The 57,671-nt window shown below is 32.2% G+C and carries 53 protein-coding genes (1 of these 53 running past the window's edge); 32 read left to right on the forward strand and 21 right to left on the reverse strand.

From position 1 onward, the window contains the following. Positions 1-198: 198 nt before the first annotated feature. Both ACVCXO_RS18990 and ACVCXO_RS18995 read right to left on the reverse strand, forming a co-directional pair. Positions 199-702, reverse strand: a complete 504-nt coding sequence (locus ACVCXO_RS18990; protein ID WP_452231182.1) for a hydrolase — start codon at positions 700-702, stop codon at positions 199-201. 12 nt (positions 703-714) lie between these two features. Beyond that, positions 715-1,476, reverse strand: a complete 762-nt coding sequence (locus ACVCXO_RS18995; RefSeq protein WP_452231183.1) for an MBL fold metallo-hydrolase — start codon at positions 1,474-1,476, stop codon at positions 715-717. Between the two features lie 129 nt (positions 1,477-1,605). Here ACVCXO_RS18995 and ACVCXO_RS19000 point away from each other — a divergent pair, with 129 nt between their 5' ends. Continuing rightward, complete coding sequence (locus tag ACVCXO_RS19000) at positions 1,606-3,060, forward strand: TonB-dependent receptor (protein WP_452231184.1); 1,455 nt, start codon at positions 1,606-1,608, stop codon at positions 3,058-3,060. Between the two features lie 56 nt (positions 3,061-3,116). Here the strand turns inward: ACVCXO_RS19000 and bcp are convergent, their stop codons facing one another. Then, on the reverse strand, positions 3,117-3,569 hold the full coding sequence (gene bcp / locus ACVCXO_RS19005) for a thioredoxin-dependent thiol peroxidase (RefSeq protein WP_452231185.1): 453 nt from the start codon (positions 3,567-3,569) through the stop codon (positions 3,117-3,119). 31 nt (positions 3,570-3,600) lie between these two features. On the opposite strand from bcp, the gene ACVCXO_RS19010 reads away from it, so the two are divergent. Next, entirely contained in the window at positions 3,601-4,257 is a 657-nt protein-coding gene (locus ACVCXO_RS19010) for an endonuclease III domain-containing protein (protein WP_452231186.1), read from the forward strand. Positions 4,258-4,281: 24 nt separating this feature from the next. Then, positions 4,282-4,863: a GNAT family N-acetyltransferase gene (locus ACVCXO_RS19015; protein ID WP_452231187.1), complete on the forward strand. Its 582-nt coding sequence runs from the start codon at positions 4,282-4,284 to the stop codon at positions 4,861-4,863. A gap of 63 nt (positions 4,864-4,926) precedes the next feature. On the opposite strand, the gene ACVCXO_RS19020 is transcribed toward ACVCXO_RS19015, so the two are convergent. Both ACVCXO_RS19020 and ACVCXO_RS19025 read right to left on the reverse strand, forming a co-directional pair. Further along, positions 4,927-5,073 (reverse strand): hypothetical protein, encoded by a 147-nt coding sequence (locus tag ACVCXO_RS19020; protein WP_452231188.1) that lies wholly within the window; start codon positions 5,071-5,073, stop codon positions 4,927-4,929. Between the two features lie 50 nt (positions 5,074-5,123). Further along, positions 5,124-5,708 (reverse strand): RNA polymerase sigma factor, encoded by a 585-nt coding sequence (locus tag ACVCXO_RS19025; RefSeq protein ID WP_452231189.1) that lies wholly within the window; start codon positions 5,706-5,708, stop codon positions 5,124-5,126. 237 nt (positions 5,709-5,945) lie between these two features. Here ACVCXO_RS19025 and uvrA point away from each other — a divergent pair, with 237 nt between their 5' ends. Beyond that, positions 5,946-8,732 carry an excinuclease ABC subunit UvrA gene (gene uvrA / locus ACVCXO_RS19030; RefSeq protein ID WP_452231190.1) on the forward strand — a complete coding sequence of 929 codons (2,787 nt, stop codon included), beginning with the start codon at positions 5,946-5,948 and terminating at the stop codon, positions 8,730-8,732. Between the two features lie 102 nt (positions 8,733-8,834). Here the strand turns inward: uvrA and ACVCXO_RS19035 are convergent, their stop codons facing one another. Further along, complete coding sequence (locus tag ACVCXO_RS19035; protein WP_452231191.1) at positions 8,835-10,010, reverse strand: DUF3667 domain-containing protein; 1,176 nt, start codon at positions 10,008-10,010, stop codon at positions 8,835-8,837. Between the two features lie 85 nt (positions 10,011-10,095). Here ACVCXO_RS19035 and ACVCXO_RS19040 point away from each other — a divergent pair, with 85 nt between their 5' ends. The 6 genes from ACVCXO_RS19040 (at position 10,096) to ACVCXO_RS19065 (ending at position 14,094) form a co-directional block, all read left to right on the forward strand. Continuing rightward, positions 10,096-10,836, forward strand: coding sequence for a hypothetical protein (locus tag ACVCXO_RS19040; RefSeq protein ID WP_452231192.1), 741 nt, complete (start codon positions 10,096-10,098; stop codon positions 10,834-10,836). A gap of 188 nt (positions 10,837-11,024) precedes the next feature. Then, on the forward strand, positions 11,025-12,068 hold the full coding sequence (locus ACVCXO_RS19045; RefSeq protein WP_452231193.1) for a GMP reductase: 1,044 nt from the start codon (positions 11,025-11,027) through the stop codon (positions 12,066-12,068). An 82-nt stretch (positions 12,069-12,150) separates the two neighbouring features. Beyond that, positions 12,151-13,446 (forward strand): DEAD/DEAH box helicase, encoded by a 1,296-nt coding sequence (locus tag ACVCXO_RS19050; protein WP_452231194.1) that lies wholly within the window; start codon positions 12,151-12,153, stop codon positions 13,444-13,446. Between the two features lie 2 nt (positions 13,447-13,448). Continuing rightward, the gene (locus ACVCXO_RS19055; protein ID WP_452231195.1) at positions 13,449-13,658 is read left to right on the forward strand and encodes a DUF6500 family protein; all 210 of its coding nucleotides are present in this window, start codon (positions 13,449-13,451) and stop codon (positions 13,656-13,658) included. Positions 13,659-13,696: 38 nt separating this feature from the next. Continuing rightward, on the forward strand, positions 13,697-13,855 hold the full coding sequence (locus ACVCXO_RS19060; RefSeq protein ID WP_452231196.1) for a hypothetical protein: 159 nt from the start codon (positions 13,697-13,699) through the stop codon (positions 13,853-13,855). 11 nt (positions 13,856-13,866) lie between these two features. Then, positions 13,867-14,094 carry a VF530 family protein gene (locus tag ACVCXO_RS19065; protein WP_452231197.1) on the forward strand — a complete coding sequence of 76 codons (228 nt, stop codon included), beginning with the start codon at positions 13,867-13,869 and terminating at the stop codon, positions 14,092-14,094. Positions 14,095-14,265: 171 nt separating this feature from the next. On the opposite strand, the gene ACVCXO_RS19070 is transcribed toward ACVCXO_RS19065, so the two are convergent. The 6 genes from ACVCXO_RS19070 to ACVCXO_RS19095 all read right to left on the reverse strand — a co-directional run bounded on the left by ACVCXO_RS19070 (position 14,266) and on the right by ACVCXO_RS19095 (position 23,911). Continuing rightward, positions 14,266-15,981 (reverse strand): phytoene desaturase family protein, encoded by a 1,716-nt coding sequence (locus ACVCXO_RS19070; protein ID WP_452231198.1) that lies wholly within the window; start codon positions 15,979-15,981, stop codon positions 14,266-14,268. Positions 15,982-16,014: 33 nt separating this feature from the next. Then, the gene (locus ACVCXO_RS19075; RefSeq protein ID WP_452231199.1) at positions 16,015-16,383 is read right to left on the reverse strand and encodes a methylglyoxal synthase; all 369 of its coding nucleotides are present in this window, start codon (positions 16,381-16,383) and stop codon (positions 16,015-16,017) included. Continuing rightward, a complete protein-coding gene (locus ACVCXO_RS19080) occupies positions 16,383-17,246 on the reverse strand; it encodes an N-acetylglucosamine kinase (RefSeq protein ID WP_452231200.1) in 864 nt (287 codons plus the stop codon). The genes ACVCXO_RS19075 and ACVCXO_RS19080 overlap by 1 nt, the downstream gene beginning before the upstream one ends. A 58-nt stretch (positions 17,247-17,304) precedes the next feature. Next, positions 17,305-18,306: a type I glyceraldehyde-3-phosphate dehydrogenase gene (gene gap, locus ACVCXO_RS19085; protein ID WP_452231201.1), complete on the reverse strand. Its 1,002-nt coding sequence runs from the start codon at positions 18,304-18,306 to the stop codon at positions 17,305-17,307. Positions 18,307-18,366: 60 nt separating this feature from the next. After that, positions 18,367-19,353, reverse strand: a complete 987-nt coding sequence (gene pfkA, locus ACVCXO_RS19090; RefSeq protein WP_452231202.1) for a 6-phosphofructokinase — start codon at positions 19,351-19,353, stop codon at positions 18,367-18,369. A 154-nt stretch (positions 19,354-19,507) separates the two neighbouring features. After that, positions 19,508-23,911: a translocation/assembly module TamB domain-containing protein gene (locus ACVCXO_RS19095; RefSeq protein ID WP_452231203.1), complete on the reverse strand. Its 4,404-nt coding sequence runs from the start codon at positions 23,909-23,911 to the stop codon at positions 19,508-19,510. Positions 23,912-24,013: 102 nt separating this feature from the next. Between ACVCXO_RS19095 and tsaD the strand changes: the two genes are divergently transcribed. From tsaD to ACVCXO_RS19145, 10 genes are all read left to right on the forward strand, one after another. Further along, positions 24,014-25,036 carry a tRNA (adenosine(37)-N6)-threonylcarbamoyltransferase complex transferase subunit TsaD gene (gene tsaD, locus ACVCXO_RS19100; RefSeq protein WP_452231204.1) on the forward strand — a complete coding sequence of 341 codons (1,023 nt, stop codon included), beginning with the start codon at positions 24,014-24,016 and terminating at the stop codon, positions 25,034-25,036. Positions 25,037-25,051: 15 nt separating this feature from the next. Further along, on the forward strand, positions 25,052-25,378 hold the full coding sequence (locus ACVCXO_RS19105; RefSeq protein WP_452231205.1) for a TfoX/Sxy family protein: 327 nt from the start codon (positions 25,052-25,054) through the stop codon (positions 25,376-25,378). Between the two features lie 111 nt (positions 25,379-25,489). After that, positions 25,490-26,113 (forward strand): peptidylprolyl isomerase, encoded by a 624-nt coding sequence (locus tag ACVCXO_RS19110; protein ID WP_452231206.1) that lies wholly within the window; start codon positions 25,490-25,492, stop codon positions 26,111-26,113. Between the two features lie 144 nt (positions 26,114-26,257). Beyond that, positions 26,258-26,467: a hypothetical protein gene (locus ACVCXO_RS19115; RefSeq protein ID WP_452231207.1), complete on the forward strand. Its 210-nt coding sequence runs from the start codon at positions 26,258-26,260 to the stop codon at positions 26,465-26,467. A gap of 78 nt (positions 26,468-26,545) precedes the next feature. Continuing rightward, a complete protein-coding gene (locus ACVCXO_RS19120; RefSeq protein ID WP_452231208.1) occupies positions 26,546-27,253 on the forward strand; it encodes a 16S rRNA (uracil(1498)-N(3))-methyltransferase in 708 nt (235 codons plus the stop codon). An 11-nt stretch (positions 27,254-27,264) separates the two neighbouring features. Continuing rightward, positions 27,265-27,906, forward strand: coding sequence for a DUF4159 domain-containing protein (locus tag ACVCXO_RS19125; protein WP_452231209.1), 642 nt, complete (start codon positions 27,265-27,267; stop codon positions 27,904-27,906). A 98-nt stretch (positions 27,907-28,004) separates the two neighbouring features. Next, the gene (locus ACVCXO_RS19130) at positions 28,005-29,183 is read left to right on the forward strand and encodes an MFS transporter (RefSeq protein WP_452231210.1); all 1,179 of its coding nucleotides are present in this window, start codon (positions 28,005-28,007) and stop codon (positions 29,181-29,183) included. Between the two features lie 34 nt (positions 29,184-29,217). Beyond that, on the forward strand, positions 29,218-29,736 hold the full coding sequence (locus tag ACVCXO_RS19135) for a TrmH family RNA methyltransferase (RefSeq protein WP_452231211.1): 519 nt from the start codon (positions 29,218-29,220) through the stop codon (positions 29,734-29,736). A 187-nt stretch (positions 29,737-29,923) separates the two neighbouring features. Beyond that, positions 29,924-31,012, forward strand: a complete 1,089-nt coding sequence (locus ACVCXO_RS19140; RefSeq protein ID WP_452231212.1) for an AI-2E family transporter — start codon at positions 29,924-29,926, stop codon at positions 31,010-31,012. 5 nt (positions 31,013-31,017) lie between these two features. Continuing rightward, positions 31,018-32,199, forward strand: coding sequence for a THUMP-like domain-containing protein (locus ACVCXO_RS19145; RefSeq protein WP_452231213.1), 1,182 nt, complete (start codon positions 31,018-31,020; stop codon positions 32,197-32,199). 36 nt (positions 32,200-32,235) lie between these two features. On the opposite strand, the gene ACVCXO_RS19150 is transcribed toward ACVCXO_RS19145, so the two are convergent. The 3 genes from ACVCXO_RS19150 to ACVCXO_RS19160 form a co-directional block, all read right to left on the reverse strand. Beyond that, on the reverse strand, positions 32,236-33,495 hold the full coding sequence (locus tag ACVCXO_RS19150) for an aminotransferase class I/II-fold pyridoxal phosphate-dependent enzyme (protein WP_452231214.1): 1,260 nt from the start codon (positions 33,493-33,495) through the stop codon (positions 32,236-32,238). Positions 33,496-33,636: 141 nt separating this feature from the next. Beyond that, positions 33,637-34,677, reverse strand: coding sequence for a PLP-dependent cysteine synthase family protein (locus ACVCXO_RS19155; protein ID WP_452231215.1), 1,041 nt, complete (start codon positions 34,675-34,677; stop codon positions 33,637-33,639). A gap of 63 nt (positions 34,678-34,740) precedes the next feature. After that, a complete protein-coding gene (locus ACVCXO_RS19160) occupies positions 34,741-36,801 on the reverse strand; it encodes a S9 family peptidase (protein ID WP_452231216.1) in 2,061 nt (686 codons plus the stop codon). An 82-nt stretch (positions 36,802-36,883) separates the two neighbouring features. Here ACVCXO_RS19160 and ACVCXO_RS19165 point away from each other — a divergent pair, with 82 nt between their 5' ends. Beyond that, positions 36,884-37,207: a YbaB/EbfC family nucleoid-associated protein gene (locus ACVCXO_RS19165; protein ID WP_452231217.1), complete on the forward strand. Its 324-nt coding sequence runs from the start codon at positions 36,884-36,886 to the stop codon at positions 37,205-37,207. 75 nt (positions 37,208-37,282) lie between these two features. Here ACVCXO_RS19165 and ACVCXO_RS19170 read toward each other — a convergent pair whose 3' ends face one another. Then, positions 37,283-38,959, reverse strand: a complete 1,677-nt coding sequence (locus ACVCXO_RS19170) for an OmpA family protein (protein WP_452231218.1) — start codon at positions 38,957-38,959, stop codon at positions 37,283-37,285. A 210-nt stretch (positions 38,960-39,169) separates the two neighbouring features. Next, the gene (locus tag ACVCXO_RS19175) at positions 39,170-40,189 is read right to left on the reverse strand and encodes a threonine aldolase family protein (protein ID WP_452231219.1); all 1,020 of its coding nucleotides are present in this window, start codon (positions 40,187-40,189) and stop codon (positions 39,170-39,172) included. A 91-nt stretch (positions 40,190-40,280) separates the two neighbouring features. Between ACVCXO_RS19175 and prfB the strand changes: the two genes are divergently transcribed. From prfB to ACVCXO_RS19195, 4 genes are all read left to right on the forward strand, one after another. After that, positions 40,281-41,391 (forward strand): peptide chain release factor 2 gene (gene prfB / locus ACVCXO_RS19180; protein WP_452231220.1). Its coding sequence is split into 2 segments (ribosomal slippage): positions 40,281-40,343 and positions 40,345-41,391, totalling 1,110 coding nucleotides; the frame shifts between segments, so codons are not numbered across the junction. A gap of 13 nt (positions 41,392-41,404) precedes the next feature. Continuing rightward, positions 41,405-41,749: an arsenate reductase (glutaredoxin) gene (gene arsC / locus ACVCXO_RS19185; protein ID WP_452231221.1), complete on the forward strand. Its 345-nt coding sequence runs from the start codon at positions 41,405-41,407 to the stop codon at positions 41,747-41,749. Positions 41,750-41,795: 46 nt separating this feature from the next. Continuing rightward, positions 41,796-42,158 (forward strand): ArsC/Spx/MgsR family protein, encoded by a 363-nt coding sequence (locus ACVCXO_RS19190; RefSeq protein WP_452231222.1) that lies wholly within the window; start codon positions 41,796-41,798, stop codon positions 42,156-42,158. 260 nt (positions 42,159-42,418) lie between these two features. After that, positions 42,419-44,830: a TonB-dependent receptor domain-containing protein gene (locus ACVCXO_RS19195; protein ID WP_452231223.1), complete on the forward strand. Its 2,412-nt coding sequence runs from the start codon at positions 42,419-42,421 to the stop codon at positions 44,828-44,830. Between the two features lie 190 nt (positions 44,831-45,020). Here ACVCXO_RS19195 and ACVCXO_RS19200 read toward each other — a convergent pair whose 3' ends face one another. Continuing rightward, the gene (locus tag ACVCXO_RS19200) at positions 45,021-45,194 is read right to left on the reverse strand and encodes a hypothetical protein (protein ID WP_162838505.1); all 174 of its coding nucleotides are present in this window, start codon (positions 45,192-45,194) and stop codon (positions 45,021-45,023) included. 526 nt (positions 45,195-45,720) lie between these two features. Then, the gene (locus tag ACVCXO_RS19205; protein WP_452231224.1) at positions 45,721-47,223 is read right to left on the reverse strand and encodes an aldehyde dehydrogenase family protein; all 1,503 of its coding nucleotides are present in this window, start codon (positions 47,221-47,223) and stop codon (positions 45,721-45,723) included. 491 nt (positions 47,224-47,714) lie between these two features. On the opposite strand from ACVCXO_RS19205, the gene ACVCXO_RS19210 reads away from it, so the two are divergent. Then, entirely contained in the window at positions 47,715-48,890 is a 1,176-nt protein-coding gene (locus ACVCXO_RS19210) for a dicarboxylate/amino acid:cation symporter (RefSeq protein WP_452231225.1), read from the forward strand. Between the two features lie 148 nt (positions 48,891-49,038). On the opposite strand, the gene ACVCXO_RS19215 is transcribed toward ACVCXO_RS19210, so the two are convergent. Then, the gene (locus ACVCXO_RS19215) at positions 49,039-49,878 is read right to left on the reverse strand and encodes a helix-turn-helix domain-containing protein (RefSeq protein WP_452231226.1); all 840 of its coding nucleotides are present in this window, start codon (positions 49,876-49,878) and stop codon (positions 49,039-49,041) included. Between the two features lie 302 nt (positions 49,879-50,180). Here ACVCXO_RS19215 and fumC point away from each other — a divergent pair, with 302 nt between their 5' ends. The 4 genes from fumC (at position 50,181) to ACVCXO_RS19235 (ending at position 54,849) form a co-directional block, all read left to right on the forward strand. Next, on the forward strand, positions 50,181-51,578 hold the full coding sequence (gene fumC, locus ACVCXO_RS19220; RefSeq protein ID WP_452231227.1) for a class II fumarate hydratase: 1,398 nt from the start codon (positions 50,181-50,183) through the stop codon (positions 51,576-51,578). 101 nt (positions 51,579-51,679) lie between these two features. Next, a complete protein-coding gene (locus tag ACVCXO_RS19225; protein ID WP_452231228.1) occupies positions 51,680-53,119 on the forward strand; it encodes an FG-GAP-like repeat-containing protein in 1,440 nt (479 codons plus the stop codon). A gap of 85 nt (positions 53,120-53,204) precedes the next feature. Further along, on the forward strand, positions 53,205-54,440 hold the full coding sequence (gene hutI, locus ACVCXO_RS19230; RefSeq protein WP_452231229.1) for an imidazolonepropionase: 1,236 nt from the start codon (positions 53,205-53,207) through the stop codon (positions 54,438-54,440). A gap of 265 nt (positions 54,441-54,705) precedes the next feature. Beyond that, positions 54,706-54,849 carry a hypothetical protein gene (locus tag ACVCXO_RS19235; RefSeq protein ID WP_452231230.1) on the forward strand — a complete coding sequence of 48 codons (144 nt, stop codon included), beginning with the start codon at positions 54,706-54,708 and terminating at the stop codon, positions 54,847-54,849. A gap of 172 nt (positions 54,850-55,021) precedes the next feature. Here the strand turns inward: ACVCXO_RS19235 and ACVCXO_RS19240 are convergent, their stop codons facing one another. Next, positions 55,022-55,906 (reverse strand): chromosome partitioning protein ParA, encoded by an 885-nt coding sequence (locus tag ACVCXO_RS19240; protein WP_452231231.1) that lies wholly within the window; start codon positions 55,904-55,906, stop codon positions 55,022-55,024. Between the two features lie 132 nt (positions 55,907-56,038). On the opposite strand from ACVCXO_RS19240, the gene ACVCXO_RS19245 reads away from it, so the two are divergent. Further along, positions 56,039-57,061: a formimidoylglutamase gene (locus ACVCXO_RS19245; protein WP_452231232.1), complete on the forward strand. Its 1,023-nt coding sequence runs from the start codon at positions 56,039-56,041 to the stop codon at positions 57,059-57,061. Positions 57,062-57,420: 359 nt separating this feature from the next. Beyond that, positions 57,421-57,671, forward strand: partial view of a bifunctional helix-turn-helix transcriptional regulator/GNAT family N-acetyltransferase gene (locus ACVCXO_RS19250; protein ID WP_452231233.1) — the 5' end (the start) only. The gene runs 700 nt beyond the window's last position; only the first 251 of its 951 coding nucleotides appear in the window; the start codon lies at positions 57,421-57,423; the stop codon falls past the right edge of the window.

Below are 57,671 nucleotides of genomic sequence, written 5' to 3' on the forward strand. Positions count from 1 at the left end.
AAATCCTTGCTCGATTTCCATGACAACTTCTAACTTAAAAGAAAGAGAGTAATCCTTTTGAGTACGCTTGACGTAGTCCGTCTTTTCTATTGGTTTCATTACACTAAGGTTTTAGTGTATCGCTATTTCAGGACGTGACATAATAAATATAAAAAAAGACCACTAAAATTAGTGGTCTTTTTTTATATAAACATTTTTTTAATTAGTAGGATACAACAAAGAATCTACTACCTCAAAAGTAAGTTTACCATTTTCACCAATAGTATATTTTAAAAATAATTCACCCCAATATTCGCCATCATTAAAGTTACAAATTAACCATTTGTGGTTTAGTACGCGAATGGCATTAATAATCATTTTTCCACCCGAAGACATTGCGGCGTAAGGCACTAAAGGATTATCTCCTTCTTTTAAATTTAACTCATAAAGCGATTCTTCAATAAGTGCAATTAATTGATCACTTTCATAACCACGTTTTTCAATGTAATTTAAAGCTTCATCCGAATATCCCAAACTAAATTCTGCGTATTGAAAAGCTTTGTCTCCCAAAACAGTAACAGAATCTTTATACTTTTCAATTTTATTTACATAGCCTTCTAGTTGCACTTTATCTGCTTCAAATACTTTTTTAGAATTCACATATTGAAACACCACAAGTAATGCTGCAAAAATAAACAAGTACATAAAAATTTTACTCTTCATAATAGTAATTAGTTATAGGTTAAGGGTTAATCCATCGTAAGCCAGGAAAACGTTTTCAGGAAGTTTTTGTTGTACTTCATCATGAAAACCTAGCCAATGGCTTATATGCGTTAAATAGGCTTTTTTAGGTTTTACTTTTTCAATAAATGCAAGTGCTTCTTCTAAATTAAAATGCGAAATATGTTCTTTTTCACGTAATGCATTAACGACCAAGACATCTAAACCTTTAAGCTTTTCAACCTCTTCGTCTGCAACGGTTTTCATATCTGTTAAATACGCGAAATCTTCAAATCGGAATCCAAAAACTTGCAAATTATGATGCATGCCATTAATTGGAATTACCTTTAAATCGCTTATAAAAAAAGAAGTATTCGTAATTTCATTTTCTATTACACTTGGTGCTCCAGGATATTTATTTTCGGTTTCAAAAATATAATCAAATCGTTTACGAAGGGATTTAATCACTCTTTCATGTGCATAAATAGGTATATCGCCTTGCTTAAAAAAGAAAGGACGAATATCATCTAATCCTGCAGTATGATCTGCATGTTCGTGCGTAAATAAAATAGCATCTAATGTAGTCGCATTTTGATTTAGCATTTGCGCTCTAAAATCTGGCCCGCAATCCACAACATAAACGTTATCATTATGCGTTATCATTACAGAAACGCGCAATCTTTTATCTTTCGCGTTATCGCTTAAACAAACGGGATGTGTGCTTCCAATAACTGGAATACCTTGCGAAGTTCCTGTGCCAAGAAAAGTTACTTTCAATTATCTATAGATTTTAAAACAAAAATAAGTTTATTTTTTTGTTTGGTACACTAATTTAATATCTTTGTTATGCCCTTTATACGTTCAATGTATAAATGGTAATCTAAAAGCATGTAAACCAAATTTAAAATGGAAATAACCATTAAAGGTGATAAACAATTTGATGAAATCCCTTCGTTAAAAACAAAAGCACTTCGAATAAACCTAAATGAAAACATTTATGGAACTTTTGCCGAAATTGGCGCCGGACAAGAAACGGTACGTCAGTTTTTTAGAGCTGGAGGAGCTTCTGGAACCATTGCAAAAGCAATGTCTGCTTATGACAAAGCCTTTAGTGATGCCATTTATGGTATTGAAGAAGATAAACGTTATGTAACAGAGGCACGTTTACGTAAGATGCTAAATCATGAAGTTAGATTAATGGAAGAGCGATTAACTCGTGACGACCATCCTAATAAATTATTTTTCTCGTACGCAAATACCGTAGCAACTATCGATTTTGCTAAAAAATTCAAAGGTCATGGCTGGGTAGGTATTAAGTACCAAATAGATCCAGATCAAGATTATAACGAGATTATACTACATGTTCGTTTTAAAGAAAATGATGCTAGATTACAGCAAGAAACTTTAGGTATTTTAGGAACAAACCTTATTTATGGTGCTTTCTATAAATATAATGAACCTAAAAAATTATTAAAATATTTATACGATCACTTAGATAAAGACCAGTTAGAAATTGATACTATTAATTTCTCCGGACCTGCTTTTGAAGATGTAGATAATAGATTAATGAGTTTACAACTGGTTAAAAATGGCATGACAGATGCGGTCATGTTTGCTCCAGATGGCAACAATGTTTTACCAGCAAGAGTACTTTATAAAAAGAATATTTTAGCACTTCGTGGTAGTTTTAGACCGGTTACTAAGGTAAATATGGATATGTTCCATAAGTCTTATGACATGTTTATTAAAGAAAATAAAGTAGACGAAGAGAAAACACAAGTAGTGTTTGAAATTACTTTATCTAATCTACGTGCAGAAGGAGAAATTGACGAGCAAGACTTTATGGATAGAGCAAAATTACTTTGTTCGCTTGGTCAAACCGTTCTAATCTCAAACTTTCAAGAGTATTATAAACTAGTGGAATACTTCTCACAATACTCGAAAGCTAGAATGGGACTTGCAATGGGTGTGAATAATCTAGTCGATATTTTTGACGAAAAATATTATCGCCATTTAAGTGGAGGAATTTTAGAAGCGTTTGGTAAATTATTCTTTAAAGATTTACGTGTGTACTTATATCCTATGGAAAATGGAGATGGTACCTTAACTACTAGTGAAGATTTAAAAGTGCATCCTAGAATGAAAGAATTGTATAAATTCTTTAAATACAACGGAAAAGTTGTAGATATAGCAGATTATGACCCTAAAATACTTTCTGTATTTTCTCGTACGGTTTTAAAAATGATATCTAACGGAGAATCTGGTTGGGAAAGCATGCTTCCTGAAGGTGTATCTAAAATTATAAAACAAAAAAGTTTATTTAGTTGTGAAACGGAAGAACTTTATAGTGAAGATCAATAAACTACAGTTTAAATAAAAATTAAAAAGCGACCATTACTATAATGGTCGCTTTTTATTTATTCTAAAATCTGCGCTGCGTGATCCTTTGTCTTTACTTTATCAATCACACGAGCTACTACTCCATTTTCATCTACTAGAAACGTTTTTCTATGAATGCCATCATAGGTTTTTCCCATAAATTTCTTTTCTCCCCAAACACCAAAGGCATTAATTACCACTTTATCTTCATCTGCCAATAAAGGAAAAGGAAATTCATATTTATTTTTAAAATTGGTTTGTCTTTTTTCAGAATCGGCACTTACACCAAGCAATTCATACCCTTGATTTTGCAATACTTTGTAGTTATCACGCAAGTTACAAGCTTCTGTTGTGCAACCTGGCGTACTCGCTTTTGGGTAAAAGAAAACAATAAGTTTTTTCCCTTTATAATCACTTAAGGATACAGATTCACCATCTTGATTGTTAACTGTAAAATTTGGAACGGTATCTCCTACTTGTAATGTCGTCATAATTGTTATTTTTGCTATCAAAGATACAATAATGACGAAACAAGAAAAAGTAGATTTTGTTATAACAACGTTAAATGCACTTTATCCGGAAATACCAATTCCGCTAGATCATAAAGATCCGTATACTTTATTAGTTGCCGTTTTACTATCTGCGCAATGTACAGATGTACGCGTTAATAAAATCACGCCATTGTTATTTGCAGAAGCAGACAATCCTTATGATATGGTAAAATTATCTGTGGAAGAGATTAAAGAAATCATTAGACCTTGTGGTTTGTCACCAATGAAAAGCAAAGGTATTTATGGTTTATCTAAAATGTTAATTGAAAAACACAACGGAATAGTACCTCAAAGCTATGAAGCTTTAGAGGCATTTCCAGCGGTTGGACACAAAACAGCAAGTGTAGTAATGAGTCAAGCCTTTGGAGTTCCTGCTTTTCCTGTAGATACTCATATTCACAGATTAATGTATCGCTGGAATTTAACCAACGGAAAAAATGTAACCCAAACTGAAAAAGATGCAAAACGTATTTTTCCTGAAGAAATATGGAATGACTTACATTTACAAATTATTTGGTATGGTAGAGAATACTCTCCTGCTAGAGGTTGGGATTTAGAAAAAGATATTATTACTAAAACTATTGGCAGAAGTACGGTTTTAAAAGCATATTACAATTCAAAAAAATAATAAAACGACTAACACCTTATTAATTTGAGAAAAGCAACTTACGTAGATAAAAAAATAGTATCAGAAATATTAGTTTCTGCATTTTCACCATTACAAGAGAACAATTCGATAAATCTAGTAGTAAAACAAGATGAAAAAAGAATAGAACGCATGCATATATTGATGGAGTATCTATTTGAAAGAGCAATTTTATTTGGAGAAGTTTATATTTCTAATAACAATAAAGCATGTTTACTATTAAAATTTCCGCACAAGGAAAAGGTAACCTATAAAACCATAGCTTTAGATATTAAATTAGCCTTTAAGTGCATTGGTATTGCACATGTTTACGGCGTTTTAAAAAGACAAATAATTGCGAATAAGAACTATCCGAAAGAAAACCATATTAGACCTATGATTATGGGTGTTAGAGACGAATATAAAGAAAACGGAACTGCCGCTCGATTAATGATAGAAGTAAAAAATAAATATATAAATACAGAATTACCAGTAATAATTGATGCTGCATCTTTAAAGAATGTAAAAATGTATCAAAAATTCGGATTTAAAGTCATTAAAAAAGAAGAATCCCTAGGGTTTTCCATGTACTTTTTAAGACTCAATTAATTCCTTTAAAATCATTTAATGGTATAAAAAAAGTCCGGATAACTACATCCGGACTTTTTTTATTTAGTTAAGAAGTGTTTCAAACTTCATATTATTAAATTGTAATACACGTAATGCTTTAGAATAACTAAGAAGAAAATCTACTGTTTCTTTCTTAGGGTTCAAGTTTAATTGTTCCTTTTCAGGATGCTTAGAGTAAAGTTTTGCCATTTAAAATGTGTTTGTTATTCCCTAAAAACGTAACAAACTTTATATTATTGTTAATTTGTCAAAATAATATTATGCTTATCAATAATTTTTCGCATATTAATTAAAGCATAACGCATTCTCCCCAAAGCGGTATTTATGCTTACACCCGTTTTTTCAGAAATTTCTTTAAAACTCATATCATTATACATACGCATTACCAAAACCTCTTTTTGATCTTCTGGAAGCTCATTCATAACGCGTCTAACATCATGTTCTACTTGTTCCTTAATTAGTGTTTTTTCAGCATCTAAAGCGCTATCACTAAGTACAGAAAAAATGCTAAACTCACCAGTATTACTAAATTTAGGCATTCTATTACTTTTTCTAAAATGATCAATAACTAAGTTGTGCGATATACGCATAACCCAAGGTAAAAACTTACCTTCTTCGTTATAAGAACCTTTTTTTAATGTTCGTATTACTTTAATAAAAGTATCTTGAAAAATGTCTTCCGCAATATCTTTATCATATACCTTAGAGTATATAAAACTGTAAATTCGCTGTTTGTGTCTAGTAATTAAAATTCCTAGTGCGCCTTCATCTCCTTTAATGTAGTTACTAACAAGAGTAGCGTCGGTTATAAGTTCTTTTTGCATAATGATTACTTTTTCGCATAGAAGGAAGCCTTCTAATACTTGGGGTTAAAATTTAAAAAGTAATGTTATGCTATAAGCTAGTATTTTGTTATATATGTTAGTATGAGTCAAATATAACAAGAATCATTCCTAAAAAACAAAAAATAAATACTTTTTTTAACATTTTATTACACAATAATCTATTTTTTAAGCTGAACTAGTTGTAGTATCTTTGCAGAATTATTCTTTTAAAAGCTTATGAACACTAATATTTCGGAAGTAAATCCTAAAAAAAACATCATTATAAAAGGTGCAAAATTGCATAACCTTAAAAATATAGATGTCGTAATACCAAGAAACAAATTAGTAGTAATTACCGGTTTATCTGGTTCTGGAAAATCTAGTTTAGCCTTTGATACCTTATATGCAGAAGGACAAAGACGATATGTAGAAAGCTTATCTAGTTATGCAAGACAGTTTTTAGGAAGATTAAATAAACCCAAAGTAGATTACATTAAAGGGATTGCTCCAGCAATTGCTATCGAGCAAAAAGTAAATTCTACAAATCCGCGTTCTACCGTTGGTACGAGTACAGAAATTTACGATTACCTAAAGCTTTTATTTGCTAGAATAGGAAAAACATACTCTCCTAAATCCGGCAGAGAAGTAAAAAAAGATACCGTTGCAGATGTCATTAAATATGTAAGATCTTTTGCGGAAGGAGAAAAACTATTGCTCCTCGCTCCTATTCATTTAGAAGAAGGAAGAGAATTACAAGACAAACTGAAAGTTCTAAATCAGCAAGGATATGCCCGAATTAAAGTTAAAGAGGATATAATTCGCTTAGACGAAACCCAGGATATTAAAGCGAATGTAAAAGATATCTTTTTGGTGGTAGATCGAATTATCACAAAAGATGATGAAGATTTTTATAACCGACTAGCAGATGCAACTCAAACTGCTTTTTTTGAAGGAAAAGGAGAATGTTACATAGAAACTTTAAGCGATAATAAACAACAGCACTTTAGTAATAAATTTGAATTAGACGGCATTTTGTTTTTAGAACCAAATGTGCATTTATTCAGTTTTAATAACCCGTATGGAGCTTGCCCTAAATGTGAAGGTTATGGTGATGTTATTGGAATAGATGACGATTTAGTAATTCCTAATACGGCACTTTCGGTGTATGAGAATGCTATTTTTCCTTGGCGAGGAGAAAGCATGAGTTGGTATAAAGATCAATTGGTGAATAATTCGCATCATTATAATTTTCCTATTCATAAACCTTATTTTGAGTTAAGCGCAGAACAAAAGCAATTAATTTGGACGGGGAACCAATATTTTGAAGGTCTAAATAATTTCTTTGCCGAATTAGAAAGCAAAGCATACAAAATACAAAACCGAGTAATGTTATCGCGTTACCGAGGAAAAACAAAATGTAAAGTTTGTAATGGGAAACGTTTACGTGTCGAAGCTAATTATATTAAAATTGGTGGAGCAACGATTACCGATTTGGTAGAAATGCCATTAAATAAATTGGCTATTTTCTTTCAACAATTAGAGTTAAATGATAATGATATAACCATTGCAAAACGACTTTTAAAAGAAATAAACAACCGACTTTCCTTTTTATCTAACGTAGGTTTAGACTATTTAACTTTAAACCGAAAATCAAATTCCCTTTCTGGAGGAGAAAGTCAGCGAATAAACCTTGCGACCTCTTTAGGTAGTAGCTTGGTAGGTTCTATGTATATATTAGATGAACCAAGTATTGGTCTGCACCCTAAAGATACAGAACGTTTGATTGTTGTTCTAAAAGCACTTCGTGATTTAGGAAATACAGTAATTGTGGTAGAGCATGATGAAGACATCATGAAAGAAGCAGACGAAATTATTGATATTGGTCCAGAAGCTGGAACTTTAGGTGGTCACGTTGTTGCAACCGGAACTTTTAAAGACATTTTAGCTTCTAATTCACTAACTGCCCAATATTTAAATGAAACGCTAAAAATTGAAGTTCCTAAAAAACGAAGAACCTCAAAATATGCTGTAGAAGTTGTTGGAGCGAGAGAAAATAATCTTAAAAATATACATGTTACTTTTCCTTTAGGAATGTTAACCGTGGTTACTGGAGTTTCCGGAAGTGGAAAAAGTACACTTGTCAAGAAAATTTTGTTTCCTGCTATACAAAAACACTTAACTGGTTTTGGGGATAAACCCGGACAGTTTACCGAGTTAAGAGGAAACTACTCCAATGTAAAACACATTGAGTTTATAGACCAGAATCCAATTGGTCGTTCTTCACGTTCTAATCCTGTGACCTATGTAAAAGCTTATGATGATATTCGTGCTTTGTATGCAAGTCAGAAATTAAGTAAGATTCGTAATTATGCAGCCAAACATTTTAGTTTTAATGTCGATGGAGGACGATGTGAAACCTGTAAAGGAGAAGGTCAAGTAACTATTGAAATGCAGTTTATGGCAGACGTACATTTAGAATGCGAAACCTGTAAAGGAAAGCGTTTTAAAAAGGAAGTCTTAGAAGTAACCTTTGCGAACAAAAACATAGACGATATTTTAAATCTTACTATTGATGATGCAATTGCTTTTTTTGCAGCACATGAACAAACTAAGATTCAAGGAAAACTACAACCTTTACAAGACGTAGGTTTAGGGTATGTTACTTTAGGACAAAGCTCTTCTACCCTTTCTGGTGGAGAAGCACAACGTATTAAGCTTGCAACCTTTTTAGGAAAAGGTTCCAGACAAGAAAAAGCGCTCTTTATTTTTGATGAACCAACCACAGGATTACACTTTCATGATATACAAAAGCTTTTAAAATCCTTTTATGCTTTAATTGAAAAAGGACATTCTATTATTGTGGTAGAACATAATATAGAACTGATTAAATGTGCAGATCATATTATCGATTTAGGTCCGGAAGGTGGAGAAACTGGAGGAAAACTAGTAGCTGTTGGAACACCCGAAGAAATTGTAAAAGTAAAAGCTTCCATTACTGGGAAGTATTTAAAGGACAAATTATAATATAATTGTCATTAAGAGGAACTTCCCATAATTGGTAATTTTATGCTTATAAAAGAGAAGTTTCCTTCTCTCACTTTTTGTTATTCCTTTGTACTATAAAATCTAATACAACAAAATGGCAAACACAAGTACAATACTTCCAGCAATAGAAACTACTGGGAAAAACAGCAAGGTGACTAAACTTGTTTTCAAATAACTTTTAAACCATCCTTGTTTGTAAAAGCGTTTTATAGCTACAAAAAGATAAATAAAAGTAGAGAATACAATCAGGCAATCTATCCAATTTGGAATGTCTACAATATAATTCACTCCTACAATCAGACTAAAAACAGTAAACAAGAAAGCAAAATAATAAAAACTGAATACCAAATGGTGTGAATATCGTCCGCTCTTTCTGAAAAACAGTTTCAGTAGTAAAGCAAAAATTGGTAAAATAAAGAACATAGCAATAGACATGGTATCAAAAAAAGATTGAAATATGCCTCCAGCTTTTCGTTGTTTATAAAACTTTAATCCTTGCGAAAGAAAGCGTTGTGAGAACCTTCCGCTAGCACCTTCTACTCCCATCTCCTTATAAATTAATTTATTAGGAGCATCTACTGCTATTAAAGAATCCAACTTTTTAGTATAATCAAAAGAAAAATCTACAGCTCTAAAACCTTCACTCGAAACAATAGAATCTATTTGCTTCTCTGAAAAACCAGTGTATATCTTATTCGCTTCTAAAACTTCTCTAACTTCTATTCTATCTATTGAGTCTTGCTTTATCCTATTGGTTAGTTTTACTCCATTAATAGAATCTGTTACTCGATTTCCTGTATTGGTGTTTATTACTTCATTTCCTTTAAATACCTTTCCTATTTGGGAATCAAGTTGATTAGACCAATTGTCAATTCGAAAAGAATTCAAAAAGAAAAAAACGATAGCCACAAACAAATACATTTGTGCTGGATGTAAATACAGTAAGCGCTTACCTTCAATAAATTTCTCCGCTAAATAACCTGGTTTAAATAGTAGCGGAAAAAAGCTTTTGAAAAAACGAGCATCAAAAGAAAAATAGTTACTTATCGTATTGTAAAATAAAACACCAAGAGTTAATTCATCTTTATCTTTTTGTCCGCAATGTGGACAAAATTCATAGGCTTCATCAAAAGGTTTTTCGCAATTCTTACAATCTTTTAATTGTACAGACATGGTATTTGGTTGGTTTGTATAAAAATAGAAAAAAGAAAGGACAAAAATACCTAATTCAAAATGCTGACTATCAATAAAATACATTTTTGGCACGACAATTGAAACTTACAAAACAAATAGCGTACGCCGAAAAGCTAAATGAGTAGGCATAATCTAATACCTAAATACTATGAAAAAATTAGTACTATTATTTACAGGAATGTTAATCACATTAACAACTGTAACAGCAGCAGAAAAAAATACTGCAACACAAAAACAAGGTGAAGATTTAAATATTTCACGCTACAGTTTTGCACAACCAATTCAATTTGTAGAACGTGGCGTGGAGTTCCTAATTTTTCCTGACGGAAGTTTCGATTTTAATACCAATCTAGACTATACACAAGGTGACAATTATTACAGAACAACAAATACACGTGTGAACACAAATACTAGAACTAGCACTAGAACAAGATCTGTCAATACTACTTTTGGAGCTCCAGGAACTAGAGTAACCTATGCAACATCAAATATACCAAGAGGAGGCGTTATTATAACACATGATAGAGATGGAAAAGTGAGAAGAATTGGAAATGTATTTGTTAACTATAACAGAGAAGGACAAGTAAAACGTTTGGGCTCTGTGTACATTAATTATAACAGATATGGCATGTTAGATCAAGTTGGTGGTTTATATATTAGATATGATAGAAGCGGAAACGTAATAGCAATAAATGGGCATGTAAACTATAGCAACCAAGGTTGTGGTGTTTGTGGAATGCACTCTTGTTCTATTCATCATTTTGATAGCCATAATGATTGGGATAATGATCACAACAATTATAACAACGATGATTTTTACTACTACAAAAAAGAGGGTAAAACCGTTAAGCAGAAAAAACTTAAAAAATTAAAAAAAGCAAAGCGTTAGAAATAACCTTTATAAAATAATAACGAAAACCTCACGAGACAGTCTCCCAAAGCGACTTCGTGAGGTTTTTATGTTTCCTATAACTATCAACACTTGTTAATAATTAATTCCTTCCATAAAGATATTTCATTTTTACAAGAATAGAATATCATTTACATTTGAAAGTAATCCAAAACTCCTAACCACAAATGCGTATCGAATACGATATTAAACTCGGTTTTAAAGATGTAATGATAAGACCAAAACGTTCTACTTTAAAGAGCAGGTCACAAGTATCTTTACAACAAGAATTTAAATTTTTAAATAGTAAAATCACATGGAAAGGCATTCCAATTATGGCTGCCAACATGGACACCGTTGGCACCTTTGAAATGGCTTTAGCATTAAGCGAAAAAGGACTATTTACAGCAATACATAAGCACTACTCTATTGCCGAATGGGAAAATTTTTCTAAGAATTCTCCGGAAGGTATTGAAAATTATATTGCAATTAGTACGGGAACAGGACAAAAGGATGCCGAAAAGCTCGCTTCTATTTTTAAAGTGAATCCGAATTATAAATTTATTTGTATTGATGTTGCTAATGGTTACTCAGAACATTTTGTAGATTTTGTAAAAAGAACAAGAACTCAATATCCTAACAAAGTAATAATTGCAGGAAATGTAGTTACTGGTGAAATGGTTGAAGAATTATTACTCTCTGGAGCGGACATTATAAAAGTAGGTATTGGTCCGGGAAGCGTTTGTACCACACGTGTAAAAACAGGTGTTGGCTATCCGCAACTATCTGCAATTATTGAATGTGCAGATGCAGCGCATGGTTTAGGAGGTCATATTATTAGTGATGGTGGTTGCACAACTCCAGGAGATATAGCAAAAGCTTTTGGTGCTGGTGCAGATTTTGTAATGCTGGGCGGTATGCTTGCTGGTCATGAAGAATCTGGAGGCGAAAGCATAACTGAAAACGGAAAACAATACAAGCAATTTTATGGTATGAGTTCTAATACTGCTATGGAAAAACATGTTGGTGGTGTTGCAGAATATAGAGCTAGCGAAGGTAAAACCGTTAAAGTCTTATTTAAAGGAAAAGTAGAAAACACTTTACTAGATATTCTTGGTGGTTTACGAAGTACTTGCACTTATGTTGGTGCATCTCGTTTAAAAGAACTTACCAAAAGAACTACTTTTATTCGTGTTGCCGAGCAAGAGAATCAAGTTTATACTAAAGAATAAACAGGGACACCAAAATAAATAAACGTACCTTTGCAACTTATAAAAAAATGGCATATATAATTTGTCATTTAACAATTACTATATGTCATTTAAATCTTTAGGCTTATCAGAAGCCTTATTGAAAGCAATCCAGAAAAAAGGATATACTACTCCAAGTCCAATTCAACAAAAAGCAATTCCTCCAATTTTATTAGGAGCAGATGTTTTAGCTTCGGCACAAACAGGAACAGGAAAAACTGCAGGTTTCACCTTGCCTTTATTACATTTACTTTCCGAAAATCCGAAAGAAAAATATAGACCAATACGTGCTTTAATATTAACGCCAACACGTGAATTAGCTGCACAAGTGTATGCTAACGTTAAAGAATATAGTGAGTTTTTAGACATCCGAAGCGCTGTTATTTTTGGTGGAGTAAACCAAAAACCACAAGCTGCAACCATACGTCAAGGTGTTGATGTTTTAGTCGCAACTCCAGGTCGTTTATTAGATTTAGAAAACCAAGGCTTACTATCTTTAAAACGTGTTGAAATATTTGTTTTAGATGAAGCAGATAGAATGCTAGACATGGGATTTTTAAGAGATATCGAGCGTGTAATGAAGTTAATGCCAGCTAAAAGACAGAATTTAATGTTTTCAGCTACGTTTTCTAAAGACATTAAAAAACTTGCTAATGGTATTCTAAAAGACCCTATTCAAGTAGAAGCTACTCCAGAAAACACAACAGTGGATGCTATTAACCAAAAGGTATATCGTGTAGCAAAAGCTAAAAAAACAGCTTTACTTTTAAAGCTTATTATTGATGGACAATGGAATCAAGTTTTAGTTTTTACACGAACAAAACATGGTGCCAATAATTTGACTAAGAAATTAGTAGGAGCAAATATTCCTGCAGCTGCCATTCATGGAAATAAAAGTCAAGGAGCTAGAACCAAAGCATTAGCGGGTTTTAAAAACGGAAAAGTAAATGTACTAGTAGCTACAGATATTGCTGCAAGAGGATTAGATATTCCGTTACTTCCGCATGTTGTAAATTTTGAGTTACCAAATATATCCGAAGATTACGTGCATAGAATTGGTAGAACTGGTCGTGCTGGAGCTAAAGGAGAAGCATTATCTTTAGTATGTACGGAAGAACTTGGTTATTTAAGAGATATTCAAAAATTAGTTGGAATGAAAATTCCTTCGGAAACATTAGAAGGTTTTGAACCAGATCCGAATGAACCAACAGAACCAGCAAAACAAGGTCAAGGGAGAGGAAGAAACTCTGGAGGAGGAAATTCTAATTCTAGAGGAAAAGGAAAAGCTTCTTCTAACAAAGCAACGAATAACTCGAATAGAAATAAAAGTGGAAATTCTAGACGTACCAGAAATTCATAAAAATGACAGAAGCTTTAAGAGATAAAATAATTAAAGTCTGTACTTTAAAAATTCAGCAAAAAGGCGAAAATGTAGGTTTATCATTTTACGCCTTTTTCGCGAACAAAAATGAAAATCCTGAATTACTAATGGAAGCTGCCACTTGGTGGATTATGACACAAAAGTTAGACCATTTTGAAAAAGCGGTTAAGATTAAGGCTTTAGTCGAATAGTTACTTATTGTTACGTCAAACACGCAAAACAAAGAAATATGAATAAAACAAGAATTATAGGATTAGTACTATTAGTTATCGGAATTATTATTCAGTTCACTTTAGAAAATGATGCTACTGATTTTGTTTCTGGCGTTTTAATTGGTATCGGAATTGGATTAGTAATTACGGGAAAAGTTAGCAAACCAGCCTTATAACAGAATTCATTATGAATACACAACCTAACAACCCTTTACATGGTGTCAAACTAGAGCAAATTATAAACGAATTGGTTGCTCATTATGGTTGGGAATATTTAGGCTATACCATAAAAATTAGATGTTTTACAGAGGATCCTTCTGTAAAATCTAGTTTAAAGTTTTTAAGACGTACGCCTTGGGCTAGAACCAAAGTGGAGAATTTGTATTTAAAAATGCTTTCTAAAAAGCGTAATTAATAGTACATAACAAACACCGCATTCTTCTATTTCATTTAAAAAACAAACTAAAAGTAGCGCAGGTATCACAAAGTTAGTACCCGCTCCTCTCTTTAGCTAAAGAGAGGTGGATTTTCTTTAGAAAATCCGGAGAGTTTGACCTAAAATGCGAAGCTATTTTATAAATAACAATTATTTATCTGCGTCCGCAAACACATCATTTTTTGCCAATCGCAATTTCTTAACTTCCATCTTTTTAAGCATCCATTCCGGATAGTTAGAAGCATCTTCCGCTTCAAAAATTCGAAGTTCTTGTGTAGTATCTTCTTGTAATAAATCGTCTTGTTGGCAACCCAAAATAGTCGCTGCTGTTTGCACACCTGAATAACCTGCTCCAGTTACTCCATGTGCTGCAATAGATGCACCACACATGTATAAATTTTCTATTTCACTTTTTGGTTTATAAGAGAAAGGCCCAATATGTCGTAGGCTTTTTTCTGTTCCGTAAACACTTCCTTCGGTAGAATTAATATAATACTCATTGGTCATTGGTGTTCCCAAATCTTGGTGTACAATTTTTGGAGTAATACCAGGAAGCACTTTTTCTAAAGTGACTAAAAACTTCTGAATAATTTGTTCTTTAAATGCTACGTATTCTGAGGAGCGTTCTACATCTTCATTTTTAAATGCTTCAAAAGCATCATAATGAATATAGGTTATAGCTTCAATAGTGTGGTAACGTCCATCAAAACTGATAGGATCTTTTAAGGAAGTACAGCTTATAAACATTCCTGAAAACTCTTCGCCATCCAGAATGTTTTTTTTCTGCATATCTGCATAAGAATCATCCATATTCTGGTTTGGTATTCTCCAAATATTTCCAGAATCTAAACCTGCTTTTTTTACATCCATATCTACGGTTAAAAACAGCATTAATGAAGTACAAGAATACGTCGTCTTATTTAATTTCTTTAAAAGTTTAGTACTTAAATGTTCTTTACCAATAAGATTAAGGTAAGTGATTCCTGGATCGGCATTTGATATCACGCGATCTGCATATATCTTTTCTCCGGAAGCTAATTCGACACCAACCGCTTTTTTGTTTTTTTCACCTTCTTCTAACAAAATACGTTTTACCGAAGTGCTTGTTTGAATTTTTCCATCAAAGGACTTTATTTTATTGGTCATTGCTTTTACTAAAGCGCCACCTCCACCCATTGGATAAAATCCGCCTTCTGCATAATGACACATAATGGCTGCATGCATGATAAAGCTAGCTTTTCCTGGAGGTAATCCGTGGTTACCAAACTGAATGTTTAAAATATTTTGTAGTAGCGGATCTTTCACATGCCAATTAATGACACGTTTTAGTGTAAATGGAGAATATTTCCCCATGTGTTTGGTACGGAAAGGAATGGTTAACTGTTGCCATAAACCTTTTACTTTTGGAATTAGCTGTAGTTGTCTACCTACATTACGAATCAACTTTAAGTACTTGATGATTCCTTTTTTTTCGTATGGAAAACGGGCAATTAGATCTTGCTCAAATTCTTCCCAATTTGCATTATAGTTGAAGCGTTCTTCGCCAATCCAACAATGATCAAATCCTTTCGGATTCATTCTATAAAAACCGATATCGTTTGCAATACCTAAACCGGAATATAATTGATTGGAGGATTCTCCCGGACTCATTAAACCTACATAGTGGACACCTGGCGTAAATCTGTAGCCATTTAAGTAGAAACTGTGACACCAACCACCAGGAACATCGTGTTGCTCTAGGACTAAAACTTTTTGTCCTGCACGTGCTAAACAAATAGCAGATGTTAAGCCTCCAACTCCGGAGCCTATAATAATAGTATCGTAATTATTTTTATTTACTTTTTCTGAGGAAGAATCATTTTTCATGCGTTACAAGATAATTCTAATTTTTGAAAATTCTTATAACATAATTCCTTTTATTAATAATTCTGCAGTAGCAGGATTTGTAGCTAAGGGAACGTCATGTACATCACATAAACGCATTAACATAAGTACGTCTGGTTCATGTGGATGTTTTTCTAAAGGATCTCTAAAAAACAAAACCATATCACATTTACCTTCTGCAACTCTAGCAGCAATTTGTGCATCTCCACCAAGAGGACCTGAAAGTAATCTAGTAACTTCAAAACCAGCTTTTTTTACTTTTTTCCCAGTAGTACCTGTAGAAATTAAAGAAATTTGTTTTTGAAGTAAGACAGATTTATGTTCGTTTAGAAACTGAACCATTTCTGCTTTTTTTCCATCATGAGCTATAATAGCAATCTCCATTAATTTATATGATTTACATGATATTTAAGTAAACCTTCAATGGGTCTTCTTTCAAAATTACCAACCGTAAAACCTAATTCTTTTGCAACTTCTTTTATTTCATCTTGAGAAAAATAAGCAATAGAACCTGCAAAATGCACGGGAACCTTTGGTAATACCTCTTTAAACTGAAATATCATATTTTTAGCAAATACGCGAATTCCTGATTTAATTAAGTCTGTAATATATTTAGACTCTTTATTTAAAAACATAAACTCTGCAAAAGCTGCCAAATATGCATTTGGATTTGGTTGCTTATACAGATTGTATTTTATGTAATCGGATTCCACATTATATTTACCTGCAAAAGCCACTCTTAAATCTTCTGGCATGTGACCAAAATAATAATCGCGAATTAACTGTTTGCCATAATAGTTTCCAGAAGCATCATCCATAAGCGTATAGCCTAAAGAATTTACACGTTGGTGTAATTTGTCCCCATCAAAATAACTACAATTAGAACCGGTTCCTAAAATACAAACAACAGCAGCTTCGTCTTTACTATTTAAAGTTGCTCTTACTGCAGCCATAGTATCTTCTTGCACTTCTACCGTTGCTTTTTTGAAAATAGATTCTAGAACACCTTTTAAAAGCATTTTTGGTTTTTCTGTACCACAACCTGCTCCATAAAAGAAAATATGTGTTACATCTTTCTTATGTTGCATAAGAATGTCGTTACTCTTTATGGTTTTCTTTAGTTTTTTTTCGGTAAGAATTGCTGGGTTTAAGCCCTTCGTTCTTACTTTTTCAAAACATTGGTTTCCTTTTTCGTCTACTGCAATCCAATCGCATTTTGTAGAACCACTATCCACTATTAATATCATAAGCTAAAAGTAAAAAAAAAGCTGTTCATAATCTATGAACAGCTTTTTATTTTTTGAATTAAAGTGAATTAACGTGTAATGCTAAGTCTACTAATTTGTTAGAATATCCAAATTCATTATCATACCATGAAATTAATTTGAAGAAGCCTGGGTTTAATTCGATAGAAGCTTCCGAATCAAAAATACTAGTTCTGTCATCACTTACAAAATCTTGAGAAACTACCATTTCATCCGTATATCCTAAAACACCTTTCATTTCTCCTTCCGAAGCTTTTTTCATAGCTGCTTTAATTTCTGCTAAAGAAGTATTCTTTTTTGTTTTCACTGTTAAATCTACAACAGATACATCTACCGTTGGTACTCTAAAAGCCATTCCTGTGATTTTTCCGTCTAATTCTGGAATTACTTTCCCTACTGCTTTTGCTGCTCCTGTAGAAGTTGGTATAATATTGTTCATTGCAGAACGACCTAATCTATAGTTTTTTCTAGATGGTGCATCTACAGTAAATTGTGTAGAAGTAGCTGCATGAATAGTTGTCATTAAAGCTTCTTCAATACCAAAGTTATCTTCCATTACTTTTGCAATTGGTGCTAAACAGTTAGTAGTACAAGATGCGTTAGATACAATTTTATCTGAAGCTGTTACATCTTTATGATTTACTCCCATTACAAACATTGGAGCATCTTTACTTGGTGCAGAAATAACTACTTTTTTAGCTCCTGCTTGAATATGGTAATCTGCTGTTTCTAAAGTGGTAAAAATACCTGTACATTCCGCAACTACATCTACTCCTGCAGCATCCCATTTTAAATTTTTAGGATCTCTTTCTGCTGTAATACGAATTGTTTTTCCGTCTACAACAAGGTTTCCGTCTTTTACTTCAATAGTACCATCAAATTTACCGTGTACAGAATCATATTCTAATAAGTATGCTAAATGATCTACGTCTAGCAAATCGTTTATTGCTACTACTTCTACATTTTCTCTTTTAACAGTTGCACGAAAAACGATTCTTCCTATTCTTCCAAATCCGTTAATTCCTAATTTTAATGTTGACATAATTTATTTAATGGTATTATGTGGTCTTTTAGTAGACACACGTTTAATTGATATTTAATTTTATACTGACATGATATCTGATACTCTCAGGAGTTCCATGTTAATTTTTGATTTTCCTTTTACTGCTTGGTCAAATGGCGTTAAATCTATAACATCATTTTGAAGGCCAACCATGTAATTACTTTCACCTTCTAGTAAGCTTTCTACTGCTTTCACTCCCATTCTACTTGCTAAAACGCGATCAAAGCAAGAAGGTGCTCCACCACGTTGCATATGTCCTAAAACAGAAACGCGAACTTCATATTCAGTCATGTTTTCTTCGACGTAGTCTTTCAGTTCGAAAACACTTTTCCCTATTTTATCGCCTTCGGCAACCACCACAATACTGGAAGATTTTCCAGATGCTTTACTTCGTCTTAAAGATTCTAGAAGTCTATCTAAACCTAAGTCTTCTTCCGGAATTAAAATTTCTTCCGCTCCAGCGCCAATACCTACATTTAAGGCAATATGCCCAACATCACGCCCCATTACTTCTACAAAGAATAAGCGGTTGTGTGAACTTGCTGTATCCCTAATTTTATCGATTACTTCTACTACCGTATTTAATGCCGTATCATAGCCTAAAGTATGTGTGGTACCAAAAATATCATTATCGATAGTTCCTGGAATACCCATTACTGGGAAATTAAATTCTTGATTGAAGATCATTGCTCCCGTAAAACTACCATCTCCACCAATGACAACAAAAGCATCAATACCAGCTTTTACTAATTGCTCGTGTGCTTTTGCTCTTCCTTCTTTAGTTCTAAATTCTTTAGATCGTGCAGATTTTAAAATAGTTCCTCCTTTATTAATAATGCCTTTTACACTACGTGCATTCATATCAATAAAATCGCCTTCAATCATACCTTCATATCCTCTATAAATACCGAAGCATTCTATATTATGATAAGCACATGCTCTTACTACAGACCGTATTGCAGCATTCATTCCTGGAGAATCTCCTCCAGAGGTCATAACACCAATTCTTTTTATGGTTTTTGCCATTATTTTTCATCTATTATTTAGTAAAGCTAATAAAGAAATTTAACAAAAAAGGAAGCTTTCGTGATAATTTAACACAATGTTGAAACTATAACGTTTTAGTTGATAAATTAAATGTGAAGTATTGTGTTTTTAGAAGTAAAATCTAATAAAAAAGTTAATTTAGGGAGTCTTTTTTCTTTTTGAAACCAACATAATTTGGTAAAGCATTTGCTTCTTTTTGTTTGGCCTCTTCTTCCTCTTTTTCTTCGTTTATTTTCTTCTTTCCTTTAAAGATAATTTGAAGAAGTTCGGAGAAAGTATCAAAATCTACATTATACGCAATACCAAGTCCTTGTGTGTATCCAATTTCTTCACCAAAGTTTCTAATACTATTTTCTCTATTAAAAACGTTCGCCGTAAATGTGCCTTCTTCATTTAGAAGAAAATCTATTTGCACATCTCCAGCCACTGCTGTTTGGCTAATACCACCAATTGGTACACCAACTTTACCGTTTATACGAATACGGTCGCTAATATTGGTTTGAAGGGTTACTCCTAGCCTATCATCCGATTGATAATCTGGTGTGTTTTCACCAAGTTCTACATTTAAACCGACTTGCAGTTTATTATCTCCATCAGAAAGTAAACCATTTATAATACCGTTAATTCGTTCTTCAATGGTTCCATTTACATTAAGTTCGCTTAAACTACTAGAGAAGGATCCTGTTGCTAACAAATAAATAGCTTGATTACTTCTATCATCTTTAGATTCTAATCTATAGTCTAACTCCGATTTTACTGTAGAACTTAAATTAGGAAACTCGAAATTATAGTCTGGTTCGGGTTTTTCTAGTTCGCCCGTTAATGCTATTTTTAAAATAACAGGAATACGTCTGTTTATTGGGGAATCTAATAAAGGAGATGGATTTGCTTGTGTTTTATAAATAGCTTCTATATCGATTCTTGCTTTTAGTGGCGATCCATCCCAGGCAAGTGTACCACCAGGAACTACGGTAAAATCTTTTTGTATAATTCCGCCATATCGAAATTTATAGGTTCCGTCGAATACAGAAAAATCCCCATACATATTAAATTTACCATTGGTATTAATTTCTACTAGCAAACCACCTTCACCACGACCTCTAATGGTACTTCCACTTTCTTTGTCCATTACAATTTCAATTTCTGCATCTTGTGTTACATCTAAATCGAAATCTAATTCTAATCCTGAAATATCATTTGTGGTTATATCTTTCCCTTCTAATTTCGCTTGTTTTTCTTCCGGAGAAAGGAAATGTATATAGGAGTTATCTCCAAAGGACTCATTATCTGTTAACGGAATTACAAAGACAGTTCCTTTTTTGGTTGCTCCAATTACGTTTATTCTTAATTGGTTTGCTGGACCAGAAATTTTTGCAGTACCACCAATAAATCCTGTTCCGTAATATAATCGGTCTTCATCTTCTGTAGTATTTAAAACCAGCAGCCTGTCTGTTTCCAAATTTAAATTCATACTCCAATCTCCAAAGTTTACATGACTTAATCTTCCGTCTAAAACCGCTTTTGTATTATAAACGGTATCTGTTATATCTATATTATTAAATCTAAAGGTCTGGTTATTTAAAGTGACCGAAGATTTATCGGCAAAACTATAGTCTACATTTAATTCAGGAATCCCTAAACCTCCTTTATCTAAAGCTAATTGACCATCTATACTTGGTTTGGTTAAGTCTCCAGACACTTGTACTCTTCCTGTTGCTAAACCTCTAACATCTCTTAAAACTTCCTCTAGAAAAGGGTTTAATGGTTGTAAATTAAATTGATTAAAAATTAATGCTACATCTATATTGGAGGATCCTGAGGATACATCTATATCACCAATAGCGCTAAAAGATTTTTTTACATCGTCTTTAATGCTTGCATTTATAGTGTAATTGGTTAGCGACTGGTTTCCTTTTATATTGGCATCAAAAGAGCCTAAAATTAAATCGTTTACTTCTAAATCATCAATAGTTATAGTAGATTCCGGTAGGTAGTTTCCATTTTTTTGTACTAAATCTAGCTTACCATTTACTAATCCTTTTAAACTTAAATCATTAATATCTGGCGTTATTTTGTCTAAAAATACATTCTTAAAATTCAGTTTTAAATCTTTATTATTTTGGCCATTTATTATTCCGGAAAGTCGAATTTCTTCATCATTATGGTTCAGCACAAATTGATCGAGCTGGAAGTTTTCAAAATTAGGATCAAAAGTTACTTTATTGAAATTATCTCTATTTTCATTAATGTACCATTTGTTTCCTTTAAAAGTTACATCCGATTTTTTAAAACCTACGATAGATTGATTTGCTTCGTTTTTAGTATGATAGAAACTTAGGTCGTATAAATCGTTATTTGTTTTTCCTCCTTTAAATTCGGAACGCATAAAAAGCGTATCATTAATAGTTACATTAATGAGGTTAAACTTTGAAATATTATATATATCTGTATGCAAACTATCTACTTCTACATAGGTATTAAATAACGGATTTTTATTATCTACTTGCAGTTCAATAGCATTTGCAAAGTAATCCAGCCATTCTATTTTAGGCGATTTAAAAGTAAGTTTAAATTCTTTTTCGTCGCTTTCTACTCTTCCTTTTACAAAGGTATTTTTACCGAGTTTTAATTCTGGCAAGAAAACCTCTATAATCTTATTATAAATCTTAAAGTTAAAGTCTATGTATTGATTTGTAGAAACCTCGTAAGGACTATATTTAGTATACAAACTACCAATAGCATTAATAAAGAGTTCGTCTATATCATCTACAAGAAAGACGCCACTCATTTGTCCTTCAATAATATCGGGAGAGTTTACATTTATATATCTCACCGTATCTTGAAAGGAAGATTCTACAGAAAAATCATCAAAGAAATACTCATCGTTTTCATTTTGATAATAGGTTTTATTAAATTGTATACTTCCAACGGCATTGTCTAAGGTTGTACCTTCCATTTTCATATCTACAATTCCCTTAAACACCGACATACTGTCTTTTTTAATAAAGTTTAGCGCTTTAAGATTTGCATAATCGACATTGGCTACAAAATCAAACTTGTTAATTTCTTGCGAAAAATCGGCTAAACCATTAAATTTAAGCTTTAAGTTTTTGTCTTGTGAATCTACTTTACCATTAAATACCTTATCTTTTAAATTACCAGAAATAAGAATGTTTTGATATATGTATTCGTTATAATTTATAGAATAAATATCTCCTTCTACTTGTGTATTTAGGTTTTCTTTTGTGAAACCTTTTCCATCTACATCTAAATTTAAGGAAGCTTTTTTTAAGTTAGGATCATTCAAAAAAGCACCAATATCAAAATCATCGAAAATAATGTTTCCCTTATAGGTAGCATTATCGATGTCATTTATTTTTTTCATTTCTAAATTAGAAACCAAATAACCTAAATCGGTATCTATTTTAAGATCTGCTTTTATTGTAGACGTTGTAATATAGGTTGTCCCTTTAATATTAAAATTTCCTAGTTTATCAAAAACCGAAGGAATAGCTTCACCAAGCACATTTGGTAATAATGCTTTTAAGGACTTATAATTAGAAGAAAGGTTTTCAAATTTTCCGTCCATAGAAAAATTATCATCTGCAGCATTAAATAAATTTTTAAAATTTATATCACCATAAATTTTTGTTCTGGAATTTGTAGTTAGATTTAAATTATCAACATTCAAATCATTTAATGTTCCAGAAATTTTCGCATTAAAATCTGCTCGTTGACCAATACCAAATTCATTATAAAACGCGTTTAATTCATCTAAAGCTACACTAGCCTTTGTAAAATTAGCATCTACATTTACTTTGTTGGTAAAGTCAGAAAAATCTTCTCTTTTATACGAAAACTTCAAATCCCCTTGTAAAGAAGAGTTTGTTGTTTTCAGTTTTAAATTAGCAAGCGTGATATCTTCCAGCGTATATGTAAAATCTGAAGAGAGGTTTTTCATCACTAAACCACGACTATCCTTAAATACAAGTGTATTTATTCTAGTACTTACATTTGGTCCATTAATTAAAAAATTAGTAGCATTAATATCAATGGCACTAAATTCTAAAATTTTTGGGGTTTCTTTATTTTCATCAATAAGCCGAAACGTACCGTCATAAATAGAAATATCACTAGAAGACATTAAAAAGGTATTTTCCTTTTTTCTTGGATTATCTTCATCAAAACGGGCAACAAAAACATCAAGGTTTGTGTTTTCTTCCCCTTTATAGGTTTTAATATTAAAAATCAAACCTTCTAAATCTATATCTCCAAAAGCAAGTTTACTATTGATAAGATTATTAAAATTTAAAATAGAAGTATTCAATTCTACGGCGCTAATAAGTGTATCTTTTTTATAATCTCGTATCAGAATTTCTTTAAGTTCCACATCCCCATTAAATTGGAGACCTACTCTATTAATGTTAATATTTGTGCCGTATTCCGTATTTAACCAATTGGTAGCAATTTTACCAAGTCTAGTTTGCACTGCAGGAATAGAAAGTACCAACACCAATATGATGAAAAGCAGTAGCAAGACTGCTACAATTTTGGATGCTATTTTTAAAAATTTTTTGATACGTTTTAAAGTTATAACTTTGAAGTCAAAATTAACAATTATTGTGCCTAATATTTACTAATGTCTACACAAAATATTTACATACTTGCAATTGAGTCCTCTTGCGATGATACAGCAGCTTCTATCTTGCTAAACGGCAAGGTTTTAAGTAACATTGTTGCAAGTCAGAAAATACACGAAGAATATGGTGGTGTAGTTCCTGAATTAGCTTCTAGAGCGCACCAACAAAATATTGTTCCTGTTGTGCATCAAGCCATTGAAAAAGCTGGAATAAAAAAAGAAATGCTTCATGCTATTGCATTTACAAGAGGTCCCGGACTAATGGGTTCGTTACTTGTTGGTACTTCTTTTGCCAAATCATTAGCTTTCGGATTAGATATTCCGTTAATAGAAGTGAACCATATGCAAGCCCATATTTTAGCCCATTTTATTGACGAAGCAGGATTTAGTAAACCTCCTTTTCCGTTTTTGGGGATGACTATTTCTGGCGGACATACACAAATTGTAAAGGTTTCCAATTACTTTGAAATGGAAGTTATTGGAGAAACTATAGATGATGCTGTTGGTGAAGCCTTTGATAAAAGCGGAAAAATTCTAGGTCTTGGCTATCCTGCAGGACCAGAAATGGACAGACGCGCTAAATTAGGAAACCCTAAAGCTTTTCCATTTACAAAGCCTAAAGTAGCAGGCTTAAACTTTAGCTTTTCTGGATTAAAAACTGCAATTCTTTACTTTATACAGAAACAAGTAAAAATAAATCCTAATTTTATTGAAGAGAACTTAAATGATATTTGCGCTTCTATTCAATACACTATTATAGGAATTTTAATAGATAAATTAAAGCTTGCGACCAAAGAAACTGGCATTAATCATATTGCTATTGGTGGAGGTGTTTCTGCTAATACAGGAATACGAGAAGCGTTGAAAAATGGCGAGCAAAAATTTGGATGGACTACCTATGTTCCTAAATTTGAATTCACCACAGATAATGCCGCAATGATTGGTATTGTTGGGTATTTAAAATATTTGGAAAGTGATTTTTCCGCTCAAGATGTTACTGCTTCTTCCCGATTGAAGATATAATACAGAAGACAATCTATGGCTTTTAATGAGCAATTAGCAAACAGAATTAGAGAACAACTTCGTTATTATTCGGAAGTATTTACAGAAAAGAAAATGTTTGGCGGAATTTCCTTTTTATATGAAGGAAAAATGACTATTGGTGTTATGAAAGAGGATTTGATGGTTCGAATTATTTCCGATAAAATAGAAATGGAATTAGCGAAAGACTTTGTAAGACCAATGGATTTTACCAAAAAACCAATAAAAGAATTTGTTTATGTCTCTATAGAAGGTATTAAAACGGAAACACAACTCTTGCAGTACATCGAATTAGGATTAGAACACGCAAAGAGCAAATTATAATGTGTATTTAGGTACGATGTTGAAATTTCTGTTAATAACCTTATAAAAAACCCTTCATATAATCTATAAATTTTGTTTTTTTGCTAGATAAGCTTAAATCCCCATATACAAATGAATAAATTAGTACTAGTCGCATTATTATTTTCCATTACTATTTCTGCTCAAGATGCACAAGTCAAAGATTTTGACTCTATTGTAAACATCGAAGAAGCAAAAGAATACCTTAAAGAAAACAAATCTAAAAAGAATAAAATCGTTACGTTTAATGAAGCTAAGCACCAAACAGGATTAGCTTTAGAACTTTATAAAAGCGGAAGAGCTATTGTAAAAAATGACACAGAAAAAACAAAATATAAAGTCATAGAAAAAGTGACAACCACTAATTATAGAGTGAGTTATATTTTCTTTGATGGTTTAAAAATGACAATTTCACAAATTAATGCTACAAGAGACAAAATACTTAAAAAATATAAAGAAGGAACACCTTTTAGCCAATTAGCGAAGCAGTATTCTATGGATGATAATGCAAATCATGGAGGAGATTTAGGCTGGTTTGCAGAAGGAGTGACACATCCAACTTTTGAAGCTGAAATTGCGGATAGTATTTATAAAATCGGAGATGTTTTCACAATCGATATTGTACAAAACCAATGGTATTATGTGGTTTTAAAAACCTTTGACCCCAAAGAAATTCAAGAAGTAAAAGTCTTAAAAATTGTAGAACCTTTAAAATAAGTACGACTACCTGCTATTGGTCGTTTTTTTTTACACTACATTTTGAGTTATAGATTTTTTATACTGTTTGTCTAATATTTTTCTTAGCTCACAAAATATTTAATAAATTGGTTATACTATTAATGCTATAATATCAAACTAATTATGAAAAAAATCTATTTAATTTTATCCGTAGCTTTTGTAAGCGTTCTATCTATGAGTAGTTCTACTGAAAACCAAGCACTAAATGAAAAAGTAACTATTTGTCATATTCCTCCTGGGAATCCTTCAAATATTCACGATATAACAGTTAGTGTAAATGCACTTCGTGCGCATCTTGCACATGGCGACTTAATTGGTGGTTGTGCAAACTAATTTCTAAAAACAAAAAAAGAGCTTTAAAATTAAGGCTCTTTTTTTTTGCATATGGTTACAAGTTTTTATCTTCGCTATATGCAATTATTCTATAATCCAGACATCACAGAAAACACCACAGAATTCTCTTTTAATAAAGAGGAAAGTAAGCATATTGTAAAAGTGCTTCGTAAATCGGTAGACCAAACCCTTCAAATTACGAACGGAAAAGGCTGGCTGTTTACGGCACAAATTACCATTGCAGATATTAAAAATTGTGTTGTACGTATTATGGATAAAAAATTACAAGCTAAAAAAAACTATAACCTTCACCTTGCTGTTGCTCCAACAAAAATGAATGATCGTTATGAGTGGTTTTTAGAAAAAGCAACCGAAATTGGCATAGATAGCATCACTCCTATTATTTGCGATCATAGCGAACGTAAAATTATTAAGCCAGAACGTTTTGAAAAAATAATACAATCGGCCACCAAGCAATCGCTTAGTTGTTACGTACCAAAATTAAATCCTGCAATAGGGTTTAAAGACTTTATAAAACAAGACTTTTCGGGTGATTTATTTATTGCACATTGTGAAGAAACAGATAGAAAATCGCTTAAAAATGAACTAAACCCCAAACAAGATATTACCATTCTAATTGGTCCGGAAGGTGATTTTTCTGTTAAAGAAATAGAAATTGCAATACAGCATAAATTTATTCCTGTAACTTTGGGAGAAACCAGATTACGTACAGAAACGGCTGCAATTGTTGCATGTCATTCTGTAGCTTTTGTAAATGAAGCTTAATAATTATTTTTATGAAATTACTTTTCTCTTTTCTCTTTTCGCTCTTTACTTTTGCTTCTTTTTCGCAAGAAGTAGCTATTCTAAAATATAAAGGTGGTGGCGATTGGTATAGTAATCCTACAGCATTACCAAACCTAATAGTATTCTGCAATAATAATATTGGAACAAAAATTACTGCAAAACCAGAAACCGTTGAAACCGGAAGTACCGATATTTTTCAGTTTCCGTTTTTACATATGACAGGTCATGGAAATGTTTTTTTTAGCGAAGCCGAAGCCGAAAACCTAAAGAACTACTTAACTTCTGGAGGTTTTTTACATATAGATGATAATTATGGTATGCAACCCTACCTTGTTAAAGAATTAAAAAAAATATTTCCAAATCAGGAATTGGTAGAACTTCCGGCAAACCATGAAATATTTAATATTGCTTATAAATTCCCAAAAGGATTACCAAAAATTCATGAGCATGAAGGTAAAAGACCGCAAGCTTTTGGTTTATTTCATGAAAACAGATTAGTACTATTATTTACGTATGAAAGCGATTTAGGCGATGGCTGGGAAGATCCTGCGGTACATAACGATCCTGCAGATGTGAGAGAAAAAGCACTGCAAATGGGAGCGAATATTATAAAGTATGCTTTTAGTAATTAATATACAACACGTAACATATCCAAATCGAGTTTGAAACTGTAAGTTATTATAAGTAAAGTAGTCTACCTTATGTATAGATTTTATTGAATATTACTTAAATGAAAGCCTCCAAATTAATACTACCTATAATTGTAATATCTCAGTTTTGCTGTACTTCTCTTTGGTTTGCAGGAAATAGCATCATTACCGATTTGGTATTAAATTTCAATCTAAAAGCAAATGCTTTAGGCCACTTAACTTCTGCCGTCCAATTTGGTTTTATTATTGGCACACTTATTTTCGCTATTTTAACTATTGCAGATCGGTTTTCACCATCTAAAGTGTTTTTTGTAAGTGCCGTACTGGGTTCTCTTTTTAACTTAGGAGTAATCTATTCAGCTAACAATTTAGCCAGTTTATTGATCCTTCGTTTTTGTACTGGTTTTTTTCTTGCAGGAATCTATCCTGTAGGAATGAAAATCGCTGCAGATTACTATCAAAAAGGACTTGGAAAATCTCTTGGTTTTTTAGTTGGCGCATTAGTTTTAGGAACTGCTTTTCCGCATTTATTAAAAGAAATAACGCATTCTTTTCCATGGAGATATGTAATACTTGCAACTTCATCCCTTGCGTTATTAGGTGGCTTATTAATGCTGTTTTTGGTTCCTAGCGGACCTTACCGAAAGGCTAGTCAGAAAACAGATTTATCCGTATTTTTAGGTGTATTTAAAAATAAGGAATTCCGCTTTGTTGCCTTCGGTTATTTTGGACACATGTGGGAATTATATGCATTTTGGACATTTGTACCAATCTTATTAAAAAAGTATAGTGAAGCGCATCCTCAAGTACTATTCAACATTCCTATCTTATCTTTTGTAATCATAGGAATAGGTGGTTTTGCTTGTGTACTTGCTGGTTATATTGCACAAGTTAAAGGAACCAAAAAAACTGCTTTTATAGCACTACTTCTATCTTGTATATGCTGTTTAATTTCACCATTACTATTTACTAGTGCTTTTGAATATGTATTTATTGGATTTCTAATTTTTTGGGGAATGGTCGTCATTGCAGACTCTCCGCTTCTATCCACCCTAATAGCACAAAATGCAGCACCAGAAATTAAAGGGACTGCACTTACTATTGTGAATTGTATTGGGTTTGCAATAACGATAGTCAGTATTCAGATTCTTTCTAGAATGCTAGAAATAACAGACTCTAATAACATATTTACTATTTTGGCAATAGGACCTATTTTTGGTTTGATTATGTTGCAGAAGAAAAAGACCTTTAAATTATAATATATTCGCGTAAATTATATTTCATACCAAACAAATGCAACTAACACACTACAACACCAACTTTACCAAACGTACGTTCCCAATAACCATTATTTGTGAAAACGTAACCAATGCACCCAATATTGGAAGCCTGTTTAGAACAGCAGATGCTTTTGGAATCGAAAAAATGGTGTTTTGTGGGGAACAGATTCCGTTAGGAAGAAAAATGACAAAAACGTCTCGTGCTACTGAAAAAGTAGTAAATTATGAAGTGCAAGAAAATGCTTCCGAAGTAGTTACCCAGTACAAAAAAAAAGGGTATCATATTGTAGCATTAGAAATAACTAGCGAAAGCACATCCATACATTCCTCCACTTTTCCTAAAGAAAAACCTATTGCACTTATTATTGGAGACGAAAATTTTGGCGTTTCACAAGACATTTTAAAACAGTGTGATGCCATAATTCATATTGATATGTTTGGGCAAAATAGTAGCATGAATGTAGTACAAGCAACGACTATAGCTTTATACGAAATGACAAAACAACTATCCTACGAAAGCAGAAATCTCTAAAATAGTGGGTGAAGCGCGTTACGCTTTACAATTCTCTTTTTTTGACAGCAATTTTACAAGTCGAAAAATCTTTAGATTTTTAAAAAATTCGTTTAGTTCGTAAAATCGTGTCTTGAAATTTTTACTATATAATTAATAAAACAATAATGAGATTCTTGTCTTGACAGGAATTATTTATATTTACAGTATGACATCAAACCAAATATCTAATGGTATTTTAAAAGCACTAGGAATTATTATAGGTGTTCTTTTAATCCTATTTTTTCTTTTTAAAATACAATCTGTAATTGTTTATATCGCAATTGCTGCGGTAATTTCATTAATTGGAAGACCTATTATTTTATTTTTAAGAAGAAGACTTAAGTTTAAAAATACGCTTGCAGTAATTGTAACCATGTTTGTTTTACTTGGATTACTCTTCGGATTGGTACGTTTATTTATTCCTTTAATTGTAGAACAAGGACATAATTTAGCACTTTTAGATATTGATCAATTACAAGGTAATATAGAAGATTTATATGGTGAAGCAATTGCTTATTTTCAAATAAATAATATAGATGTAGAGCAATCTATAAAAAGTTCTAACCTACTTTCTAAGATCGATTATTCATTAATTCCGAATTTTCTAAACTCTTTAATTAGTGGATTAGGAAGTTTTAGTATAGGTTTATTTTCAGTTTTATTTATCTCTTTTTTCTTTTTAAAAGACAGCAAACTCTTTGAAAATGGGATTCTAACTTTTATTCCATCTGGCAACGAATCGCGTTGGGCAAGCTCCACGGTCAAAATTAAAGACTTACTATCTAGGTACTTTATTGGTTTAATCTTTCAGATACTAATTCTCTTTATTATTTATACTATTGGTTTAATGATTATTGGTGTAGAAAATGCGATTGTCATTGCTTTTATGTGTGCCCTATTAAACTTAATACCTTATGTTGGGCCGCTAATTGGTGCATTTTTAATGCTAACATTAACGATGACAAGTAGTCTTGGCGAAAGTTTTAGAGATGTCGTTTTACCAAAAACATTTTGGGTATTTATTGTATTTGCCATTGGTCAGCTAGTTGATAATTTTATTAGTCAGCCCGTAATATTTTCTAAAAGTGTAAAATCGCATCCACTAGAAATATTTTTGGTAATACTTATTGCTGGAATCTTATTTGGTATTGTTGGGCTTATTGTTGCTGTTCCGGCCTACACAGCGATTAAAGTAATTTTAAAAGAGTTTTTATCTGAAAATAAGATTGTAAAAAAACTTACTAAAAATTTATAATTGTTTTGAACGAAAACCTATTACAGACAGAAATTCAAGAATTTATAAATAACAATTTAGATGCCAATATAGCTTCCTTATTGTTAAAAGGAATCGATTTTTCGTTCGTGGAAACTAAAGAAGTTATAGAACAATTAGAAGCGAAAAAACGTTGTAAAACGAAGCTTTCTACTTGGTTCTCTACGGAAAACATATACTATCCTAACAAATTAAATATCGAGCAAACTTCTTCGGAAACTACAGCAAAACATAAAACTAGTCTTTTAAAAGGAAATACCATTATAGATCTTACTGGCGGTTTTGGCGTAGACTGTTACTATTTTTCTAAAAATTTCAATCATGTTATACATTGTGAAATTAACGAGCAACTTTCACAAATAGTTACCCATAACTACAAACAGCTAGAAGTAAAAAACATACAAACTATTGCGCAAGATGGTTTAACCTATTTAATAAAACAGGAAACTGCTTTAGATTGGATTTATATCGACCCTTCTAGAAGACATGACAGCAAAGGCAAGGTTTTCTTTTTAAAAGATTGTTTACCAAACGTGCCAGAACATTTAGACATCCTATTTAACAAAGCGAATAACGTTTTAATTAAGACTTCACCGCTATTGGATATTACCATTGGCTTAAACGAATTAAAGTACGTGAATACCATTCATATCGTTGCAGTTAATAATGAAGTAAAAGAATTACTTTGGGTTTTAGAAAAAAACTATACAGCCACTATAACTATAGAAACTTGTAATATTAAAAAAGATACAATAGAAACTTTTAACTTTCCGCTAGCAGAAGAAACTTCTACAATTAGCCAATATAGTTTGCCATTAGCATATTTATACGAACCTAATGCAGCAATTATGAAATCTGGTGCATTTCATACAATTTCTAGTAAACTAGACGTTTTTAAACTGCAGCAACATTCGCATTTATATACAAAAGATACTTTAATAAATTTCCCTGGAAGAGTTTTTAAAATTGAAAAAGTAATCCCTTATAATAAAAAGGGTTTAAAAAAGGAAGGGTTTGTTAAGGCTAATATTGCTACACGTAACTTTCCGGAAAGTGTAGAACAAATCCGAAAAAAGCATAAAATTAAAGATGGCGGAGATGTATATCTCTTTTTTACAACCGATTTAGAAAATAACAAAATAGTTATACAAACAAAAAAGGTTGCATAAATATGCAACCTTTTTTAATATATATAATACGTAAAACTATTCTCCCATTGCTTTAATTAAAGCAGCAGACATACGTTTGTACGTTCCGTTAACCAATCTTTCTCTAATCGCTTCAAAAGCATCTAGTGTTTCTGTAACATCTTGTAAGGTATGTGTTGCAGTAGGAATCATACGTAATAAAATTAATCCTTTTGGTATTACTGGATACACAACAATAGAACAAAATATTCCGTAATTTTCTCTTAAATCTCTAACAAGCGCCATTGCTTCTGGAATACTTCCATTTAAATAAACAGGAGTTACACAACTTTGTGTAGTACCAATATCGAAACCACGTTCTTTTAATCCAGATTGTAAGGCATTAACAATTTTCCAAAGGTTTTGCTTCAATTCTGGCATGGTACGCAACATGTCTAAACGTTTTAAAGCACCTACAACTAATTGCATTTGTAACGATTTAGCAAACATTTGAGAACGTAAATTATATTTTAAATAATCTATTATCTCTTTATCTGCAGCAATAAATGCTCCAGTACTTGCCATAGATTTTGCGAAAGTTGCAAAATACACATCGATATCATCTTGTACTCCTTGTTCTTCACCTGCTCCAGCTCCTGTTTTACCAAGGGTACCAAAACCATGTGCATCATCTACGAACAAACGGAAGTTATATTTTTCTTTTAAAGCTACAATTTCTTTTAATCGACCTTGTTCCCCACGCATTCCGAAAACACCTTCCGAAATAACAAGAATTCCACCACCTGTATGTTCTGCCATTTTAGTGGCTCTTTCTAGGTTTTTTTCTAAACTTACTACATCATTATGTTTGTAAGTAAAACGTTTTCCCATGTGTAAACGTACACCATCTATAATACAAGCGTGTGCATCTACATCATAAACAATAATATCATCTTTAGAAACTAAAGCGTCAATGGTAGAAACCATTCCTTGGTAACCAAAGTTAAGTAAGTATGCTGCTTCTTTATTTACAAATGTTGCAAGTTCATTTTGTAATTGTTCGTGTAATTCTGTGTGACCAGACATCATACGTGCTCCCATTGGATACGCCGAACCATAGTCTGCTGCTGCTTGCGCATCTACTTTACGAACTTCTGGGTGATTTGCTAAACCTAGATAATCATTTATACTCCAAGTAATAACATCTTTGCCTTGGAATTTCATTCGGTTAGAAATTACGCCTTCCAATTTTGGAAAAACAAAATAACCTTCTGCTTGTGCTGCCCATTTCCCTAACGGACCTTTATCCTTGTAAATTTTTTCAAATAAATCTTTCATCTGCTATCAATCTTAGTTTAGTGCTACAAAACTAAATATTTCTGTGCACTAAACACAATATTTTTATATTCTATTATTAACAACAAAAAGATAGAAGGCATCTTTAAGGAAACTTTCTATCTTTAATTATGTTATGTTTTATTATTTTATATACTGAATACTTTCTGCTGCTTCTTTGTTTTTGCTATCGAAAAAGCCTTGATCTGTCATCCATTTATCGCTATAAATCTTACTCATATAACGAGAACCATGATCTGGAAACAAGACTACCACTTTAGAATTTTTATCAAATTCTCCAGCTTCCTCTAATTGTTTTACCGCTTGCATTGCTGCTCCAGAAGTATAACCTACAAATAAACCTTCGGTTTTTGCTATTTCTCTTGCGGTATGTGCACTTTCTTCATCTGTAACTTTTACAAAAGAATCAATGACATCAAAATCTGTAGCCGTAGGAATTAAATTTTTTCCTAATCCTTCTATTCGGTATGGATAAATTTCTTTTTCATCAAACTCTCTAGTCTCATGATATTTCTTAATTACAGAACCAAAAGCATCTACTCCTATTATTTTAATATTAGGGTTTTGTTCTTTTAAGTATTTTGCAGTACCCGAAATTGTTCCTCCAGTTCCACTACAAGCTACTAAATGCGTTATTTCTCCTGCTGTTTGTTCCCAAATTTCTGGACCAGTAGAATTATAATGTGCATCTATATTTAACTGATTAAAATATTGGTTGATATATACAGAACCTTTTGTTTCTTCGTGTAAACGCTTTGCAACTTCATAGTACGATCTAGGATCGTCTGCACTTACATGTGCTGGGCAAACATATACCTTTGCTCCCATGGTTTTAAGCATATCAATCTTATCTGGTGAAGATTTTGAGCTAACCGCTAAAATACAATCGTATCCTTTAATAATACTAACCATAGCAATACTAAATCCTGTATTACCAGAAGTAGTTTCTATAATAGTATCTCCAGGTTTTAGAATACCCTGCCTTTCCGCTTGTTCTATAATATATAATGCAACTCTGTCTTTTGATGAGTGTCCTGGGTTAAAAGCTTCTACTTTAGCGTAAAATTCACCTTTAAAAGGAGCTGTAATAGTATTTAGTTTAATTAATGGTGTATTACCTACTAAATCTAAAACGTTATCAAATACTTGATTTTTTTGTGCCATAAATACGTTTTAATTTGCTACAAGAAGTAACATAAACTGGGCAAAAATACGTAAAAATTTTTATTATTCATTAATTCCTTCTAAATCTAATAAAAATGCGTATTCCAAAGCGACTTCTTTTAGGCTTTCAAACCTTCCTGAAGCGCCACCATGACCAGATTCCATGTCTGTATGCAGTAACAGTTTATTATTATCTGTTTTTAATTCTCTAAGCTTTGCAACCCACTTTGCAGGCTCCCAATATTGTACTTGAGAGTCATGCAAACCTGTTGTAATTAACATATTTGGATACTCTTGTACTTTTATATTATCGTAAGGTGAATAGGAAAGCATGTAATGATAATAATCTTTATCGTTAGGATTTCCCCATTCATCATATTCTCCTGTGGTTAACGGAATAGTATCATCTAGCATCGTGGTTACTACATCTACAAAAGGAACCGCCGCTAAAATACCATTATATAACTCCGGATTTAAATTCGCAATCACGCCCATTAGTAAACCACCTGCAGATCCGCCATTTGCGTATAAATGTTTATTTGAAGTGTATTTTTCTTCAATTAAAAACTTAGAACAGTCAATAAAATCATGAAAAGTATTTTTCTTTTGTTTTAATTTTCCGTTTTCGTACCAATCTCTTCCTAAATACTCTCCTCCTCGAATATGTGCTATTGCGAAAATAAAGCCTCTATCTAATAAACTTAATCTAATGGTTGAAAAATAAGGATCAATAGTAGCTCCATAAGAACCATAGGCATATTGTAATAAAGGATTTGTTCCATCTAATTTCAATCCCTTTTTATATACTAAAGAAATCGGAATTTTAACGCCATCTCGCGCGGTTGCCCAAATACGTTTAGAAGTGTAATTGTCTTTATTATAAGTATCCCCTAAAACTTCTTGTTCTTTTAATACTTCTTTCGTTTTTGTTTTAAAATTATAATCTATTACAGAGCTTGGAGTGGTAAGTGCATTATAACTATATCGTAAAACATCACTATCGAAGTCTGGATTATTACCAGTGTTTGCAGTATAGGTTTCATTATCAAATGGTAAATAATAATCTTCTTTACCATTCCAACTTATAATTCGAATCTTATTTAAGCCGTTTTCTCTTTCACTTACCACTAAATAGTCTTTAAAAATCTCGATATCTTCTAATAAAACATCTTTTCTATGTGGTAAAACATCTTGCCAATACTCTTTTTCTGTTTGGTTTTCGTTTGTCTTTTGAAGCTTAAAGTTGATCGCTTTATCTTTATTTGAAATAATGAAAAAACTGTCTTTATAGTGCGCTATGGCATAATCTAGTTCTCTTTCTCTTTTTTGAAAAACTCTAAATGTACCATCCGGATTATCTGCATTTAAAATTTGATATTCGGAAGTTAAAGTACTAGAAGAACCTATAACTAAGTATTTTTTAGATTTTGTTTTATATACAAAAGTGTTGAAGGTTTCGTCTGTTTCATGAAACACTTCTGTATCTTCTTCCACCTTTGTATGTAGCTTATGTTTATAAACCATAGAAGAACGTAACGTAACTTCGTCTTTTCTTGTGTAAAACAACGTTAAATTATCATTGGCCCAAGTAATTCCTCCGGTGGTATTTATTATTTCTTCGGAATAAATTTCGCCAGTAATTAAATTTTTAATTTTGATATTATACTGTCTTCTACTCACTGTATCGGTTGAAAAAGCAGCCATTGTATTATCTGGACTAATAGAAATACCACCTAATTTAAAGTAGTTAAAATCTTTCGCCATTACATTACAGTCAAACAATAACTCTTCTGGTGCTTCTAATGTTTCCTTTTTACGCGTATAAATAGGATAATCTTTACCTTTTTCGAATTTAGTAATATACCAATACCCATGTAGTTTATATGGCACAGAAGTATCATCCTCTTTAATTCTAGCTTTCATCTCTTTAAAAAGGTCTGCTTGAAAAGGTTCTGTATGTGCTAAAACTTCTTTAGTATGTTTATTTTCAGCATTTAAATAGTCTATAACTTCCTGGTCTTCTTTATTTTTAAGCCAAAAATAATTATCTATTCGTTCGTGTTTATGCGCTACAAGTTTTTCTTGAATTTGCTTCGCTTTTGGAGGATTATGTGCTTTTTTCAAATGAAATAATTAATTCTAAAATTATATTCTTCAAAAATAGAAAAATTAAATAGTTTTGTATGAAATTATAAATTATAAAATTATGTTTGGAGACCTTGCAGGTATGATGGGTAAACTTAAAGAAACTCAAAAAAAAGTAGAAGAAACTAAAAAACGTTTAGATACTGTTTTAGTGGATGAACAAAGTAATGACGCTAAACTGAAGGTAACTTTAACTGCCAATAGAGTTATTAAGTCTATAACTATAGACGATGCGTTATTAGAAGACAAAGAAGAATTAGAAGATTATTTAATTCTTACCTTAAATAAAGCTATAGAACGAGCTACGCAAGTAAATGACGCGGAATTAGCTGCTGTAGCAAAAGATGGTATGCCAAACATTCCTGGAATGGATATGTTTAAATAACGAAAGTTTAAAGCAAAAAAAAAAGGAAGCTAATTAGCTTCCTTTTTTTATATCGATAGTAATAAATACTAATGATTATTGTTGACTAAGTACTCTAAATTGAGTTCTTCTGTTAGATAAGTGCTCTCTTTCTGTACAAGAAACACCATCTGCACATCTGTTTACTAATCTAGTTTCACCATATCCATTAGATACAATTCTTGAAGAATTGATTCCTTTAGAGATTAAGTAGTTCGTTACCGCTTGTGCTCTTCTTTCAGATAAAGATCTGTTAGATGCAGCAGAACCTCTAGAATCTGTGTGAGAAGCAATTTCTACAGAAACACCACCAGCAATAGCAGGTAATAATTTTGCATCAATTTCTCTTTTAGCAGATTCTGTTAAAGTAGCAGAACCTAAGTTCCAGTTTATGTTAAGGTCATTGTACTCTAATAAAGTACATTCTACTTCTTTCCAAGTCGTTAAACCACCTTTTGTTTGTAAAACTTCTTTAGATACTGTTTTAGTAATAGCAGGAACAGTACTTTCCACTATTTTAGAATCTTCAGATAAAACTGTTTTCTTTAAAGTTGCAGTTTGTTGAGGAATAGCAATAGCTCTTGTAGTTGGAGGCGTTACCATTACCGTACGCTTCATCGTTTTAGTTACCGCAGGAATAGAAACAACTTTTGTAGTCTCCGGAATAATAACAGTTCTAGTTACCGTTTTAGTTTCTTGAGGAATCTCAATTACTCTAGTTGTAGGAGGTGTTACCATTACAACTCTTTTCATTGTTTTTGTTTGTTGAGGAATTTCAATAACTCTTGTTGTTGGAGGTGTTACCATTACTGTTTTCTTAACACTTGTAGTTACAGCAGGAATATCAATTACTCTAGTACTAGCTGGTTTAACAACAGTTTTAACTGTATACGTAGCCATACCACAATCATCGTTTGATGAAGATGTATCACAATCTGGAGTTCTTACAAAAGAAGCATCTGCAGATAATTCAGTAGTGTTTACTGTAATATTTTGAGCAGGAACTGCTTTATAACACCAATATCTACAATCATTAGGATCAGCAGATTGACATTCGGCAGCAGGAGTATCACTCATTTGCCATTTAGCAGTAGCTGGTTTCGTTTCAATAACTTGGTAGTTAGAAGAGAAACTTGCTGGAACAACTCTTAAAGAAGTACCATATTCTCTTTTTTTGTATGTTCTAGTTTCTGTTCCGTATTCTGCAGGAATAACCTCTAAACGTTGACCAGCTTCGCTAGTTACAACAGTAAAGCTTTGGTTTTCGTAAACCGCAGGAACAACTTCTAAACGTTGGCTAGCTGGTTGTGTTACTACAGTGAAGTTTTGCGTTTCGTAAACAGCAGCTACAAGCTCTAAACGTTGCGAAGCTTCTTTAGTTACAACTGTTTCTGTTTGCGTTTCTGTTCTAGAAGCAATTTTCTCTAAACGTTGTGCTGCTTCTTGTACAGTTACTTCAAAAGTTTGTGTTTCATATACCGCAGGAACAACTTCTAAACGTTGGCTTGCATTAGCAACTACTACGTCTTCAGTAACCGTAGTATACGTTGAAGGTACTGTGCTTAACTTTTTGTACGCTGGAGACACTTGAATAGTTACATCTTGATTTACCCAAACGTCTGGAGTTACACATCGAACGTAACATTTTCCTGGCTCAGGATTAGTTGGTAAATCTTGTGCAACTGCAGAAATGCAAACGACAAAAGATAAGATTGTTAGTAAGGCTTTTTTCATTTTTAAGTAATTTAATGGTTAAATATTAATATAGTTCTAATTTTCAGATACTTTGAGAGAAGTAACAACTCTAATTTCGAACAAAATTAAAACTTATCAAACTTTTAATCCATTAAACATTAAGAACTCTTTAACATTTCGACAAAATACATTTTTACTCGACGAAACACGTAAGAATTTTTTAAGTGACTGATTCTTAGACAAAAAAAATCAAAAATCGCTTAGCAAGTCTAAAACATAGGTGTGCATCTTATTGGTATAATCTAAATGTGTAACTAATCGAAGCTTATTTTCACCCATTCCTACAAGTTTTACTCCTTTACTTTCTAGTTGAGAAATAAAAGTATCGGAATTAACATCTTCTTGTAGTTCGAAGATTACAATATTAGTTTCTACAGGCTCCACTTTATTAACAAAAGTGGCCTTGTTTAAAACGTCCGCTAACTCTTTTGCTTTATTATGGTCTTCTTCTAACCTTTCTACATGATGATCTAAGGCATATATTCCTGCAGCAGCTAAATAACCAACTTGTCGCATTCCTCCCCCAAAAATCTTTCGTATTCGCATTGCTCCTTGCATGACGTCTTCGTCTCCTACTAATACAGAACCAATAGGACAGCCCAATCCTTTACTTAAGCATACCGAAATAGTATCGAATACTTTTCCGTATTGCTCTGTAGTTTCCTTTTTAGCCACCAAAGCATTCCAAAGACGTGCACCATCTAGATGAAAGCCTAAGCTATGGTCATCACAAACTTTTCTAATTTTTTGTAACTCATTAAAATCCCAACAAGCTCCTCCTCCTTTATTGGTTGTATTTTCTATTTCTACTAAACGTGTTAATGCACTATGATAAAATTCGGGAGGGTTTATACTATCTATTACCTCTTGTGCTGTAAACATACCTCGATGGCCATCTATTAATTTACAAGAAACACCACTATTAAAACTGGCTCCGCCTCCTTCATAATTATATATATGCGCGTACTTATCACAAATTACTTGTTCTCCAGGATTTGTATGTAACTTAATAGCTGTTTGATTTGCCATAGTTCCTGTCGGAAAAAATAATGCTTTTGGTTTACCAAACATTTCTGCTATACGCTCTTCTAACGCGTTAACGGTTGGATCTTCTTTATAAACATCATCACCAACAGATGCTTTCATCATTGCATTTAGCATTTCTTTTGTTGGTTTGGTTACGGTATCACTTCTTAAATCTATTATCATTTGGTCTAATTTTATAACTACTGTAAAATTAAATCAAAATATATTTTTACACACAGTATTAAAGTATATTTTTGTTAAAAATATACTTCCTATGATTACTACAGATCAAATTAAAGATCTTAATACACGTCTTAGTATGCTAAGGCAATATCTTTGACTTAGATGCTAAGTTAATTGAAATACAAAACGAAGAAGAACAAACTTTTGATCCTAATTTCTGGAATGACTCTAAAGCTGCAGAAGTGATTATGAAATCACTTCGAGAGAAAAAGAAATGGGTTACGGATTATAATACGGGTAAAACACTAGTAGAAGATTTAGAAGTCATCTATGAATTTTTCAAAGAGGACGAAGCAACTTTGCAAGATGTAGAAACTCGTTTTATAAAAGCAACCACTGCTATTGAAGATTTAGAATTCAAGAATATGCTTTCTGAAGAAGGCGATAGTTTAAGTGCTGTTTTACAAATTACTGCTGGAGCTGGCGGAACAGAAAGTTGCGATTGGGCAAGTATGCTTATGCGTATGTATTTAATGTATGCCGAAAAAAGTGGTTTTAAAGTAAAAGAACTTAATTACCAAGAAGGTGATGTAACTGGAATAAAAACCGTTACTATAGAAATTGAAGGTGATTTTGCTTTTGGCTGGCTTAAAGGCGAAAATGGCGTACACCGATTAGTACGTATTTCTCCTTTTGATAGCAATGCCAAACGACATACTAGCTTTGCTTCTGTTTACGTGTATCCTTTAGTAGATGATACTATCGAAATTGAAATTAATCCTGCAGATATAGAAATTGTTACGGCCCGATCTAGTGGTGCTGGAGGTCAAAATGTAAATAAAGTAGAAACGAAAGTGCAACTAACGCATAAACCTACTGGAATTCAAATTTCTTGTTCTGAAACGCGTTCACAACACGATAATAGAAATCGTGCCATGCAAATGCTAAAATCACAATTATATGAAATTGAATTACAAAAGCAATTAGCACAACGTGAAGATATAGAAGCCGGAAAAATGAAAATTGAATGGGGAAGCCAAATACGTAATTATGTCATGCATCCTTATAAATTAGTAAAAGATGTTCGTTCTGGTCACGAAACTGGTAATGTAGACGCGGTCATGGATGGGGATATTGGTAGCTTTTTAAAAGCATATCTCATGATGATGGGGCAACAAACTACCGAAACAAATAATTTATAATTTAAAGCACTATATGATAACTATATACCACAATAATAGATGCAGTAAGTCTCGATCTGGACTAGAAATATTAAAGAATTCTGGTAAAGAATATAAAATAATTAATTACCTTGAAAATATTCCGAATACCGCTGACTTAACCAGAATAATTAACTTACTTAAAATCAACCCTCTAGATTTAGTAAGGAAAAATGAAGCTATTTGGAAAGAAAATTACAAAGGCAAAATATTAACAAATGCCGAAGTAATAGATGCCATGACTAAATACCCAAAACTAATAGAAAGACCTATTGTTATAAAAGGAAATAAAGCAGTCATTGGTCGTCCACCAGAATTAATCCTAGACCTAATAGCATAACATGTAATAATAGCCCTAAAGCAGACCCAAATTACCTACCTACATTATGATTTTGATTTACCATAACCCAGAATCAATAGACTCTATCGAGTGCCTCAATATTTTAAAAAAAATAAAACAAAGACACAAAGTAATTAGACATATTGATAACCCATTAACAGAAAGAAAATTAAAAAGAATAATTAAGCTTCTAAACATTAAAGCTATTCAATTAATTAGAACAGAATCTACCATTTGGAAAGACCATTATCAAGAATTAGTTTCTAATCCTGATGATTTTGAAGATATTGAATATATAAAAATGATGACCGAATTTCCTAGTCTAATAAAAATACCAATAGTTATTAATGGAGATAAAGCTGCAATTTGCCAACCGCCAGAAAAAATACTAAGCATACTAGCTAGCTAATTTAAAAAGCTTCAAAATCTAAACATTTTGAAGCTTTTTTAGTTAAAGACATTCTGTTTTTAGTAAATAATGAAAAAGAATACGGTTTTAGAAAATGAGAATGCTTTTTTTCTATTCCATCCTATAACTATTCGGGAGGAAAACATTAAAAACCAATCTAAAACGCTATCGCAAAAGTTAAAGTTAGTTCTTTAACATACTTTTAACCAAAACACTTTAAACCAAACTATATTTTTGCGGTCTTAAGCAAAAAACTAATCATGACTAAACAATTATTCGCATTCATTTGCATTTTATTTTTTACTTTAAATTCCTTTGCTCAAAAGGAAGTAAGAATTACTGGAAGTATTCTAGAACGAGAAACACTTCAACCTTTAGAATATGCCACTGTTGCTTTCTTTAGTAAAAAAGAAAACAGAATGGTTACTGGAGGGATTACAGACCAAAAAGGAAACTTTAGCATCCCTGTTACTGCTGGACTTTATGATGTTTCTGTCGAATTTATTGGTTTTGGGACAAAGACAATTGCGAACCAAGAACTTTTAACAGACACCAATCTAGGTAAAATATTTCTTAGTGAAGATGCAGAATCTTTGGATGTAGTAGAAATCATTGCAGAACGTACGACAGTAGAAATAAAATTAGATAAAAAAATATACAATGTTGGTAAAGATCTTACCGTTCGTGGTGGTACCGTTAGTGATGTACTAGACAACGTACCGTCGGTTGCTGTAGATGTTGAAGGAAATGTATCTTTAAGAGGACAAGAAAATGTACGGATTTTAATTAACGGAAAACCTTCCGGTTTAGTTGGTTTAAACTCTACAGAGGCATTGCGCCAATTACCGGCCGAATCTATTGAAAAAGTAGAAGTTATTACTTCTCCTTCCGCAAGATATGATTCTGAAGGTACTGCCGGAATTATAAATATTATTTTAAGAAGAAGTAAATTACAAGGTTTAAATGGAGCAATAACGGCGAACGCTGGTTATAATCCTTCCGCAGGAATATCTGGAAACATAAATTACAGAACAGGAAATGTAAATATCTTTAATACCACTGGTTATAGTTATAGAGAAGCTCCAGGAAATTCTTACACCAATACTACATATAAGGATTCTGGAAATAGTATTAACGAATCTAAAGATTACGATCGTATAAGAAAAGGTTTTAATACCAATTTAGGGATAGAATGGTACATTAACGATTCTGCTTCATTAACTACATCTATTTTATATAAAGACAATAATAACGAAAGTAATACCACAAATAGCTTACTACAATATGATAGTAACAATCTGTTAACGAGTACAAGTTCTCGTTTTGATCCAGAATTAGAAGATGACAAAACCATTCAATATGCTGCTAATTTTACAAAAGATTTTGAAGCTAGTGGGCACAAACTTACTTTCGATTTTCAATACGAAGACAGCACAGAGGATGAGAACTCTCTTGTAGAAGTAAACGATGTATTTACAGAAAAAGTAGGAACTCTTGAAGAACAAGAACGTATTTTATTACAAGGCGATTATGTATTACCAATTGGTGAAAAGGCACAGTTTGAATTAGGTTATCGTGGTAATTTTAATAATCAATCTACAGATTATGTAGTAGAGTTTTTAGATGCTGATACTAATGCTTTTTATGAAGATAATGGCTTATCTAATGTATTAAATTATAAAGAATATATTAATGCTGTGTACACGCAATATGGTAGCAAACATGGTAAATTCTCCTATTTATTAGGTTTACGTTTAGAAAATACTAGAATTACTATAGACCAACCATCTAGTGGCGATTTTAGTAAAAAAGATTATACAGGATTATTTCCAACAGTAAATTTAAACTATGAGTTATCGGATGCAGAAAGTGTAACCCTTGGTTATAGCAGACGTTTACGCAGACCACGTTCTTATTTTATCAATCCGTTTCCTTCACGTTCTAGTGTATCTAGTGTTTTTCAAGGAAATCCCGATTTAGATCCTAGTTACTCTGGTACTTTTGATCTTGGTTATTTAAACCGTTTTGGAAAAGTTACACTGAATACATCTGCTTATTACCAACATGCTACAGACGTATTTAACTTTATCAGTTTTGATACAGGAGAAACAGTAAATGTAGATGGTGAAGATGTATCTATAATTCAACGTACACCTATTAATTTATCTAGTGAAGATAGATATGGTTTTGAATTCACGCTTATGTACAGAGCATCTCGTAAATTCAATACCAGTGCAAACTTTAATGTATTCAAATCTAAAACCGAAGGTGTAGATCCAAACGGAGCAGATTTAAGTAACGAAAACACGAGTTGGTACGCAAGATTAAATACTAAATATACGTTACCTGCAGATATCGAATGGCAAACGAGTATGAATTATAGTGGTCCGAGCGAAGATGCACAAAACAAACGTGAAGGTGTTTTTTCAACCAATATAGCTTTTAGTAAAGACTTATTTAAAGACAAAGCATCCATCGCTTTTAATGTTAGCGATTTATTTAACTCTAGAAAACGTACTATGGAAACAAACACAGATACTTTTTTTAGTACTAGTGAATTTCAATGGAGAGAACGTAGCTTTAATTTATCTTTTACCTACAGATTTAACCAACAAAAGAAACGTGAAAGAGGTTCTAGAGGAAATGGTGGAGATGAAGAATTTGAAGGATAAAATATAATACCTGTAGAAATTGCAAGTTATAAAGCAATCTCATAAATTAAAAAACAGCTCCTACCCTTTTAAAAGGTAGGTGCTGTTTTCTTTTATGGAAAAAGGATAAGCTTATAAATTTTAAAATTAGACCAAACAAAAAAAGGGGAAACACAATGTGTTTCCCCTTTTTAATATATTTATTTAAAACTTATGCGTTACGCGCAGCTTTTTTCTCGTCTCTTTTTTCTTTTAAAAACTCCATTAAAGAACCACCAATCCAGTAAGGTATAATAAAAGTCATTAAAAATATCATTAACCAGAAACCTATAGTTAAAATGGTTAAGAATGCTAAAAAGCCTAAATATTGGTCAAATTCAAACATAATTTTTTTGGTATCTTATTTGTTAATATTGCAAATATAAAACAAAGTGTTTTTTTATGCAATATAAAATGTAGAATTATTAACAGAATTATTAATACTAATGTTTTTGCTAAAAAGATAGCATCTTGTCCATTCCTATTCCCGAAATTAATTATTTAAAAAAAAACAATCTCATTCCTTCTAATCATTTCGATAACAACTAAAATCCCTTTAACAAAAGAAGCAGGAAGAATTGGAGTTGCAAGTATGAATATAAAGAACTATTCCAATATCTAGAATTTAGAAACTACCACTTCTCATTTAATTCACAATGAAAATATTCTTTTACTAGAAACTAGAAAAAAAACAGCATGGTATTATAAAATTTCAAGTTTTAGCGAATGGCTTCCTTAAGTTTAATTCGGATTAAATATTTTCAATATACTATATCTATACTGGTAAAAATGCGCGCTGCCGTAGTAACTTTAAACGATAAAACCCCAGAAGGTCTGGGGTTTTATCATAGAATTTAGTTGCTAATAATGCATTAAAAGAATCCCATAGGTTTCTTGTCGTAAGAGATTAACATGTTTTTTACAACACGGTAATGATCTAAAGCCATTTTATGGTTTTCACGACCAAATCCTGATTCTTTAACACCACCAAAAGGTGCGTGAGCAGGATATGTATGGTATTGGTTTACCCAAACTCTACCCGCTTGAATAGCACGTGGAACTTGAAATAATTCGTGCGCATCACGAGACCAAACACCTGCACCTAAACCATAAGGAGTATCGTTTGCGATTGCGATTGCTTCTTCAGTAGAACGGAATGTTGTTAATGCTACAACAGGTCCAAAAATTTCTTCTTGAAAAATACGCATTTTGTTATTTCCTTTTAAAACGGTTGGTTGAATGTAATATCCTTCAGAAAGTTCCCCTTCATAGTTACCAGCATCTCCTCCAGCTACCACTTCTGCACCTTCTTCTTTTCCTATTTTAATATAGTCAAGAATTTTGTCGTATTGCGGTTTAGAAACTTGAGAACCTATCATGGTTTCTGGATCTAATGGATTTCCTGTCTTGATTGCTTTTAAACGTACTTTCATTTTTTCTATGAAATCGTCAGCGATATCTTCGTGAACTAAAATACGAGACGGAGCAGTACAAATTTCACCTTGATTTAACGAGAACATTAATGCACCTTCAATCGCTTTACTATAGAAATCATCATCATGATCTGCTACAGATGGAAAGAATACATTTGGAGATTTACCACCTAACTCCATGGTTACTGGAATAATATTTTCTGCTGCATTGTGTAAAACTTTACGACCTGTTTCAGTAGAACCAGTGAAAGAAAGTTTTGCAATACGTTTAGAGGTTGCTAAAGCTGCACCAGCTTCTGTACCAAAACCAGTTACAATATTTAATACTCCTGCAGGTAAAATATCACCAATAAGTTCCATTAAAGCAATAACACTTGTAGGCGTTTGTTCTGCTGGTTTAACAACCGCTGTACAACCTGCTGCTAAAGCTGGAGCAATTTTCCAAGCTAGCATTAACATTGGGAAATTCCAAGGGATGATTTCACCAACAACACCAATAGGTTCGTGCAATACAATACTTACTGTGTTTTTATCGTGTTCTGAAATACTTCCTTCATCTGCACGAATAACACCTGCGAAATAACGAAAGTGATCAATACAATAAGGAATATCTGCTGCACGAGACTCACGAATTGGTTTCCCATTATCGATCGTTTCTAAAGTTGCTAAGTATTCGAAGTTATCCTCCATTACTTGCGCTATTTTTAATAAAGCATTACTACGTTCTGTAGCTGAAGATGTACTCCATGAAGGAAACGCTTCGTGTGCTGCGTCTAAAGCAAGATCAATATCTTCTTGCGTGGAACGTGCTGCTTGCGTAAATACTTTACCATCTACTGGAGATACATTATCGAAATACTGTCCTTTTACAGGTGCTACGAATTTACCTCCAATAAAGTTCCCGTATCTTTCTTTGAATACAGGTTTTGTTACATTTGCCATAATTATAAATTTTATTTTTATTTTAAATTCCTACTTACTAAAAGCAAGCGTTTTTAATTAGGATACAAATGTATAGCGTGTATATACTTGTTAAGTTATTGATACGGTTCAACAACTTATGAAAAAAGGTCAATATATTGTCGTTTGAAATCAAAAACCCGACAAACAAACATAACTACCTATATATGATCGGTTTACTAATTATTATTTTGGTTTAAATTATTCATTGAACTAATTAAACACCTATTCTAAAAACACAAATCAAAGGCATACAGGAAGTTATAGGTGTTGCTAAAACAAATAAATAATAATCTTCTCCAATTCGCTTTACTTGCAAATAATCAGTTAAATATATATCGATACTACGGGAATTATAATACTTAAAAAAAGGCTTTATAAAATGTGGTATCCTAAGATTGATTGTATATTAGCGAGCTTAAAAATAACCTCCAGCGAAACAGTTACTGTTTTCTATTAATTAGCATATTCTTATGAAGCGTATATTTTCAAACTTACTATTTAAAGTTTTTCTAGCTATAGTTTTAGGTATTGTTTTCGGACAATATTTACCTGAATCTATAAATCGTGTATTTACAACTTTCAATGCGTTTTTTGGACAATTTTTAAATTTCGCAATTCCGTTAATTATCATGGGTTTAATAATGCCTGCTATTTCCGATTTAGGAAAAGGTGCCGGTAAATTATTATTACTTACCGCTGGTATTGCTTATGGCTCCACCTTATTTTCGGGTTTTATGACTTATTTTACTGCATCTAACATTTTCCCACAACTTTTAGAATCTCATATTAATGATGCTGCTCAGATTACCGATGCTGGTCGTGAATTATTACCTTATTTTAGTATCAATATTCCACCAGCATTAGATGTAATGACCTCTTTAGTTCTTGCTTTTGTAATTGGTTTAGGATTGGCCGCACAAGAGAAATCGAGTTTAAAATCGGTAGTTAAAGATTTTCAGAAAATTATAATGCAATTAATAGAAAACGTAATTGTACCATTATTACCACTATTTATTTTAGGAATATTTGCGAGCATGTCTTTTAGCGGAAAAGTGTTCTCCATCCTTTCTGTTTTTATCAGTATCATCGGAGTCATTTTTGCCTTACATATTTTATTGCTAGTACTTCAATATACTATAGCAGGTATTCTTACCAAAAAGAACCCATTAAAATTACTAGCAACCATGATGCCTGCGTATTTTACGGCATTAGGTACGCAATCTTCGGCAGCTACCATTCCGGTCACCTTAGAACAAGCTTTGAAAAATGGTGTTTCAGAAAAAATTGCAGGTTTTGTTATTCCTTTATGTGCTACAATTCATCTTTCGGGTAGTATTATGAAAATTACGGCTTGTGCTATGGCATTAATGATTTTACACGGAATGCCTTTTGATTTCACACTCTTTGCCGGATTTATTTTTGTCTTAGGAATCGCTATGATTGCAGCACCTGGAGTGCCTGGAGGAGCAATTATGGCTGCTGTTGGTATCTTGCAATCTATGTTAGGTTTCGATGAAGAAATGTTAGGATTAATGATCGCTTTATATATTGCAATGGACAGTTTTGGTACTGCTTGTAACGTTACTGGCGATGGTGCTATTTCTTTAGTCGTAAATGAAATAACGAAAGAAAAAGTAGTTAGTTAGTTTTAAAAACTAATTTAAATATCTTTATGTATTTTATCTCTTATGGAGCCTAAAAAAACAGCTAAATGGAAGTTTTATATTAAGTTTCGTAGACTGTATTTGTTAAAATAATTCTAGAGAATTATTACTCTAAGAGAATCGTTTATCTTTAATTTGAAATATCTGTTGGACTAATTCCGAACTTATTTTTAAAGGCTACACTAAAGTTCGACAGGTTGTTATAACCAATATCCAAATAGATATCAGAAGCTTTTAAATCGCCACCTTGTAATAATTCTTTTGCTTTTTGAAGACGTTTATCTTGAAGCCATTTTCCAGGTGGTTCTTTATATTCGTTTGTAAAATGACGTTTAAAAGTCGATAAACTCATATTACATAGGAAGGCAATTTCTTCCAATTTCAAATTAGAATACACATTACTCTCTACTGTATTTTTGAACAGCGAAACTTCTTTAGAAATTAAAGAATGTAAATAATATTCAAATTTATCTCCATACTTATTAAGCATATAAAGCATTATTTCTTCAAATTTTAAAGATAATAATGCATTACTATAACTATGATCTATAAAGGTACTAGAAGATAATGAACTTATAAAAGCCGCAATATAATCGTCATTTTCAATCACAAAATAGGGCACATCTTCTTTCTGTGGTTTTATATTGTTGGTGTACTTACTTAAAAAATCGGTGAGTTTATTTTCCGAAAAAAAGAAAAGCTTACAGTAATAAATAGCTTCCGTATCTAGTAATTCTGTCCAAAGCCAATTTCCTTTTTTAAGCAATAAGGATTGGTCTTTATTTACAGCAACTGCATTTCCTGCAAAGTGAACTTGCTTTTTACCAACTTGTAAAAAACTGAACATATTCATGCCTAAATTAACCTTACTTTTTACAACATCAGTGGTCATTTTAAAGTCGTAGACAAATAAATCTAGACTTTCTTTTTTTTCCTTAATGAAGATTTCAGGAATATTTTCTATTGGCATTTGGTATTGTTTTGCTGTTTATTATATCTCTTCCAATTAAATAATCATTAACCAATTTTTGTGAAATACTTGTTTAGTGCTATTTCAGGAAGCGTAACATCTTGTTCTTTTTATCACTTTAAAGTGCAAAAATCATTTCAATTCTTTTCATTATAATGATGCGAAGTTACCTTTTTTCTTCAAACATTCCTCCTATTCGTTTTCCGAAAATCATATAATATTCTGACAAATAAACATAAAAAAACATCCTCCAATAAACCATAAATACGTAAATTTACATCGTTAAAATTAGCATCAATATTATGGAATACAGAATAGAAAAAGACACAATGGGTAACGTTAACGTTCCTGCAGACAAACTTTGGGGAGCACAAACAGAACGTTCTCGTAACAACTTTAAAATAGGTCCAACAGCATCTATGCCTTTAGAAATTGTTTATGGTTTTGCTTACTTAAAAAAAGCAGCAGCATTTACTAACTGTGAGTTAGGTGCTTTAGCTATTGAAAAAAGAGATCTTATTGCACAAGTATGTGATGAAATTTTAACTGGAATGCATGATGACCAGTTTCCGTTAGTAATTTGGCAAACAGGTTCTGGTACGCAAAGTAACATGAATGTAAATGAGGTTATTGCTAATAGAGCACAACAAATTGCAGGAAAAGTTATTGGCGAAGGAGAAAAAGTCATTCAGCCAAATGACGATGTAAACAAATCACAATCCTCTAATGATACCTTTCCTACAGGAATGCATATTGCTGCCTACAAGAAAATTGTAGAAAACACCATTCCAGGAGTAACAAAACTACGAGATACCTTAAAAAAGAAATCGGAAGCATTTAAAGAAGTCGTAAAAATTGGTAGAACGCATTTAATGGATGCTACGCCACTTACACTCGGACAAGAATTTTCGGGTTACGTATCGCAATTAGATCATGGATTAAAAGCCTTAAACAACACATTAGAACATTTAAGTGAACTTGCTCTTGGTGGTACAGCCGTTGGTACCGGATTAAATACACCAAAAGGATACGCAAAACGTGTTAGTGAATTTATTGCAGAATTTACAGGCTTACCTTTTATAACAGCTCCAAATAAATTTGAAGCACTTGCTGCTCATGACGCATTAGTAGAAACGCATGGTGCTTTAAAACAACTAGCTGTTTCTTTAAATAAAATAGCTAATGATATTCGTATGATGGCTTCTGGTCCTCGTTCTGGTATTGGAGAGATTACTATACCTGCAAACGAACCTGGAAGTTCTATTATGCCTGGAAAAGTGAATCCTACGCAATGTGAAGCTTTAACCATGGTTTGTGCCCAAGTAATGGGGAACGATGTAGCTGTTAGCGTTGGTGGTATGCAAGGACATTATGAACTTAACGTGTTTAAGCCAATGATGGCTGCAAACGTTTTACAATCTGCACAATTAATTGGAGATGCTTGTAGAAGTTTTGAAGAACATTGCGCTGCTGGAATTGAACCTAACCATGCTGTTATTAAAGAATTACTAAACAACTCTTTAATGTTAGTAACAGCTTTAAACACTAAAATTGGGTATTACAAAGCTGCAGAAATTGCAAATACAGCGCATAAAAACGGAACAACGCTTAAAGTAGAAGCTATAAATCTTGGTTACGTTACTGCTGAAGATTATGACGCTTGGGTAAAACCTGAGAATATGGTTGGTGGCTTAAAATAACGATTACACCCTTTATTTTACCGATAAAAAGTACGCATTTGCTATTTACTATATTTGTAAATAAATAGCTACAGAACATGCACCATAAAAAACGAAAACATATGAAAAGAAAACTACTTACAATTATAATAATTACTATTGCTAGCAATTTAATTTATTCACAAAGTTGGATATTAGAAAATATTGATCCTGCAACTGGAGATGGCGCCTATGAGATTGCATCTGGGGATCTTGATGGTGATGGAGATATGGATATTGTTATGGCTACTTATCATTATAATAACGGTACACCAATACAAGATTATATCAAATGGTATAAAAATGATGGAGCCGGAAACTTTTCAATTGAACCAACTTTATCATCATCTATTCTTTGGGTAGATGGTCTTATAATTGCTGATATTGATGGCCAATTTGGTGATGATATCATTGCAACTTCTCTTAACCAAGGCAAACTAGTTTACTTTTTAAGTGATGGAGCTGGAGGGTTTGGACCTGAAGTAGCAGTTGATAATATGCTTGGTGAACCAGCTCAAGTTGTTGCTGGTGATATTAATGGTGATACTTTTACTGATATAGTTATAGTGGATTATTATAACGCAACGGCACCTGCCGCTAGTAGAGTTAAATGGTATGCTGGAAACGGAATGGGTGGTTTTACTGTTCAATCTGATATTGAAGAGGACACTACTTCTCCTTATACGCTTCCATATTATACAGATTTAGCAGATTATGATAATGATGGTGATTTAGATGTTTTAGTCGGTTATTTTAGCGCTGGACAGCCAATCGAAATATTTTATAATCAATTCGTAGAAACTGGCACTGTGTCTTGGATTAAAGATGCGGTAACTGTTAATACAGGAAGTTCTTATTTATTTGTAGTTAAGTTTGCAGATGTAAATAATGATGGCCAAATGGATGTAGTTAAAGTAGATAATTCATCTGGAGATGTTCAGTGGTTTGATAAAATAAAAAATGGAGCTTCTACAACACACACCATTTCTGATGCAAGTACAATTGCTAGACCTGGAGCTATTGCTGTTACTGATATGGATGGTGATTCTTTTAATGATGTTATACTTACAGATAGTGGTACAGGTAATGATGCCGTTATTTGGTTTAAAGGTGCAAGTAATGCAAATCCAAGTACATCTCACGAATTAATTGTAGATACTAATTATCAAATGTTTGATATTACTGTAAATGATTTTAATGGAGACAGCAAAAAGGATATCGGTACCGTTGGTCGTGCTAGTAGCACAGTAGATTGGATAGAAAATAATTTGCCTACTTTAAGTATGGAAGAAAATACCTTTTCTGATTTAACAATATATCCAAATCCGACAAAGGATATACTTAATTTTAAGCGTTCTAATACAGAACCATTGGATATATCAGTCTATGATGTTTTAGGAAAAAAAATAATATCACATACTATAAATACTAATGATTATATGGATGTTTCTGGTTTAGCAAGCGGATTATATACTATTAGAGTTAATAATTCCACTGAATCATACAAGTTTGTAAAACAATAAACTTCTACACTTTATAAAATTTAAAGCGTTGGCATATTGCCAACGCTTTTTTATTTCCTTAAATTTAGGCTTTAATATAAAATCTATGTCCTTACTAATTACCAATATTAAAGAATTACTACAAGTTAGAGATACCAACGTTTTGAAGGTTTCTGGAAGCGATATGAAAACACTTCCAAGCCTTAAAAACGCATATATCTACATGGAGCATGATACCATTGTAGCCTATGGTAGTATGCAAGACTTAACATCTATAGAAGCTGATAAAGTAATAGATGCCACAGGAAAAATAGTACTTCCCACTTGGTGTGACTCCCATACACACATCGTTTATGCAGGAAATAGAGAACAAGAATTTGTAGATAGGATTAATGGATTAAGTTATGAAGACATCGCAAATCGTGGTGGTGGAATCTTAAATTCAGCAGAAAAGCTTCAAAACACCTCCGAAGAAGATTTATACCAACAATCTATTCAACGCGTGCACAAAGTCATGAAGCTTGGTACAGGAGCTTTAGAAATTAAATCTGGCTATGGCTTAACTGTGGAAGCAGAACTAAAAATGCTTCGCGTTATAAAACGCATTAAAAAAGAATTTCCTATAAAAGTAAAAGCTACTTTTTTAGGTGCTCATGCGTTACCAAAAGCATATAAAGAAGACAAAAAGGGTTATCTAGATCTAATGATTAATGAAATGCTTCCTCAAATTGAAAAAGAAGGACTTGCTCATTATATAGATGTTTTTTGCGAAAAAGGCTACTTTAGTTTAGAAGATACAGATCGCTTACTTACCGCAGGAAAAAAACATGGCTTAACGCCTAAAATCCATGTCAACCAATTTAACGCTTTTGGCGGCATTGCTCTTGGCGTAAAACATAACGCACTTTCTGTAGATCATTTAGAAGAATTAAAAGACGAAGACATACAAGCCCTAAAAGGAAGTAATACCATTGCAGTAGCACTACCTTCCTGCTCCTACTTTTTAAGTATACCATATACGCCGGCCAGAAAAATAATAGATGCAGGATTACCTTTGGCTCTAGCAACAGACTATAATCCTGGTTCTACACCTAGCGGAAACATGAATTTTGTGGTAAGTACTGCTTGTATAAAAATGAAAATGACACCAGAAGAAGCGATAAACGCAGCAACTATAAATGGTGCGTATGCCATGGGAATTTCTAATCAGTACGGAAGTATTACTAGAGGTAAAAAAGCAAACCTAATTATAACCAAAGAAGTACCAAGCTACAACTTTTTACCTTACGCTTTTGGCGAAAATAATATAGACACCGTAATTATAAATGGAAGCATCCTATAATTTTGTATTAAATGCCTTAAAACCATTATCCAAATCCTGAATTGCTTTAGGCTTAACAGATTTTATTTCGGTTTGTGAATACACAAAACATTTACCTTAAGGAAGAAATATAAACTAAAGTAATTTCATCGCTATTCAAAAAGAAAATAAAGGAACTTGTTCTACTAAACATGTATTTTTAAAAGAAATTGCTATTGAAAATAAAGTAGCGAAGATTCCATTTTGTTTATGTATTTATAATAGGAAAGAAACGAATACTTTAAGAATGGATGAAATTTTAGCAAATTATAACTTAGCATATATTCCTGAAGCACACACCTATTTGAAGTTTAAAGACCAACTATTGGATTTTACTAGAAACCAAGAAAGTCAAACATCGTTTAATATGCAATTCTATTGGAAGAAATAATCCTTCCGAAGGACATATAAAACTACATTAAAAGCAGGATTTCTTTTAAAAACACTCCATATACTTTTCAAGAAATTTGGAATACTAGAGATGCTTGTATTACACAATTATGCAAATAAAAAAGCCTGAAACGAAATAGTCCCAGACTTTTAAATGGATTAATTACTAACTATTATTTTAAAGAAAACTCGTCGCTTGAAATTAATTCTTTTTCATTAAAAACATTAACTACATAACGTCCTTTTACAAAATCGTTATCTCCTCTTGCGGTAACAAACTCACAAACGTCTAAAGAGTTATTCTCATAATTAAACTTGCTAATAACACTATAGTTTAAAATTTGGTCTTCAAATTGAACTTGTGCATTTTCACCTAAAATATTATTTCCAGGACCTATTACTTGCACATAAAATTCTTGATCTCCTGCTTGTACTAATCTATTTTTAGCAACCGTATAACAAACTCTAATCTTATCTACACGTCTTGCTCTCTCTGTAGGAATTAATTTACCAGAACTACGTTCTATTACGCCATATCCTTTTAAACCGACTGTATTTAAAACAGATGCCGTTTCCATCACTTCTGCTAAAGCTGTATTTTGTACTAATAAAGAATCTGTAAACATAGTACGTTGCTCTAGTCTAACTTTAGTACTATCTAAAGAGGTTGCTAGCAATTGGTTCTCCACTTTCAATCTATCATTTTCCACTAAAAGAACATCCATTTCTTTTTGTAAGGATAAGTACTTTTGTTTGTATTTCCATAAGCTCCCAACATTTGCTTCCGATACTTTTAAAGAATCCATAAGTCCTTGAATACGTTCTTTAGCTTCAATTAATTTTTCATTAGCTATATCATTTTCACCAATAGCAATATCATATTGTTTTGCCATATTGCTTAAATCATTCATTACTAATTGCTTTTCTTTAGTAAGCTGCACTTCATTTTCTTTTTTCTCTTGGTATAAAGTAGAAGTATAAAATCCAGTTCCTAAAAATAATGCTAATGCAATACCTAAAGCTACTTTTAATCCTATGCTATTTTTATTATCTGTCATAATTACTTGTTTTTAAGGTTAAAATTTAGAGCGTAATTGTTGTTTCAAATATATTTATTATTTAATATTATAATTCTTGTTTCGTATAAAAAAAATGTACTTTTATTTACTTAAAAAAACAGACTTCATTTTATGGACAAATTGGTTTTATTTAACGACACAAAACTAAAAAGCTTGCTTAGTAAAAGACCAAAAGAATCTAAATTTGGTGAACACATTAAAGTACTAACTACTGTTTCCAATATATACGAGCAACTTATAAATTTAGATGTTAGCTATGTTTTGATTGGCTTACCGGAAGACGTAGGCGTTTTTGCAAATCACGGAAAATCAGGCGCTTCCACTACATTTGAAGCCGTAATTAAAATTTTGTTAAATATACAGAGTAACCAATTTACACATGCTAATAAAGTCCTTGTTTTAGGACATTTAGATTTTAATGAAGCCTTAGAAAAACTAGAAAAATTAGATCAAACCAAAAGCAAAGACATAACCAAAGCTAGAAAAATGGTGCAAAAAATAGACAAACAGGTGTCTAATTTAGTACATACTATAGTGAAATCTGGTAAAATTCCGATTATTATTGGTGGCGGACATAACAACGCTTATGGTAATATTAAAGGGAGTTCGCTCGCTTTAAATACCGCTGTAAATGTTGTGAATTTTGATGCACATACCGATTTTAGAGATGAAGAAGGAAGGCATAGTGGTAATGGTTTTAGCTACGCTTTCGCGGAAGGTTTTTTAAATAATTACTTTATTTTTGGGTTGCATGAAAACTATAATTCGCAAAACATTTTAAACCGCATTGCAAAGCAAAAAAGGATTTCCTTTAATACGTTTGAAGCAATTGCTATTCGAAGAGAACTGAAATTTAAAAAAGAAATGGAGCGCGCTTTAAAACACGTTTCTTCAAAACCTTTTGGTATTGAAATAGATTGTGACGCTATTGAAAACATACCTAGTAGCGCCAAAACACCAAGTGGGTTTTCGGTTACCAAAGCTAGAAACTTTATAGATTATTTTGCAAAACATAAAAACGCAACGTACTTGCATATTTGTGAAGCAGTCGCTACTCCAGAAAACGAAACACAAGTTGGTAAATTAATAAGCTATTTTATTACCGATTTTATTAGATCTAATACCGCAAAATAATGACAAAAATTAAGTTAGAACTTTTCCGATTAGGACTTACATTTATAATTTTTGTATTTGTAATCACACTAGTATTTATGGAACTTAATCAAGTGCGATCCAATTGGTTCTCGGCATTTTCTAAAGTCTTCTCTACTCCTGCTTTTGTATTGAGTTTTTTAATCCCAGTTTGGATGATTGTAGATTTAATACGCAAAAAAGTCGCGGATAAATCTATATTTAATCTTACCTTTTTTATATCTACTATATCTATATTACTCCTGTTTTTCGCAATAATATTCCTTAAATAAAAGATTTCCTTTGGAAAATAAAATATTTAGCATTAATTTTACATAAGTACTTATATAACTATTTATATTATGGATGCATTACAGGGATTTGGAGAATTAGGAATAGGTTCTAGATTAAAACGAATAAGTGAGTCAATGATGAAGGAAACGCAGCTAGTTTATACTTATTTTAACCTAGATTTTGATCCCTATTTATTTCCTGTATTTAAGATTATTACGAATAAAAAAGAGGTCACAACTACCGAAATAAACGACTCTTTAAACATATCACAACCTGCAATTACTCAGTCTATTAATAAATTATTAAAAAAAGAATTAAT

The sequence above is a fragment of the Lacinutrix sp. MEBiC02404 genome (assembly GCF_053601575.1).

Coding starts and splice junctions, on each gene's coding strand:
- ACVCXO_RS18990 (WP_452231182.1), bottom strand. CDS start 702: ATGAAGAGTAAAATTTTTATGTACTTGTTTATTTTTGCAGCATTACTT.
- ACVCXO_RS19000 (WP_452231184.1), top strand. CDS start 1,606: ATGGAAATAACCATTAAAGGTGATAAACAATTTGATGAAATCCCTTCG.
- bcp (WP_452231185.1), bottom strand. CDS start 3,569: ATGACGACATTACAAGTAGGAGATACCGTTCCAAATTTTACAGTTAAC.
- ACVCXO_RS19010 (WP_452231186.1), top strand. CDS start 3,601: ATGACGAAACAAGAAAAAGTAGATTTTGTTATAACAACGTTAAATGCA.
- ACVCXO_RS19020 (WP_452231188.1), bottom strand. CDS start 5,073: ATGGCAAAACTTTACTCTAAGCATCCTGAAAAGGAACAATTAAACTTG.
- ACVCXO_RS19025 (WP_452231189.1), bottom strand. CDS start 5,708: ATGCAAAAAGAACTTATAACCGACGCTACTCTTGTTAGTAACTACATT.
- uvrA (WP_452231190.1), top strand. CDS start 5,946: ATGAACACTAATATTTCGGAAGTAAATCCTAAAAAAAACATCATTATA.
- ACVCXO_RS19035 (WP_452231191.1), bottom strand. CDS start 10,010: ATGTATTTTATTGATAGTCAGCATTTTGAATTAGGTATTTTTGTCCTT.
- ACVCXO_RS19040 (WP_452231192.1), top strand. CDS start 10,096: ATGAAAAAATTAGTACTATTATTTACAGGAATGTTAATCACATTAACA.
- ACVCXO_RS19045 (WP_452231193.1), top strand. CDS start 11,025: ATGCGTATCGAATACGATATTAAACTCGGTTTTAAAGATGTAATGATA.
- ACVCXO_RS19050 (WP_452231194.1), top strand. CDS start 12,151: ATGTCATTTAAATCTTTAGGCTTATCAGAAGCCTTATTGAAAGCAATC.
- ACVCXO_RS19055 (WP_452231195.1), top strand. CDS start 13,449: ATGACAGAAGCTTTAAGAGATAAAATAATTAAAGTCTGTACTTTAAAA.
- ACVCXO_RS19060 (WP_452231196.1), top strand. CDS start 13,697: ATGAATAAAACAAGAATTATAGGATTAGTACTATTAGTTATCGGAATT.
- ACVCXO_RS19065 (WP_452231197.1), top strand. CDS start 13,867: ATGAATACACAACCTAACAACCCTTTACATGGTGTCAAACTAGAGCAA.
- ACVCXO_RS19070 (WP_452231198.1), bottom strand. CDS start 15,981: ATGAAAAATGATTCTTCCTCAGAAAAAGTAAATAAAAATAATTACGAT.
- ACVCXO_RS19075 (WP_452231199.1), bottom strand. CDS start 16,383: ATGGAGATTGCTATTATAGCTCATGATGGAAAAAAAGCAGAAATGGTT.
- ACVCXO_RS19080 (WP_452231200.1), bottom strand. CDS start 17,246: ATGATATTAATAGTGGATAGTGGTTCTACAAAATGCGATTGGATTGCA.
- gap (WP_452231201.1), bottom strand. CDS start 18,306: ATGTCAACATTAAAATTAGGAATTAACGGATTTGGAAGAATAGGAAGA.
- pfkA (WP_452231202.1), bottom strand. CDS start 19,353: ATGGCAAAAACCATAAAAAGAATTGGTGTTATGACCTCTGGAGGAGAT.
- tsaD (WP_452231204.1), top strand. CDS start 24,014: ATGTCTACACAAAATATTTACATACTTGCAATTGAGTCCTCTTGCGAT.
- ACVCXO_RS19105 (WP_452231205.1), top strand. CDS start 25,052: ATGGCTTTTAATGAGCAATTAGCAAACAGAATTAGAGAACAACTTCGT.
- ACVCXO_RS19110 (WP_452231206.1), top strand. CDS start 25,490: ATGAATAAATTAGTACTAGTCGCATTATTATTTTCCATTACTATTTCT.
- ACVCXO_RS19115 (WP_452231207.1), top strand. CDS start 26,258: ATGAAAAAAATCTATTTAATTTTATCCGTAGCTTTTGTAAGCGTTCTA.
- ACVCXO_RS19120 (WP_452231208.1), top strand. CDS start 26,546: ATGCAATTATTCTATAATCCAGACATCACAGAAAACACCACAGAATTC.
- ACVCXO_RS19125 (WP_452231209.1), top strand. CDS start 27,265: ATGAAATTACTTTTCTCTTTTCTCTTTTCGCTCTTTACTTTTGCTTCT.
- ACVCXO_RS19130 (WP_452231210.1), top strand. CDS start 28,005: ATGAAAGCCTCCAAATTAATACTACCTATAATTGTAATATCTCAGTTT.
- ACVCXO_RS19135 (WP_452231211.1), top strand. CDS start 29,218: ATGCAACTAACACACTACAACACCAACTTTACCAAACGTACGTTCCCA.
- ACVCXO_RS19140 (WP_452231212.1), top strand. CDS start 29,924: ATGACATCAAACCAAATATCTAATGGTATTTTAAAAGCACTAGGAATT.
- ACVCXO_RS19150 (WP_452231214.1), bottom strand. CDS start 33,495: ATGAAAGATTTATTTGAAAAAATTTACAAGGATAAAGGTCCGTTAGGG.
- ACVCXO_RS19155 (WP_452231215.1), bottom strand. CDS start 34,677: ATGGCACAAAAAAATCAAGTATTTGATAACGTTTTAGATTTAGTAGGT.
- ACVCXO_RS19165 (WP_452231217.1), top strand. CDS start 36,884: ATGTTTGGAGACCTTGCAGGTATGATGGGTAAACTTAAAGAAACTCAA.
- ACVCXO_RS19170 (WP_452231218.1), bottom strand. CDS start 38,959: ATGAAAAAAGCCTTACTAACAATCTTATCTTTTGTCGTTTGCATTTCT.
- ACVCXO_RS19175 (WP_452231219.1), bottom strand. CDS start 40,189: ATGATAATAGATTTAAGAAGTGATACCGTAACCAAACCAACAAAAGAA.
- arsC (WP_452231221.1), top strand. CDS start 41,405: ATGATAACTATATACCACAATAATAGATGCAGTAAGTCTCGATCTGGA.
- ACVCXO_RS19190 (WP_452231222.1), top strand. CDS start 41,796: ATGATTTTGATTTACCATAACCCAGAATCAATAGACTCTATCGAGTGC.
- ACVCXO_RS19195 (WP_452231223.1), top strand. CDS start 42,419: ATGACTAAACAATTATTCGCATTCATTTGCATTTTATTTTTTACTTTA.
- ACVCXO_RS19200 (WP_162838505.1), bottom strand. CDS start 45,194: ATGTTTGAATTTGACCAATATTTAGGCTTTTTAGCATTCTTAACCATT.
- ACVCXO_RS19205 (WP_452231224.1), bottom strand. CDS start 47,223: ATGGCAAATGTAACAAAACCTGTATTCAAAGAAAGATACGGGAACTTT.
- ACVCXO_RS19210 (WP_452231225.1), top strand. CDS start 47,715: ATGAAGCGTATATTTTCAAACTTACTATTTAAAGTTTTTCTAGCTATA.
- ACVCXO_RS19215 (WP_452231226.1), bottom strand. CDS start 49,878: ATGCCAATAGAAAATATTCCTGAAATCTTCATTAAGGAAAAAAAAGAA.
- fumC (WP_452231227.1), top strand. CDS start 50,181: ATGGAATACAGAATAGAAAAAGACACAATGGGTAACGTTAACGTTCCT.
- ACVCXO_RS19225 (WP_452231228.1), top strand. CDS start 51,680: ATGAAAAGAAAACTACTTACAATTATAATAATTACTATTGCTAGCAAT.
- hutI (WP_452231229.1), top strand. CDS start 53,205: ATGTCCTTACTAATTACCAATATTAAAGAATTACTACAAGTTAGAGAT.
- ACVCXO_RS19235 (WP_452231230.1), top strand. CDS start 54,706: ATGGATGAAATTTTAGCAAATTATAACTTAGCATATATTCCTGAAGCA.
- ACVCXO_RS19240 (WP_452231231.1), bottom strand. CDS start 55,906: ATGACAGATAATAAAAATAGCATAGGATTAAAAGTAGCTTTAGGTATT.
- ACVCXO_RS19245 (WP_452231232.1), top strand. CDS start 56,039: ATGGACAAATTGGTTTTATTTAACGACACAAAACTAAAAAGCTTGCTT.